Here is a 55,796-nt window from a genome sequence, read left to right as displayed (position 1 = left end):
ATCGGGCAGATGCGTGACGGCGCCGGTAACGACGTGCCGCTGGCGATGTTCGGTACCCCCGTCGACGCCGACTATTGGCGCGCCGCCGAAGACCTCGGTTTCGGCCAGTTGGGGCTGCTGCTGCCGTCGGTTCCCAAGGACGAGTCACTGCGGCTGCTCGACGACTACGCCGCAGAGGTCGAACGGTACCGGTCGGCAGGATGATCGGCGCGCCCGCGGTTTCGCCACGAGCGTAGGCCGGGCGCCGAGCCCGTTCCGGATCGACCTTGCACTCGCACTGGTCGAGTGCTAAGAATGCAGTTGGCACTCTCGATCAGTGAGTGCTAGGTCGGGACGGTGAGGCAGGGGCCGCACCTGCGGGAGCACACCCCAGCCGTCCGTCGCGGGCACTGCACCCGACCGACAAGACGTGCATCCCCAATCCGGAGGAATCACTTCGCAATGGCTAAGACAATTGCGTATGACGAAGAGGCCCGTCGTGGCCTCGAGCGGGGGCTGAACGCCCTCGCCGACGCGGTAAAGGTGACGCTGGGGCCCAAGGGCCGCAACGTCGTCCTGGAGAAGAAGTGGGGCGCCCCCACGATCACCAACGATGGTGTGTCCATCGCCAAGGAGATCGAGCTGGAGGACCCGTACGAGAAGATCGGCGCCGAGCTGGTCAAAGAGGTCGCCAAGAAGACTGACGACGTCGCGGGTGACGGCACCACCACCGCCACGGTTCTGGCCCAGGCCCTGGTTCGCGAAGGTCTGCGCAACGTCGCGGCCGGCGCCAACCCCCTCGGTCTGAAGCGCGGCATCGAGAAGGCCGTCGAGAAGGTCACCGAGACGCTGCTGAAGTCGGCCAAGGAGGTCGAGACCAAGGAGCAGATCGCTGCCACCGCCGGAATCTCCGCTGGTGACCAGTCGATCGGCGACCTGATCGCCGAGGCCATGGACAAGGTCGGCAACGAGGGTGTCATCACCGTCGAGGAGGCACAGACCTTCGGCCTGAGCCTGGAGCTCACCGAGGGCATGCGCTTCGACAAGGGCTACATCTCGGGCTACTTCGTCACCGACGCCGAGCGCCAGGAAGCCGTCCTCGAGGATCCCTACATCCTGCTGGTCAGCTCCAAGGTGTCGACCGTCAAGGATCTGCTGCCCCTGCTGGAGAAGGTCATCCAGTCCGGCAAGCCGTTGCTGATCATCGCCGAGGACGTCGAGGGCGAAGCCCTGTCGACCCTGGTGGTCAACAAGATCCGTGGCACCTTCAAGTCTGTGGCTGTCAAGGCCCCGGGCTTCGGTGACCGCCGCAAGGCCATGCTGCAGGACATCGCCATCCTCACCGGTGGCCAGGTCGTCAGCGAAGAGGTCGGCCTCTCCCTGGAGACCGCTGACGTCGCGCTGCTGGGCACCGCCCGCAAGGTCGTGGTGACCAAGGACGAGACCACGGTCATCGAGGGTGCAGGCGATGCCGACGCGATCCAGGGCCGCGTGGCCCAGATCCGCGCCGAGATCGAGAACAGCGACTCCGACTACGACCGCGAGAAGCTGCAGGAGCGCCTGGCCAAGCTGGCCGGCGGTGTTGCGGTGATCAAGGCCGGAGCTGCCACCGAGGTGGAGCTCAAGGAGCGCAAGCACCGCATCGAGGACGCCGTTCGCAACGCGAAGGCCGCCGTCGAGGAGGGCATCGTCGCCGGTGGTGGCGTGGCTCTGCTGCAGTCGGCTCCGTCGCTGGACGAGCTGAAGCTCGAAGGCGATGAGGCCACCGGCGCCAACATCGTGCGGGTTTCGCTGTCGGCTCCGCTCAAGCAGATCGCCTTCAACGGTGGTCTGGAGCCGGGCGTCGTTGCCGAGAAGGTGTCCAACCTGCCCGCGGGTCACGGCCTGAACGCCGCGACCGGTGAGTACGAGGACCTGCTCAAGGCCGGCGTCGCCGACCCGGTGAAGGTCACCCGCTCGGCGCTGCAGAACGCGGCGTCCATCGCGGCGCTGTTCCTCACCACCGAGGCCGTCGTCGCCGACAAGCCGGAGAAGGCCGCCGCACCTGCGGGCGACCCGACCGGTGGCATGGGCGGTATGGACTTCTAAGTCCCTTTACGAGGAATCCCCGGCTCGCTTGGCGAGCCGGGGATTTTTCGTCTGTTCGGGACGCCGGTGTCAGTCCTCTTCGATTGGGACGCAATCGTGCAGGCATCCCGCGGCCGTCGCGGGCGAGTCCGGTGCGGCTCGACGATGCAGCACCGCACGGCGGGGGACGATGCGCATCGAACGATCCTCCGTAACGGGAACTTCTCCAACGCCGTCGACGATCAGCGTGTAACCGTCGGCTTCCCGGGGCGGCCACAGGAGGGTCACGTCGGAGTGCTGCGCGACGTTCCTGCGGGTATGCCCGCCGATGGTCCCGACGTCGAGAACACCGTCCGCGAACACCGGGTCGACGACCACCGTGTGCGCGTGATAGTCGTCGCCGACCGTGACGAGATAGGCGAATGCGTAGTCGCCGAGCGCATCGGCCAGTTGGTCCAGATCCACCTTGACGCTCATGAGGTGAGGATAGTGTCCGCGGGCGCAGGCCGGCGACCGCGCACCAACCTGCCCGGCCGGGCCTCGGTGGGCACCCCGTTTTGCGCGATGATCTCACCGGAGACGATGGTCGCGACGTAGCCGTCGGCGGTCTGATCCAGCCGGCGACCGCCCGCGGGCAGATCGTGGCTGACGACGGGCCTGTGCAGCCGCAGCGCGCCGTGGTCGATGACATTGAGGTCGGCCTTGTGTCCCACGGCGATCCGGCCGCGATCGGCCAGCCCCGCCACCCGCGCCGGCACCGATGTCAGTTCGCGCACGGCCTCGGCCACGGTCAGCCGGCCGGACTTCCGATCACGGGCCCAATACGTCAGCATGTAGGTGGGAAAGCTTGCGTCACAGATCATTCCGTAGTGTGCGCCGCCATCACCCAGTCCCAGCACCACGTCGTCACGGCGGATCAACTCAGCCACCGTGTCCAGCGAGGCGTCCCGGAAGTTGGCCAGGGTGATGAGCAGCATGGCGTGGCCGTCGTCGTCGAGTACACGGTCATAGGCCTCCTCGAGCGGGCTGACCCCGCTGGCCCGCGCGCGGGCGCCGATGCTCTCGGACTGGGCGGGTTCGTAGTTCGGCGGATCGCCCAGGGGGAACATCCAGTCCCATGCCTGCACGGCGAACATCAGCGGATGGCCGTCGCTGGCCGGTGTGTCGGACAGAATACGTTCGCGCACTTCGGGTTTGCGCATCTCGGCGACCCGCTCGGCCAGTGGCAGATGCGCGATCTCGCGATAGCTGGGGTAGAGCACGAACGGGTTGCCGCTGAGCTCCAGTCCGATCACCAGGCCGATCGGGCGCGGAAAGATCTGCGCCGAGATATCTCCGCCAGTCGAGTTGGCCTTCTCGACCATCGTCAGCGCGTCGACGTAGAACGGGTCCCCGGCGTTGCCGATCGCCAGCGTGAACGTGACGGGCAGGCCCACGTCGGCGGCGACGTCGAACACCGTCTGCAGTGCAGGCCCGTAGTCACCCGCCACGAGGTCGGGGACGAATTGGATCAGCCCGCCACCCGCGTCTGCGACGCCGCTGGCGATGGCGTGGATCTCGTCGTAACCGGCGTCATAGCTTGGGATCGCGTGACCGCTGTCGGTCTTGTGGATCGTCAGCCGCGAGGATGCGAAACCCAGCGCGCCCACCTGCACGGCCTCCGCTGCCAGTTTGCGCATCTGGGACAGGTCCTCGGCAGTGGCGGGTTCACGCTCGACGCCGCGTCGGCCCATCACGTACACCCGCAGCGGGGAGTGCGGCAGGAATGCCGCCACATCGATGTCTCGGTGCCCGGCGTCAAGAGCGTCGAGGAATTCGGGGAAGGTCTCCCACGTCCAGGGCAGGCCGTCCACCATCACGACGCCGGGAATGTCCTCCACACCGGCCATCACGTCGACGAGCACGTCGTGGTCGGCGGGCCGGCAGGGTGCGAAGCCGACCCCGCAGTTGCCCATCACGGCCGTGGTGACCCCGTGTGCCGAGGACGGGTTGAGCCGGTCCGACCAGATCGCCTGTCCGTCGTAGTGGGTGTGCAGGTCGACGAATCCGGGGGTGACCAGCAGTCCGGTGGCGTCGATCTCGCGGGTTCCGGATCCGGTCACCGTGCCCAGCTGGGCGATGACGCCGTCACGTACGGCAACGTCTCCGACATACGGCTCGCCGCCCAGGCCATCGACGATGAGGCCATTTCGGATGATGAGGTCGAATGTCATACCTCGAATCTACGATGATCCCGTGATCGATCACTTCGGAATCAACTGTGCCGACTTCGCGAAGTCGAAGAAGTTCTACGACGCCGTTCTCGCGGTGCTCGGCTACAGCCGTCAGATGGACTTCGATGTCGCCATCGGCTATGGCACGGAGGGACATCCGGACTTCTGGATCGCCGACGCAGGCGCGGGCGACACCGCGGGACAACCGAACCGCGAAGTGCACGTGGCGTTCCAGGCGGGCGATGCCGATGCCGTGCAGGCGTTCTATGACGCCGCGATGGAGCTGGGTCTGGAGTCGCTGCACGCGCCTCGGCTCTGGCCGGAGTATCACCCGGGTTATTTCGGTGCGTTCGTCCGTGATCCGGACGGCAACAACGTCGAGGCGGTGTTCCACGGCGCCGCGCCGCAATGACGCGGGGGCGTAGCGTCGGCGGTATGGCTGCTGAATCCGATGCTGTCCGCGAACTGCTGCGCGATGCGTTCACCCGCCTGATCGAACACGTCGATGATCTGACCGACGGGTTGACCGAGGAAGAGTCGCGCTACCGGCCGACACCGCAGGCCAACAGCATTGCCTGGTTGCTCTGGCACAGTGCGCGCTGTCAGGACCTGCAGCTGTGCGACGTCGCCGGGGTCGAGCAGTTGTGGACACGTGACGGTTGGGTGGACCGCTTCGGTCTCGACCTGCCGCCCAATGACATTGGCTACGGTCACAACGCTGACGACGTCGCCAAAGTGCACGCCTCGGCGGAACTGCTGGCCGGCTACTACCACGCGGTGCACAAGGCGACGCTGGAGTACATCACCACGGTGACGCCGGAGGAACTGAGCCGCATCGTCGATACCCGGTGGGATCCGCCGGTCACCGCGAGTGCGCGGTTGGTCAGCATCGTCGACGACTGTGCGCAGCATCTGGGGCAGGCCGCCTATCTGCGCGGCATCATCGGGGGATGACGCGATGGTGGCCGCCGGTCGGGCTGACGGCGATGCTGTTGCTGGGCTGGGCCGTCGGGCCGGGCCCCATTCCGATCGACCTGTGGTTCCTGCGGCTGGGCCACCAGATGGGCGGGTACCGGCATCTGTTTCTGGTGTTCACCGACTGGCGGCTGCTCGGAATCGTGTGGCTGGCGGCGATCGTGGTCGCGGTGCGCCGGGGTCCGTGGCAATTGATCGTTGCGATGATGGTGAGTCCGCCGCTCGCGATCGCCGTCGTACAGGTGTGTAAACGCATCTTCGGACGCGAGAAGGGCGGTGCCCTGGCCTATCCCAGCGGGCACACCACCTTCGTCGTGGTGGTCATGGGCCTGGTGGTGCTGCTGGCTGCCGCCGCGTTGTGGTCGGTGATCGTGGCGGTGGGCATCGGCGTGCTCGGCATGTTCGGTCAGGCCATCACGTACCACTATTTCACCGACACCGTCGGCGCCGCGCTGCTGGGCACCTCGGTCGTCTGCCTGGCCGCGGTGGCCACCGCGGGGCGTCGAGCCGCCGTGGGGTCTCGGTGAAGTCCAAATTCGCCGAGCGATGACGCCGTAATACCGGCGGTCGACGGCACAGCAATCGATCCATCTGGTGGCGAGATATGGTGCCCGGAGTCGCTCGCTGTGACGGCTCCCTAACGATCAAGTCCCCCTTGGTTCTTCACGACAGCAGCGGACCCTGTGTTGAACTCTATGGATCTTTTCAGTATGTCGTGGCGGACTAGCAAACTTGTTGAGCCTGATCGAGCTGGGCGTTTGCCCGATCACAACGGTTTGCGGCTATTGCAACCACCTGTCGTGTTGTTGCAAACGCAACTACAACCTGAGAAAAGCCTGAGATCTTGATTGTCGTTGGCGTAATTTCCATCTCGGCTAGGGCCACCACCAGCAGATCAAAGGGGACATCAACCATGAGTAGTCGTGTTCAGTGCGGCGTGACCGCGGGTATTGCGCTCGTCGGTGCCAGCGTCATCGCGATCGCTCCAATCGCACCATCGACGGCCGTATCGGCACGAGCCGTCGACGCGGCCACCGCGTTGATGGCGAGCTTCGAAGGCATGACGCAAGGCCAACTGGTCGCCGAGTCGGGCAAGCGGTTCGCTGAGCAGTTCGCGCAGGCACCGTTCATTCCGCTGGCGATAGCGATGCAGATCCTGGGCGGAGACAATGCGAGGTTGTACTCCCAGATTCGGCAGATGGTGGATTCGCCGGTCTACGTTGCCGACCCACTCATCGAGGCAGTCGCGAATGCACTACCGCCGTCACTTGGTGGTGGCTCCGACCATGAGCCAACCACTTCTGCCGGTGACGGCGCCTTCATGCAGTTCCGTAATCGTGAACTCCTCGGCGTGCGGGACGGCGTCAATGCTGTGGTGGCCACCATGCTCGGAGTCAGTCCCACGGTGCTCAACGAGAACTTTGCCGCGGAGCTGGCCCACGGTGTGCTGGAATCAGCCCTGCGAATCGTGGAGGGCGTCGTCCTGGCGCCCGTCGGCCTCATCCCGGTCGCGCAGGCCATCGTCACCAACGACCGGCCAGCCCTGTACACCGCGATCCGTCAGTACACCGACGCGCCGTTGTGGGCAGTCGACCCGGCCATCGAAGGGCTCGCCAAGGCGCTGCCAGGGTCGCTCGGCGGCGGTACCGATAGTGACCCAACTACTCAGGCTCCTGAAGACGGCGCGCTGATGACGTTCCGCAACAAGACGCTTTGGGGCGCCACGAGGGATACCCGGGTCAGAATCGCCGGGGTTCTCGGCGTCGAAGTCAACTCCAACGGCGATCTCACGAACAACACCGTGACGACCAATCAGGAGCCCATCAACGACACGCAAAAAGTCGCTCTGGCACCGGCTGTGGCGCCTAAGTCGTTCACGCTCGACGTGTCACGCCTCAAGCCGCACCTGACCAAGGTCGCCGCCCCGTCCGCAGGGACCGACGATCCGGGTGAAGCTCCGAAGAAGCCGAAGCCGAATCTGAAGGACGCACTTAAGAAAGCGAAGGCTGCGATCGACCAGACGGTCGGCAAGCTCACCCCGAAGAAGAAAGCCGAGAAGACCGAGAAGTCTGAGAAGACGGCGACAAACGAGGACCAGCCGAAGGGCTCCGACGACTGAGAACGAGTTCGCGCAGAGGGCGGTCATCGAGGGGATGGCCGCCCTCTTCGTCGTGGAATTGACAGGTGTCAACCCCGGTGCGACGTGGGTCACAAATGGTGGTTAACATAGGCGTCATGACAGCGACGCCCGAAGTTGAACTGCCGGATACCGGCACTATTCGCAACCCTGCGACCGGCGCCGTCGCCGGCCAGGTGCGCTGGACGGATCCGGCCGATGTCCCGCGTATTGCCGCAGGTCTGCGGGAAGCCCAGAAGGAATGGGATGCCCGCGGCGCCAAAGGCCGCGCCAAGGTGCTGGCCCGCTACGCGGTGTGGCTCGGTGAGCACCGTGACGAGATCGAGAAACTGCTGATCGCCGAGACCGGCAAGTCAGCGGTGGATGCCGCCCAGGAGGTGCCGCTGCTGATCATGATCACCTCGTACTACATCAAGACGATGGAGAAGGCGCTGGCGCCCGAGAGCCGCCCGGCGTCGCTGCCGTTCCTGTCGATCAAGAAGATCGCCGTGCACTATCGGCCGCGTCCGGTGGTCGCCATCATCGCGCCGTGGAATTATCCGGTGGCCAATCTGCTGATGGACGGCATCGCCGCGCTGGCCGCCGGCTGCGCGGTGCTGCTCAAACCCTCCGAGCGCACCCCGCTGACCGCCGAACTGTTGCTGCGCGGGTGGATCGACTCCGGCGCCCCTGAGGTGATGGCGATCGTTCAGGGTGCCCGCGAGGCCGTCGAGGCCGTCGTCGACAACTCCGACTACGTCCAGTTCACGGGCTCCAGCGCGACCGGCGCCAAGGTGATGGAGCGTGCCGCGCGACGGCTCACCCCGGTCAGCCTGGAACTGGGCGGCAAAGACCCGATGATCGTGCTGGAAGACGCCGACGTCGAGTTGGCCGCCAATGCCGCCGTGTGGGGCGCGATGTTCAACGCCGGGCAGACCTGTGTGTCGACCGAGCGCGTGTATGTGCTGGAGCCCGTGTATCAGCCGTTCGTCGACGCCGTGGTGCGGGCGGTGGAGAAACTCAAGATGGGCGCCGGTGAGGGTTACGACTTCGGCGCGCAGATCGACGAGAGCCAGGTCGCGATCACCGAACGGCACGTCAATGACGCGGTGGCGGCCGGCGCGAAAGCGCTGACCGGTGGCAAGCGCCCCGAGGGTCCCGGCAGCTTCTTCCCGCCCACCGTCCTGGTCGATGTCGATCACTCGATGGCGTGCATGACCGAGGAGACATTCGGCCCGACACTGCCGATCATGAAGGTGTCCTCGGTAGACGAAGCGGTCCGATTGGCCAACGACAGCCAGTACGGGTTGAGCGCAGCGGTGTTCTCCAAGGATGTGGAGCGCGCGAAAGCCGTCGCACTGCAATTGGATTGCGGTGCGGTCAACGTCAACGACGTGATCTCCAACCTGATGTGCACCACGGCGCCGATGGGCGGCTGGAAGACCTCGGGCATCGGGGCACGGTTCGGTGGCGCCGAGGGCCTGCGGAAGTTCTGCAGGCAGGAGACGGTCGTGGCGCCCCGCACCAACGTCGGCGCAGGCGGCAACTACTACAACAACTCGCACAAGGCGCTGGCCCGGATGAACAAGATGATGACCAAGATGGCGTTGGCGCGCCCGCGGCGCGCGGCAAAGTAGCTCGTCACCGGTTGTTCAGCTCGACGTCACGCGTGCGTTTGCCGGGGCCGATACCGTCGCCCGGTGACTCTGGACCCCACCGGCTACTCCGTCCGCGACGACGATGACGACGATCCCGTGCTGCTGCTCGAACCCAGCGGCGAGGTCGTCGACACCTGGCGGGAGAACTACCCGTACGACGAGCGCATGTCACGCCTCGACTACGAGGAGCAGAAGCGGCTGCTGCAGATCGAGCTGCTGAAGCTGCAGCGGTGGAGCCAGGCCAACGGGCTGCGCCATGTCATCGTGTTCGAGGGCCGCGACGCCGCCGGCAAGGGTGGCACCATCAAGCGGTTCATGGAGCATCTGAATCCGCGCGGTGCCCGCGTCGTCGCGCTGGAGAAGCCCACCGAGCGTGAACGCACGCAGTGGTACTTCCAGCGTTACGTCGAACACCTGCCCGCGGCCGGAGAGCTCGTGTTGTTCGACCGGTCCTGGTACAACCGGGCCGGCGTCGAGCGGGTGATGGGCTACTGCAGCCCCAGGCAGCATGCGGAGTTCATCCGGCAGGTGCCGTTGTTCGAGCAGATGTTGGTCAACGACGGCATCAGCCTGACCAAACTGTGGTTTTCGGTGACGTCGTCCGAACAACGCACCCGGTTCACCATCCGTCAGGTCGATCCCGTGCGGCAGTGGAAGCTTTCGCCCACCGACCTGGCATCACTGGACAAATGGGACGACTACACCGCGGCCAAAGAGGACATGTTCGCCTGGACGGACACCGAGATCGCGCCGTGGGCCGTCGTGAAGAGCAACGACAAGAAGCGTGCCCGAATCAATGCCATGCGCTACGTGCTCGGTAAGTTCGACTATGACAACAAGGACCATGAGGTGGTCGGCAAGGCCGATCCGCTGATTGTGGGACGCGCGCTGTCGGACTGATTCCCGCGCGTCGGCGATTGAGGAGGACGCGTCGTGCGGTTCGTGATGACGCTGTTCCTGTGGGTGCTGACGACGGTGCTGCTCGCGGTGGCGTTGCCATCGGCGTGGGCGCAGAAGAACATCGTCGACCAGAACGGCTATTCGGAGTTCGCCGCGGCGGCCGCGACGGATCCGCAGTTGCAGCAGGCGGTGGCGGGCGAGCTGGCCACGCAGGTGCGTGCGCTGGCGTCCCGCAACGGCAGCGATGTGCGGATCGACATGGTGCGCGGGGTGGCCAACGCCTACACCGCCGGCCCGGAGTTTCCCGGGCAGTTCGCCCGGGCCAACCAGATCGCCCATACCTGGATGTTCACCGACCGGGTGTCGCGCGACGCCGATGGCGGCTGGTCGATCGACCTGGCGCCGATGCTTGCGGATGCGTCCTTCCGGGACACCCTGTCCGACTTCGGCGTCGAGGTGCCACAGACCCTCACGGTGCCGATCGCGGCCTCGGCGCCCGAGAGCCTGCAGCCGGGCAGGCTGCGACTGCTGGCGGTGTGGGGTCCGTGGGTCAGCGTGGGAGCGACCGTACTGACCGGGGTGTTCGCCCTGCTGACCCTGGCCTCAGCCCGGTCCCGCGGTAAGGCCTTTGCGGCACTCGGTGTTTCGGCATTGCTGGTAGGCGCGGCGGGATGGGCCGGGCTGGAGGTGGGGCGACGCTACCTCAACGATGCGCTCAACCACACCAGCGGCGATATCCGTCAGATCGCCGACGCGATGGTCGGCCACGGCATCGACAGCCTGCATCACTGGCTGAACCTGGCGTTGGCCGCCGGTGGTGGGCTGGTGGTGTTCGGGGTGATCGTTGCGCTGCTGGGCGGGCTGCGCCGGCCTCGCCGAGATTGACGTGAGGGTCGTGACTTCACGGAAATCGCAGCCCTGACGTCAATCTCGGCGCTACGGCTCGATGATGTGGGAGGGATCCGGCCGACGATCCGGGGGCGCCTGGCTGTAGTCACCCCATGGCCCGTCGCGGCGCTCGATCGCGGCACGCACACCTTGATCCGCCGCGGTGTCGATGAAGTCGAGTGCCTCGGGGGTGTTGCGCATCAGCCCGTCGAGGATTCCGCCGAGGGTCTGGGTGGAGGCCAAGCCCATGTTCTCGTAGGCCTGGTTGACGATCAGCTTCTGAGCCTGCAACTGCGACAACGGGATCCGCGTCAGCTTGGCGGCGACTTCGGCAACGCGGGCCTCGAGTTTCTCGAACGGTACCGATTCATTGATGAGCTCCACCTCGGCCGCTTCCTTCCCGGTGAGCGGTTCGCCGGTCAGCGAATGCCACTTGGCCTTGGCCAGCGACAGGCGGTAGAGCCACAGGCCGGTGAGGTAGGCGCCCCACATCCGCGCATACGGGGTGCCGATGACGGCGTCGTCGCTGGCGATGATGATGTCGGCGCACAACGCATAGTCACTCGCACCGCCCACACACCAGCCGTGCACCTGGGCGATCACCGGCTTGGACGCCCGCCAGATAGCCATGAACTTCTGCGTCGGCCCCGTCTCACGGGCGCTGACCATCGCGAAGTCCTTGCCCGGATCCCAGCGGCCATCGGTGTTCATCGCCTCACCCCAGTGCTGGAACCCGCCACCGAAGTCATAGCCGCCCGAGAATGACCGGCCCGCACCGCGCAGCACGATCACCTTGATGTCGGGATCGCGTTCGGCCAGGCCGATCGCCTGCTCGATCTCGTCGGGCATCGGCGGCACGATGGTGTTGAGCTGCTCGGGCCGGTTCAGCGTGATGGTCGCGACGGGTGCAGCGGTCCGGTACAACAGGGTCTCGAACTCATGGGCCATGGCAGCAGTCGAGTCAGTCTGGCGCCGGAAGTCAATAGTCGGGCGTCAGCTGCCGAGCATCTGCCACAGGAACTCGTAGGTCAGCGCTGCCTTGAATGCCGCCTGCTTGTTGTCCGCGGCGCCGCCGTGCCCGCCTTCGATGTTCTCGTAGTAGAGCACCCGGTGCCCGGCCGCTTCCAGCGCCGCGGTCATCTTGCGGGCGTGTCCGGGATGCACGCGGTCGTCGCGGGTCGATGTGGTGATCAGGATCGGGGGATACCGCTTGGAGTCCGAAATATTCTGGTAGGGCGAGTATTTGGAGATGAACTCCCAGTCGGCTGGATCGTCAGGATCGCCGTACTCGGCCATCCACGATGCCCCGGCGAGCAGCAGGTGGTATCGCTTCATGTCCAGCAACGGCACGCTGCACACCAGAGCCCCGAACAACTCGGGGTATTGCGTCAGCATCACACCCATCAGCAGGCCGCCGTTGCTGCCACCTGACGCACCGAGTTGTTCGACCGTGGTGATGCCACGGTGAACCAGGTCGGCCGCGATGGCCGCAAAGTCCTCGTAGACCAGGTGTCGGTTCTCCCGCATCGCCTGGGTATGCCAACGGGGTCCGTATTCGCCGCCGCCACGGATGTTGGCCAGCACGTAGGTGCCGCCACGGGCCAGCCATTCCCGTCCGACGCCGCCGGCGTAACTGGGTGTCAGCGAGTTCTGGAATCCGCCATAGCCGTAGAGCCACGTCGGCGCGGGCTCGGAGCGCTGTCCCACCACGAAATACGGGATCGCCGTGCCGTCTTTCGACGTCGCGAAATACTGTGTGCTGTCGATGCCGTCGGCGTCGAAGAGGGTGGGGGCGGACTTGATCTGCTGCAGTGAACCGCCGACGGTTCCGTACAGCAATCGCGATGGTGTGGTGAAACCGCTTGAGTCGTAGAACACTTCGTCACCGAGGTGATCGCTGTCAACCACCACGGTCTCATCGGACGGCGGTATGTCGGGCGCGTCGACCCGTTCCCAACTGCCGGGCGTAACGATCTCGATGTGACTCGCAACGTCGCGGCGCGTGACGAGGATGAGTTTGTCTTTGGTCCAGTTGACGCCGGACAGGCAGCTGTGGTCGTCGGGTTCGAACACCACCGTGAGATCGCGTGCGCCGGCGAGGAAGTCGTTGAAGTTGGTGGCGAGCAGGCTGCCGGCCGGGTACGTCGCATCGCCCACTTGCCAGTCAGTTCGTAGCGAGATCAGCAGCCAGTCGCGATGCGTCGACGTGGTCGCGTCCGTCGGGACGTCGATGTGGATCAGTTCGCCGTCACGGACCTCGTACCGGATTCGGTTGTAGAAGTCGGTGTAGCGGCCCAGCCGGGTGTGTTCGTATCCGGGTGTCCGGTCGACGCTGGCGATGACACGGACGTCCGTCGGCTCAGCGGTGAACACCGTCTCGGCGTTCTCCAGCGGTTCACCGCGACGCCAGCGCTTCGCGATGCGCGGATATCCGGATTCGGTCATCGACCCTTCGCCGAAATCGGTGCACACCAGCAAGGTGTTCTCGTCTTCCCAGGACACCGATGACTTGGCCTCGGGAAGTTCGAAGCCGTCCGCGACGAATTGCTTGGTTCGCATGTCGAACTCGCGCACGACGACGGCATCGGAACCGCCCCGGGACAAGCTGATCATCGCCAGCGAGTAGTCCGGCTCGATGACGTCGGGGCCCGCCCACACCCAGTTCTCGTCCTCCTCGCGGGCCAGCCGGTCCACGTCGAGGACGATCTCCCACTCCGGGGTGTCCGTGCGGTAGCGCTCCAGCGTCGTACGTCGCCACAAACCACGCGGGTTGGCCTCGTCGCGCCAGAAGTTGTACAACAGGCCGCCGCGCATCCCGACGTACGGGATGCGGGCGTCGGTGTCGAGGATCTCCAACAGTTCGGTGCGCATGGCATCGAATCGCTCGCCACCCAGTTCCGACCCGCTGGCGTCGTTGTGTTCGCGCACCCAGTCCAGGGCATCGTCGCCGGTGATGTCTTCGAGCCACAGGTACGGATCGTCTACCACCACCTCATTGTGGCGGTCCGCGTAATGTGAGCTGCGTAACACTGCTTACGAGGAGTCGATGATGACTGTCTTTTCCCGCCCGGGCGCTGCTGACGCCCTGATGACTTTCGAATCCCGCTACGCCAACTTCATCGGGGGTGAATGGGTTGCCCCGGTGGGCGGCGAGTACTTCGAGAATCCCACCCCGGTGACCGGTGAGGTGTTCTGCGAGATCCCGCGCTCCACCGAGGCCGACATCGAGAAGGCGCTCGACGCTGCGCACGCTGCCGCCCCGGCGTGGGGCAAAACGGCGCCCGCGGAGCGGGCGGTGATCCTGAACAAGATCGCCGATCGGATCGAGGAGAACCTGGAGTCGATTGCGCTGGCCGAGTCGTGGGACAACGGCAAGCCGATCCGCGAGACGCTCAATGCCGACATCCCGTTGGCGGTCGACCACTTCCGCTACTTCGCCGGCGCCATCCGGGCGCAGGAGGGCTCGCTGTCCCAGGTCGACGAGGACACCGTCGCGTATCACTTCCATGAGCCGCTCGGGGTGGTCGGTCAGATCATCCCGTGGAACTTCCCGATCCTGATGGCCACCTGGAAGCTGGCCCCCGCGCTGGCGGCAGGCAATGCGGTGGTGCTCAAGCCCGCCGAGCAGACCCCTGCGTCGATCCTGTACCTGTTCTCACTGATCGGGGATCTGTTGCCGGCCGGTGTGGTCAACATCGTCAACGGGTTCGGTGTGGAGGCGGGCAAGCCTCTGGCCTCGAGCAACCGCATCGCCAAGATCGCGTTCACCGGTGAGACCACTACCGGCCGGCTGATCATGCAGTACGCCAGCCAGAACCTGATCCCGGTCACTCTCGAACTCGGCGGCAAGAGCCCCAACATCTTCTTCAACGATGTGATGGCCGCCGGTGACGACTTCCAGGACAAGGCGCTGGAAGGCTTCACGATGTTCGCCCTCAACCAGGGGGAGGTGTGCACGTGCCCGTCGCGGTCGCTGATCCAGGCCGACATCTACGACGAGTTCCTGGAGTTGGCGGCGATCCGCACCAAGGCGGTGCGCCAGGGTGATCCGCTCGATACCGAGACGATGATCGGATCGCAGGCCTCCAATGACCAGTTCGAGAAGATCCTGTCTTACATCGAGATCGGCAAGAGCGAGGGAGCCCGCGTCGTCACCGGTGGTGAGCGTGCCGACCTCGGCGGTGACCTGTCGGGCGGGTATTACGTGCAGCCGACGATCTTCACCGGCAACAACAAGATGCGGGTCTTCCAGGAGGAGATCTTCGGCCCGGTGGTGGCGGTGACGTCGTTCACCGATTACGAGGATGCGATCTCGATCGCGAATGACACCCTCTACGGGCTGGGCGCCGGGGTCTGGTCCCGTGACGGCAACACCGCGTACCGGGCCGGGCGCGACATCAAGGCAGGCCGGGTCTGGACCAACTGCTACCACGCCTACCCCGCGCACGCGGCGTTCGGTGGTTACAAGCAGTCCGGTATCGGCCGGGAGAATCACAAGATGATGCTCGACCATTACCAGCAGACCAAGAACCTGCTGGTGTCCTACAGCAACAAAGCCCAGGGGTTTTTCTGATGAGCGCTCGCGCGAAGAAACGAGGATTCTGATGCCGAGCCGTGCCCTGATCACCGCCGCCGCCGCCGACCTGCTCTCGAGCCTGCAGAACAGGCACGGGGCGTTGATGTTCCATCAATCCGGTGGCTGCTGTGACGGGTCCTCGCCGATGTGTTACCCGGACGGGGACTTCATCGTGGGGGACCGGGACGTTCTGCTGGGCGTACTCGATGTAGGCGACGACGGGGTGCCGGTGTGGATCTCCGGCCCGCAGTTCGAGGCGTGGAAGCACACCCAGCTGGTGATCGATGTGGTGCCCGGCCGTGGTGGTGGGTTCAGCCTGGAGGCCCCCGAGGGCATGCGCTTTCTGTCGCGTGGCCGGGCTTTCAGTGACGCCGAGAACGAGGAGTTGACCACCCAGCCGCCCATCACCGGCGCGCAGTACACCGACGGTGCCCGACCCGTGCACGAGGAAACCCGCATCGTGGCGGCCGCCGAAGACGCCTGCCCGGTACCGGGGCGGTAGCGGACCGACGGCAACCGGCCGGGATACCGACACGGCACGCCGTGGCGGTGCGGCCCCGGCAACCAACTCGGCGTTATCGTCAAAGGGTGATTCCGCTGCCACGTCCGTGGCTGCTGACCAGCGCAATGCTCGTCGGCGCGGCGGTCGGGCTGATCGCCGGTGTCGCCTCGAGTTTGTTGGTCACGGCTACTGTCCGGCCCGACATCGTGATCGCGCTAGTCGTGGGAATTCCCGGTGCGCTCGGAATGCTGCTGATCCTATTTTCCGGCAGGCGCTGGATCACCGCGCTGGGTGCGTTCATCGTGTCGGTCGCTCCCGGCTGGTTCGGCGTGCTCGTCGCGATTCAGGTGGTGTCGGGTGGCTGACGATTCGGATACCGCGACCGCCCCGCACATCCCCGTATTCGATACCGGGGACTTCGAGGCGCCGGTACCCGAAGAACCGTCAGAACCATCAGAGCCGTCATCGGCACCGCTGCCCGTACCGGCGCACTCGATCACGGTCCCCGGTTCCTACCAGTACCTGAAACGGTGGACGTTCGTCGCCGTGGTCGCGGGCGTGTGGATTGTCGCCGCGGCAGCCGGGCTGGGCCTCTATTCCTGGTGGTACCAGGCCACGGACAAGACGTGGCCGGTGTTCGGGGTGCTCAGCTACCTCATCGTGTGCACGGTCGCCGGGCTGCTGGCCGCCATGGCGCAAGGGAAACCGAAGGTGTCGGCAATGGCCATCGCGCTGATGTCGGCGCCGTTGGCGTCCACCGCCGCGGCCGCCGCGCTGTACGGCGCCTACGTATTCGGTTGGATAGCCCGATAGGAACTTGGGCGCGCCCATTAGGGTGGGGGCGTGACCCACTTTGACGTCGTCGTTCTCGGAGCCGGTCCCGGTGGTTACGTTGCGGCCATTCGCGCCGCCCAACTGGGGCTTAACACCGCCATCATCGAACCCAAGTATTGGGGTGGGGTGTGCCTCAACGTCGGGTGTATCCCGTCGAAGGCGCTGCTGCGCAACGCCGAGATCGCCCACATGTTCACCAAGGAAGCCAAGACGTTCGGCATCAGCGGTGAAGCCACGTTCGATTACGGCGTGGCGTTCGACCGCAGCCGCAAGGTCGCCGACGGCCGTGTCGCCGGTGTGCACTTCCTGATGAAGAAGAACAAGATCACCGAGATTCACGGCTACGGGAAGTTCACCGGTCCCAACAGCATCGAGGTGAGCCTCAACGACGGCGGCACCGAGTCCGTCGAATTCGACAACGCCATCATCGCTACCGGGAGCAGCACCCGATTGGTTCCCGGCACCTCGCTGAGCGACAACGTGGTCACCTACGAGACCCAGATCCTGTCCCGAGAGCTACCCTCCTCGATCATCATCGCCGGGGCGGGTGCCATCGGCATGGAGTTCGCCTACGTGCTGAAGAACTACGGCGTCGACGTCACCATCGTCGAATTCCTGCCGCGGGCGCTGCCCAACGAGGACGTCGAGGTCTCCAAGGAGATCGAGAAGCAGTACAAGAAGCTCGGCGTGAAGATCCTCACCGGCACCAAGGTCGAAGCGATTGCCGACGACGGATCCGTGGTGAAGGTCACCGTCAGCAAGGACGGCAAAACCGAGGAGCTCAAGGCCGACAAGGTGTTGCAGGCCATCGGTTTCGCCCCGAATGTCGAAGGCTTCGGCCTGGAGGCAGCAGGTGTCGCGCTCACCGACCGCAAAGCCATCGGTATCGACGAGTACATGCGCACCAACGTGCCCCACATCTACGCCATCGGCGACGTCACCGCGCTGCTGCAGCTGGCCCACGTGGCAGAGGCCCAAGGTGTGGTGGCAGCCGAAACCATCGGCGGTGCAGAGACACTCGCGCTCGGCGACTACCGGATGATGCCGCGTGCGACGTTCTGCCAGCCGCAGGTTGCCAGCTTCGGGCTCACCGAGGAGCAGGCCAGAGAAGAAGCGGCACGACGCGAGTCTGACATTAAAGTCGCCAAGTTCCCGTTCACCGCCAACGGCAAGGCCCACGGCCTGGCCGACCCGACCGGATTCGTCAAGCTGATCGCCGACACCAAATACGGCGAACTGCTCGGCGGCCACCTCATCGGGCCCGATGTCTCCGAACTGCTGCCCGAGTTGACGCTGGCCCAGAAGTGGGACCTGACCGTCAATGAACTGGCCCGCAACGTGCACACCCACCCGACGCTGTCGGAGGCGCTGCAGGAATGCTTCCACGGCCTGGCCGGCCACATGATCAACTTTTGAGAAACGAAATCGTCGCCGGAATCGGCGGATTGGTGGTCGGCCACATTCTGTGGCTGGCCGCCATCTCATTTGCCACGGACGCGGTCAAGGTCAACGAGTGGGTGCTGGTGGTGGCCGCGGCATCGTTCGTGCTTGGCGTGGTCGGCGGTGTCCTCGGTTGGCGCCGCGCACAACAGAAGTCGTACGTGTGGGCGGCGTTCCTGTGGTGCCTGCCGGTGTCGCCAGTGCTGTTCTCGGTCGGGGTGCTCGGCGTCACCTACCTGTAACTTCTACATGTTGCGATGAACAGACGGTGGCAGTTCAGGATTTGCCTGCTGGGTCTTTCCCAGGGATTGCAGCCTGGTGGCCACCAGCGTCGACTCGGCGAGATTTGCCCGTGGCGGCAGCGTGACCGCCAGCAGACACGTTGCGGCGATGTCCTCCGGTTTCAGGCACCACTCGCGTACCTCGGGCGACGGCGGAATCGGGCGGTTGTCCAGAATCGGGGTGTCGACGATGCCGGCCCCGCGGACCAGGCCGAGCAGTCTCGATTTCGTCGCGCCGTAACCCGCACCGCTGTGGTCGGGCCAGGCGGCCGCCACGCTCGAGATGACGACAAACTTCACCCTCGTTGCCGCGTAGTTGGTCGAGGAACGCGTTCAGGCAGTAGAAGACCTCGTTGAGATTGGTGCCGACCAGCTCATGCCACGCCTGGACGGTCGCCCGCGGAGCGGTGGACCTCGACACCGTCGCGCAGAATCACCGTGCTCGGCACCGAGCTCACGAGGAAATGCTCCGTGGTGCGCGGGTGCGCGCTGATTTCGACGGCACACACCGCGATGTCGGTCGGCGCCTCGGCGGCGAAGCGCTCCAGCTCGGGCCGCATGGCGTGGCAGGGCGAGCACAATTGGGCCCAGAACTGGGCGAGAACAAGTCCACGCCGCTCCACGAGGTCGTGCGGCTCGACGCCGGCCTGTTCGACCATGTACGCCAGCTGCCGCGTGTGCTGAGCGGTGTGCCAGACCTCGCACTCGAAGCACTCGGCCAAGGTGTGCGGACCCCAGTGCAGCGGGGCTACCCGCTCCATCGGGTCGTCGTAGCAGTCGTCGTGCCACCGGATCTCCGTGCGGTGCAGCGCCTCTCGTGCGAACGCAATCAGGCTGGGCGCATCACGCATCCGGCGTGTCCGGCGAGTGTGACGAATAGTCGATGCCCTGCTCCCTGAGTCTGGCCGCCCGCTGGGGCTCCTGGTCGACAGTGATCGCGACGTAGTCCACCCCGGCCCGCTCGACGAATTCCTTCATGCGTAGGCAGCTGCTGCACCCTGGCATCCAATACGGTTCGACGGTCATCCGGCCACCAGGGAATGACCGCCGTCGACGGGCAGTGCCACTCCGGTGATGAACTGTGCGTCCTCCGACGCGAGGAAAAGTGCGGCGTGGGCTACGTCCCAACCCGTACCCATGCGACCCCCCGCAGGTTGTGCAGTACGTCGATCCGGCTCCACTGTTTGCACGCAGCCTCGACGTCACCGGTGATGGACAACTCGTCGGTGACGTCGACCGTCGCGGTCCTTGCGATGCCGTCCGCGTCAATAATGGCATTGGCCGTTTCCTCGGCCGCCTCCGGATTGCAGTCCCCGACAAATGCTTTCGCGCCGTCCTCGGTCTAGGTGAGCGCTGACCCTCCGGGAGTCTGCCCACCGCCGCCGACGACGACGACCGTTCTACCTTCAATCTGCCGTACCACGAATGTGTTTCCTCCAGACGAGTAGAGCCCCATAAGTCGTCCTCGAGAAGCCGGACCGGATTTCCCGCGCGGAACGCCGCGATGTCCTCGACCACGTCGGAGAAGAACATCTCGTAGTTCGCCGAGTGACGTAGCCGAGATGGGCACGCAGACCTTACGAACCGCGTCGGCGTCCCAGCTGACCCGGGCCAACAGGTGCTGCAAACCGTCCCGGGGCGGCCGCGCCGCGGTGCTCGGCGATGGTCCAGCAAGCCCCAATTATTAACTGCCAGTGGACTACTGGCTGGGTTCTGGCAGGGCGCAGTCGGTTGCCTCCGCGTTGACTCCCCTGTAGTTCAACGGCCCGACAATCACCGTCATGGCGATGCTCGTCACTGCCGCACAAGTGACTTCGCTGTCGGAGAAGTAATCGCGCTGATAGGCGGCAATCCCACCGCTCAGCAACCAAACGACCGCGATCGCGCTGAGAATCTTGCCGCCCTTCATCTGCCTCCATCCATTCTGCCACCTCTACTCCGGGGTGCGTCCAGCTATCTACCCCGCGGATAATCTCGGTATACGTTGCTACGGCGACGATTCGGTCACCACGTCGCGCGTAGCATCGAACGCCGAGGCAATCCAATCACACATGGTCTTGGTCAGCAGCGCGCTTGTCGATCTCGTGACGCGGCGAAACCGCCCGCCCTCCGACCCAGGCGACGCTCACGTTTCATCTGCACCTGTTCGCCGCCGGGATGCAGCGCGCGCGCCGAGTACGGCAAGCGCATGGCGATGTAGTGCTCAAACTCCTCGGGGCTGTGCATTCCTCGGTATCGAGTGTGGCCTTGCTGGGCACCGGTTTTCGCGCGCCCACGACAGCCCAAAGGCAACCGTGGCCATCGAGCGCCTCCCGTTGATACACGATTGCGAACGCCAGAGGCCGGGGGCAACGGACTGTGAGCGGCTATCGGCTCCCTATCGCAAGGAGGTCGGGGCACATGAAGAAGTCCACGAAAAGCCCCTTCACCAGCGACCACCTCGACCTACGACCGGTCCCGCGGATAGCCGAGCATGTCCTCGACGCTGGATACGCCCAACTGGCCGAAGTATTCAACAGCAAAGCACGCCGCGCAGAAACGCCGAGCGACACTTGACGTCGAACGCACAGCCGCACTGGTCGAGGCCACCAACCCGGCCTTCATCGATGAGGACCGAGACTGGGAAAACGACAGATTCCGACGACCATGATGGGGTGGTGTGGGGCCATCACGTGTTGTAACGTACGGGATTACGGGTTCGTGAGATGGCAGATCTGTTGACCGCGTTCCCATTGCACCGTCAAGCAGCCATTGTCCGAAGGCTCGTGTGCCGCCCGGCTTGGGAGAGGGGTGAAGTGCCCGGCATGGGTCGTTGCAGGTCGGCCGAGGACATCCGGGTAGTAATCGCAACTGGCGGCACGACAACATGCCCGCCGCGCTTTGCCTTTGACGAGGGTGAATTGCCTAGACCTTTCAAAAAGGCTTCGAGACAACGCCTTTACGACGTCCGCGTCAAATACTTTGGTCCCGCGTGTGTTACCTGCACTCAAACTCTGCGGAGTGCGGTGTGGTGACCTACTTGAACGCGCCGCCAGCGCTGGATCTTCAAATACGATACCCGGCGCGCCACCGGCAAAGGGCTATAGGCGATGTGCGTCAGGCGATTCCGGGGTTCGACATCTTTGCTCGATCTCAAAGGCCGACTCCGGATCCGACCGAATGGCGTCGGGCAGTTCCGGACGAGTCGACGCTCGTTGAAATTGAGAACGACTGGTGGCGCCGGCATCTGAATGCGCCGGAACGTCGCCGGAGGCGCAGAGAGGACGTCGAACCGTGCGTGCTCGTCGGATCGTAGTTATCACGGGGATCGTGGGTATCGCGTGGTGGATTGCCTCTTTGACTGGGTTCGGCAATCTCCTGTTTTGGTTGGCATGCGCGGCAGTGCTGGGCGCTGCGATAGTTGCCGCGATGCGTTTCCGGCGTCATCGGCGTTTCGCGATGTTCGGGGCGGAACTGTATTTCGCATCTTCCATCGTCCAGCAACGCGACAAGTGGGCGGACCTGATGGAGATCTTGGATCTGTGTGTCGATGCCGATCTGCGGAGAACGCGCTCTGCTCGAGCGCGGGGCGTCGTGAGTGGGGTCGCGTGGAGTGACCGGCGCTCAGTTCGATACACACCGACTGTGGTTGGAGTGAGCGAGGCGCCATATGGGCTGGCGGTGACGGTGGATGGTGCGCCTGGCCAAAGCCGCGATGGTTGGGAGCGTCACTGCGGTCAACTGAGCTCCGCGCTGCGGGTGCCAGAAGTGGCAGTGGCCGAGCCGAGCCCAGGGACATTCGAATTGCAGTTGCGGGTGCGGGACCCGCTCGGCACACCCAATGAGCTTTCATCGGTTCCGCGTTCACGCGATTGGGAATTGCCGCTCGGCGTCGACGAGCAAGGCCGCTCGATTGCGAGATCCTGCCGCAATCTGAGTGGGGTAGTCGTCGGCGGAATCCCTGGCAGTGGCGCGAGCAACTGGCTGACACTCGCACTCGCTTCGCTGGCCCAACGAGACGACATCCAATGGCTTCTGATTGACGGCAAGCAGGGCTATGACTTGGAGGTGCTGGCCTGGCGGGCCTATCGCTATATCAGTGGCGACGCTGCTGGGGAGCTCGAGACGGTCCGAGATGCCTTGCAGGACGTGCAGATGTTGATGCTCGAACGCTTGCGCAAAGCGCGCGCGCTATATGGCCACGCGGACCTTTGGTCTGCTGGACCCAGCCGGCTGCATCCCGTTGTGGTTGTCGTCATCGATGAGTGCCAATGGTATTTGGATGCCCGGTCTTTCCCCTCAAAGGAGTCGAAAGCCGTTGGCGCGGAGATTGATGCCATCGTTCGGGACTTGGTTAAGCGAGGAAGGTCCGCTGGCATCCTGGTAATTCTCAGCACCCAAAGGCCGACCGCTGACAGCATCCCGACTAGCACGCGTGACAACTGTGCGCTACGGGTGTGCTTCTCCGTTCGTACCCGCGAATCGGCAGTGGCAGTGCTGGGTGAATTCTCGACGGATTCGGCGGCGAGTCTGATTGGTGCGCCTACTGATGTCGGTGTGAGTTCGCTTGACGGCTTGGAGGTTCGGTTTAGAACTCCATTCGTCTCGGACAATGCGGTGCGCGAACACATCGGGGCCAACGCGGGTCTCTCTGCTGATCCACTGGATCTACTTTCCAGCGCCTCCATGGATCTGGCCATCAGGGCCGATTCAACCGGCGCCGACAAGCCAGATGGAACCGCAGAATTCGGACACAAGCCGGCCGGGGCCGGCGGGTGAGCCGATGGATCGTTAGGGGACACGGTGCACAGGGGCACAAGTGGCAGCGGCGCTCGCCGTAAGGAACTGCTCAAGATAGACCGGCTCGCGAGCCGTCTACCGATGCACTTGTGAAGCAACTCGCCACTGACCCGCCGGTCCGGCGCTAGATACTCAGTCCGGGAAGTCCAGTGGCACGTTGAGTGTGGAGATGGTGGCCGCAAGTCCGTCGTATTGGGCCGCGAGCAAACAAAACTCGATCAGCTGCTTTTTGCTGAGGTGTCGTGCCAGCACCGACCAGGTCTCCGGTGACACGCCCCGGGTGATGACGAATTCATCGGTGGCGGTGACCAGTACGCGTTGCCGGTCGGTGAGCCCCTCGGCGTCGGGACCCTCGAAAATTCTGGCCTGAACGTCGGCGTCGACGCCGCGGCTGCGGGCCAGGCGCCGGTGCTGCTGCAGCTCGTACTCGCAGCCACGTAGATGTCCGACGCGCAGGATCACCAACTCTGCGTCCCGCCGGGGCAATGCGCCGAGCCGGCCCAGCAGCACACCGGAATACGGCAGCCAGGCCAGGAACAGCAGCTTGTGCTGACCGAGGACGTTGAACAATGCGAAGCGGGGTGCCCGGATGGCACGCGCGCCGAGTTTGGCGATGGCCCAGTTGATCGGGCCTAATTCCCGGAATCCTCCTGGCGCGATGCGGGCCGGCTCAAGTGCGCTCACCCGATCGAGTCTGTCACAGGGGCGGCCATCAGGACTGCTTCACCAGGTACGGCGACACGGTCGACCGGTGCTCGTCGAGATCCAGTGCGCGGCCCAGTGCGGGGAAGGCCCGCTGCGGGCAGTTGTCGCGTTCGCAGACCCGGCAGCCCGACCCGATCGGTGTGGTCACGTTCCCGGACAGGTCGAGCCCCTCGGAGTACACGAGTCGGTGCGCGTGGCGTAGTTCGCAACCGAGGCCGATCGCGAACGTCTTGCCGGGCTGGCCGTACCGCGACGCGCGGCGCTCCACGGTGCGTGCCACCCACATGTAGTTGCGCCCGTCGGGCATCTGGGCGATCTGCACCAGAATCTTCCCCGGGTTGCCGAATGTCTCGTAAACGTTCCACAACGGACAGGTTCCGCCCGATGATGAGAAGTGAAAGCCAGTGGCGGACTGTCGCTTTGACATGTTTCCGGCCCGGTCGACGCGAACGAACGAGAACGGCACGCCGCGCATCGACGGCCGCTGCAGCGTGGACAGCCGGTGTCCGATGGTCTCGTAGGAGACCGCGTAGAACGCGGAGAGCCGCTCGATGTCATAGCGGAAGTTCTCTGCGACGTCGTGGAACTGTCGATAGGGCAGCACCGCGGCCGCGGCGAAGTAGTTGGCCAGGCCGAGCCGGGCCAGGGTGCGCGACTCGTCACTGGTGAACATGCCCTCGTCGACCATCTTGCCGATCAGCTCGCCGTGTTCGAGATACGCCAGCTCGGCGGCCATCTTGAACACCTGTTGTCCGCGACCCAGGTGGTTGCCCATCTCGAGGGTCTTGGTGGCCGGGTCGAAGCGGTGCAGCACGGTATCGCCCAGGTCGATACGCCGGACCACGTGCACGCCGTGCACGGTGGTGAGCCGGTTCGTCAGCTCGCCGGCCAGGTCACCTCGGTGCATCCGGATCCGCGCAGTCAGCTCCTCGGCGGCCGTATCGAGTTCGTGCAGGTAGTTCTGCCGCTGATAGAAGTAGTCGCGCACTTCTTCGTGCGGCATGGTGATGGAGCCGCTTCCGCTGCCGTCGGAGAACCGGTCTTCGGTGGCCGCGGCGAGCTGGGTGGTGGTCAACCGGTACCGGCGGTGCAGATTGACCATCGCGCGGGCCAGCTTCGGGTAGGCCGCCACCATGTCGGCGACCTCGGTGAGATCCACCTCGGCGCCGAGGTCGCGGTCCAGGGTCACCTCCCGCATCTCGGCGACCAGACGCGTGTCGTCCTGAGAGGCGAAGAAGGTGGCGTCGACGCCGAACACCTCGGTGATGCGCAGCAGGACGGCCACGGTCAACGGCCGGACGTCGTGTTCGATCTGATTGAGGTAGCTCGGTGAGATCTCGAGCATCTGGGCGAGCGTCGCCTGGCTGAAACCGCGCTCGCTGCGTAGTTGCCGGACCCTCGACCCGACAAATGTTTTTGCCACGTCAACCAGCCTAACAACGCTGCAAAGGGATGCTTCGCAGTCTTGGCAGATTCCTCCCTATGGCAGTGTCGGGCTGCCTGGCATGATCGGCCTAGGCAGAGCGACTGGGGAGGTCACGATGACGGAAACCGCGGCGAAATCGAGCACTGGTCTGAAGAAGGCCATGATGCCGGTACCCGATCCCCATCCCGATGTCTACGACACCGGCTGGCCCCTGCGCGTCGGGGACGTCGACCGCAACGGGCGGCTGCGGTTCGACGCAGGTACCCGTCATATCCAGGACATCGGCCAGGACCACCTTCGCCAACTCGGTTTCGAGGAGACCCACCCCGCCTGGATAGTGCGGCGCACGATGATCGACCTGATCGAACCCATCGAGTTTCAGGACATGCTGCGGCTGCGCCGGTGGTGTTCGGGAACCTCGAACCGGTGGTGTGAGATGCGGGTGCGCATCGACGGGCGCAAGGGCGGACTGATGGAATCCGAGGCGTTCTGGATCAACATCAACCGGGAGACGCAGGGACCGTCGCGCATCGCCGACGACTTCCTGGCGGGTCTGCGGCGGACGACGGACGTCGACCGGCTGCGGTGGAAGCCGTACCTGCGGGCGGGAAGCCGGGAGGATGCGGCGCAGATCCGGGAGTACCCCGTGCGGGTGTCCGACATCGACATGTTCGACCACATGAACAACGCCGTCTACTGGACGGTCATCGAGGACTATCTGCACAACAGTCCCGAGCTCCTCGAGCGACCACTGCGGGTGACGATCGAGCACGATGCTCCGGTCGCGCTGGGGGAGAAGTTGGAGATTCTCTCCCACGTGCACCCCGCGGGGTCGACCGACAGATTCGGCGATGACCTCGTCGACCGGGCTGTTACAACGCTCACATATGCCGTCGGCGACGAGACGAAAGCCGTCGCTTCGCTCTTCTCGCTCTGACCCATCCGGTTTAACAGTACGAGCGTACTGACCTGCGTAAATCTGTTACCCGTCAGTAGCTTCTGAAACGGTACAGCCATCATGTTTCTTCGCAAACTTTGCAAGTTGGCTCTGCTGTTTGGCGAAAATTGGCAATCGAAACGGGTGGACCTGCGCATATGGACTGTGCCATGGTCGGGTTAGCACACCAGTGAAGCTGCCGAGGTGTTAACAAACAATGAGGCAGCGACTCGCAACCCGAAGGAGCAGCCGATGTCGACCGTGGGCACCCCGAAGTCACCTGAACAGATCCAGCACGATTGGGACCACAACCCACGCTGGAAGGGCATCACCCGCACCTACACCCCGGCCGACGTCGTCGCCCTGCAGGGCCACGTGGTCGAGGAGAGCACGCTCGCCCGTCGCGGCGCCGAGGTGCTGTGGGACCAGCTGCACGACATGGACTTCGTCAACGCCCTCGGCGCACTGACCGGCAACCAGGCCGTCCAGCAGGTCCGCGCCGGCCTGAAAGCCATCTACCTGTCGGGTTGGCAGGTCGCCGGTGACGCCAACCTCTCGGGCCACACCTACCCCGACCAGAGCCTCTACCCGGCCAACTCGGTGCCGCAGGTGGTGCGCCGCATCAACAACGCGCTGCTGCGCGCGGACCAGATCGCCAAGGTCGAGGGCGACACGTCCATCGAGAACTGGCTCGCCCCGATCGTCGCGGACGGCGAGGCCGGCTTCGGTGGCGCGCTCAACGTCTACGAGCTGCAGAAGGCCATGATCGCCGCCGGTGTCGCCGGTTCGCACTGGGAGGACCAGCTGGCCTCGGAGAAGAAGTGTGGTCACCTCGGTGGCAAGGTGCTGATCCCGACCCAGCAGCACATTCGCACCCTGACCTCGGCCCGCCTGGCTGCCGACGTGGCAGACGTGCCGACGCTGGTCATCGCGCGCACCGACGCCGAGGCCGCCACCCTGATCACCTCCGATGTCGACGAGCGGGACCGTCCGTTCGTCACCGGTGAGCGCACCGCCGAGGGCTTCTACCACGTCCAGAACGGTCTGGAGCCGTGCATCGCGCGCGCCAAGGCCTACGCGCCGTACTCGGATCTGATCTGGATGGAGACCGGGACCCCGGACCTGGAGCTCGCCAAGAAGTTCGCCGAGGGCGTCAAGAGCGAATTCCCGGACCAGATGCTGTCCTACAACTGCTCGCCGTCGTTCAACTGGCGCAAGCACCTGGACGACGCGACCATCGCGAAGTTCCAGAAGGAGCTGGGCGCGATGGGCTTCAAGTTCCAGTTCATCACGCTGGCCGGCTTCCACGCCCTGAACTACTCGATGTTCGATCTGGCGCACGGCTACGCCCGCAACCAGATGAGCGCCTACGTCGAGCTGCAGGAGCGCGAGTTCGCCGCCGAGGAGCGCGGCTACACCGCCACCAAGCACCAGCGTGAGGTGGGTGCGGGCTACTTCGACCGCATCGCCACCACCGTGGACCCGACCAGCTCGACCACCGCGCTGGCCGGTTCGACCGAAGAGGGCCAGTTCCACTGATCCCCTTCTCCGGTGCTGACAGGAGTTGACACGACAGGCCCCGCCCACAAACCTTGGGCGGGGCCTGTTGCATGGATCGAAACGAAAGTGAAGACGTGAGCAATTCAATTGAGCGAGTAGGCGTCATCGGCGCCGGTCAGATGGGTGCAGGCATCGCCGAGGTGTCCGCGAGAGCCGGCGTTGACGTCCTGGTTTTCGAGACCACCGACCAGTTGGTGACGGCCGGGCGCAACCGGATCACCAAGTCGCTCGAACGCGGCGTCAGTGCAGGCAAGGTCACCGAGGGGGAGAAGGACGCCGCCCTGGCGAAGCTGAGGTTCACCACCACCCTCGCCGACCTGGCCGACCGTCAGCTGGTCATCGAGGCGGTGATCGAGGATGAGGCGGTCAAGAGCAAGATCTTCGCCGACCTGGACGCCGTGGTCACCGACCCGGACGCCGTGCTGGCGTCGAACACGTCGAGCATTCCGATCATGAAACTGGCCGCCGCCACGTCGGACCCCAGCAGGGTCCTGGGCCTGCACTTCTTCAATCCCGTGCCGGTCCTCCCGTTGGTCGAGTTGGTGACCAACCTGGTCACCAGCGATTCCGCAGCCGCGCGCACCGAGGAGTTCGCCAGTGCGGTCCTCGGTAAGCAGGTCGTCCGTTGTGCCGACCGGTCCGGCTTCGTGGTCAATGCATTGCTGATTCCGTACCTGTTGTCGGCGATTCGAATGGTCGAGGGCGGTTTCGCCACGATCGAGGACGTCGACAAGGCTGTGGTGGCCGGGCTGTCACACCCCATGGGGCCGCTGAAGCTGTCGGATCTGGTGGGTCTGGACACCCTAAAGCTGATTGCGGACAAGATGTTTGAAGAGTTCAAGGAACCGCTGTACGCCGCCCCGCCCCTGCTCCTGCGCATGGTCGAGGCCGGACAGCTCGGCAAGAAGTCCGGGCAGGGCTTCTACAAGTACTGATAGCACCCCGCGCTGGCACTCTGAGACCGGCTTAGCTACTCTAATTTCCAGGGCCTACTGGCCCGGTCTTGGAGTCTGCGCGGTTTCACGCGTCGGCCCGGTCGGGCGCCGTCAGTAGAAGAAAACGCAAAGGGTAATTTTTCGAATGTCTAACGTCGAGTCCGAACTAGCTCCGTACTACGAGGAATCGCAGTCGATCTACGACATCTCCAACGATTTTTTCGCCCTCTTCCTCGGGCCGACCATGGGTTACACCTGCGGCTACTACGAGCGCGAGGACATGAACCTGGAGGAGTCGCAGAACGCCAAGTTCGACCTGGCGCTGGGCAAGCTCGACCTCAAACCCGGCATGACGCTGCTCGACATCGGCTGTGGCTGGGGCGGCGCGCTGGAGCGGGCACTCACCGAATTCGACGTCAACGTCATCGGCATCACCCTGAGCAAGGCGCAGTCGGACTACGCCCGGGAGCGGCTGGCCAAGGTCGAGACCAATCGCAACGTGGAGATCCGGCTGCAGGGCTGGGAAGAGTTCAACGAGCCGGTCGACCGGATCGTCTCGATCGGCGCGTTCGAGGCATTCAAGGCCGAGCGCTACCCGGTGTTCTTCGAGCGTGCCTACAGCATCCTGCCCGACAACGGCGGCCGCATGCTGCTGCACACGATCCTGGCGCACACCCAGCAGTTCTTCCGTGACAACGGCATCAAGCTGACGATCAGCGACCTCAAGTTCATGAAGTTCATCGGTGATGTGATCTTCCCGGGTGGGCAGCTGCCCGCGGTGGAGGACATCGAGAAGCTCGCCGACGACTCGGGCTTCACGCTGGAGCGCACGCATCTGCTGCAGCCGCACTACGCCCGCACGCTGGACATGTGGTCGGCGAACCTGGAGGCCAAGAAGGACGAGGCCATCGCCATGCAGGGCCAGGAGATCTACGACCGGTACATGAAGTACCTCACCGGTTGCGCCGACTTCTTCCGTCGCGGCATCACCAACGTCGGCCAGTTCACCCTGGTCAAGTAGCTTTCTCTTCGGCGCAGATCAGGAGTCGGCCAACCGCTTCTTCTCTGCCTCGATGTCGAAATCGGCTGGTGGCCAGGACATGTCGAGCCCTTTCAAGGCCTCGATGAGCAGTTCGGTAATGGCCAGGCGGCTGTACCACTTCCGGTCGCACGGCACGATGTGCCACGGTGCGTAGTCGGTGGAGGTGCGGTCGAGCATCGCCTGGTAGGCCTCTTCGTATTTCGGCCAGAGCAGACGCTCGTCGACGTCGGCGGGGTTGTACTTCCAGTACTTGTCCGGGCGTTCCAACCGTTCGGACAGCCGGTCCTTCTGCTCGTCGAGCGAGACGAACATGGCCACCTTCACCAGCGTGGTGCCTGCGTCGACCAGTTCGCGTTCGAAGGCGTTGATCTCGTCGTACCGCGAGCCCCACACTTCCGGGGGCACCAGGTTGTGTACCCGCACGACCAACACGTCCTCATAGTGCGAGCGGTCGAACACCCCGATGTGCCCGGCGGGCGGCAGGGCATTGCGAATCCGCCAGAGGTAGTGGTGCGCGCGCTCTTCCTCGGTGGGTTTACCGAAGCTGGTGTATCTGACGCCCTGCGGATTCGCCGCTCCGACAACATGTTTGACGATTCCGCCTTTTCCTGCAGTGTCCATGCCCTGCAGCACCAGCAACACCGAGCGCGTATCGTCGCCGCTCCTGGAGCGCGCGTAGAGCATCTCCTGCAGTTCGGCGAGCCGGTCGTTACGGTCGGCTTGCAGCGCAGGCGCGTCGGACTTGGATCCGCGGAATCCGGGCGTGTGATCGGTCTTGATGTCGGCGACCTTGTCGCCGGGCCGGAATGCGAGATGGACGTGCGGTTCGTGGGTCCACTGGGACGGCAGGTCGTTCTGTTCAGCCATCCGCCTAGTCAAGCAGCTGTGCCGGCAGAACCGGCGACGGATGCGGTTGCGCGTTGAACTTTTCCAGCGAGCCGCCGACCTCCACGATGCCGCACAATGCGTTCCAGGACAGCATGGTGAGGTAGTCGATCAGTTCGTCCGAGCGCATCCGAGGGTTCGACATCCACGAGTGGGTGGCCAGCTGCACGCCGCCGACGGTGTGGAATGCCCACGTCTCGGCGCCGCCGGTGTCCATGCCGACCTCGGCCATCCGGCGACGCAGCATGACCGCGAGCATGCGCGCGATGATCTGCTCGGAATCGGCGACTGCCTTGCTCTTGCTCGCTGAGTTACTGGTCATCACGAACCGGTAGGGCTCGGGCTCGTTGGCCACCGTCTCGACGTAGACCTTGATGATTTCGCGGGTCAGGTCGAATCCGTCCAGATTCGAGGACAGTGCCGCGGCCATGTTGGGGATCAGCGTGGTCTGCGCGAAGCGCATCATCACCGCGGTCGTGAGGTCGTTCTTGTCGACGAAGTACCGGTACAGGACGGTCTTCGAGACGCCGATCTCCGCGGCGATCTCGTCCATGCTGACGTTGCTGCCTCGTTGCCGGATGGCTTCCAGGGTTCCGTCAACCAACTCGTTGCGACGCTCCACCTTGTGTTGGTGCCAGCGCCGTTTACGTCCATCGGTCTTCGCCGCCACCGGCGGAGTCTGCTGTGCCACTGTTGCAGTAGTCCCATTCCCTAGTTCAACTCGATAATACGGTGGTTCGCCGGTGGTGCGTCCGGTGCAGACTGGTGCGGCTGTGGATGATGGACCTGTGGCACATAGATCAGACGCCGGTTTGCGCGCGTTGCCCGCCCCACGGCAGAGCTTCGCCGAGACGTTGGCAGGCGCGGATTCGGCCGCCGATGCCGAGCGCCGCCGCGGGTTACGGCGGATGAAGGTCGTGGCGCTGGGTTTCCTGATCGGCGCCACCATCCTCTTCCTACTGTGCACCTGGGCGCAATCCCGCGGCGCCGCGCCGTGGGTGGGATATGTCCGCGCCGCTGCCGAGGCCGGGATGGTCGGCGCCCTGGCCGACTGGTTCGCGGTGACCGCACTGTTCAAGCACCCGCTGGGCATTCCGATCCCGCACACCGCGATCATCAAGCGCAAGAAGGACCAGCTGGGCGAGGGTTTGGGCACCTTTGTGCGGGAGAACTTCATGTCCCAGGAGGTGGTGGAGACCAAGTTGCGCGACGCCGAGGTCGCAGGCCGCGTCGGCAAGTGGTTGTCCGACCGTTCCCATGCCGAACGGGTCGCCGCCGAAGCGTCGACGGTGTTGCGGGTTGGGGTGGAGATGCTGCGCGACGAGGACGTGCAGCACGTGCTGGACCGCATGATCATCAAGCGCATCGCCGAGCCGCAGTGGGGACCACCGATCGGCCGGGTGTTGTCCACACTGCTGGCCGAAGGCAAGCAGGAGGCGTTGATCCAGCTGCTGTGCGATCGCGCGTTCCAATGGTCGCTCAATTCCGGTGAGGTCATCGAGCGTGTCATCGAACGGGATTCGCCTACCTGGTCGCCGCGTTGGGTGGATCATCTGGTCGGCGACCGTATCCACCGTGAGCTGATGGACTTCACCGACAAGGTGCGTCGGGACCCCGATCATGAGGTGCGGCGTTCGGCAACCCGGTTCATGTTCGAGTTCGCCGACGATCTGCAGAACGACGACGCCACGATTGCGCGGGCCGAGAACGTCAAGGAACAGATCATGGCCCGCGAAGAGGTGGCGCGGGCCGCCGAGAGCGCGTGGAGCGCCGCCAAGCGGATCATCCTGGAATCCGTCGACGACCCGTCCTCGGCGCTGCGGACCCGGATCGCGGAGTCCGTCATGCACATCGGTGAGTCGATGTGCGAGGACAACGAGCTACGCGACAAGGTCGACAATTGGATCGTGCGGGCGGCAAAACACCTGGTCGCCCAGTATGGGACCGAGATCACAGCAATCATCACCGAGACGATCGAGCGCTGGGACGCCGATGAGGCGAGCCGGCGGATCGAGCTGCATGTGGGCCGTGACCTGCAGTTCATCCGGATCAACGGCACCGTGGTGGGTTCGTTGGCAGGGCTGATCATCTATTCGATAGCTCAGCTACTGTTCTGACCTGCGCTAACTAGTGCTTGCAAAAGTTAGCACCCCGTCGTAGCGTGAAATCCGTCGTTAACGGATACCCGACGCACGAGGGGGTCACACATGGCGCAAGATGAGAATCTGGCGGCGGTTGTCTCCAGCGCTGCGCAGGACATCGGAAGCTTCATCCGGTCTCAGCGCGAGGCGGCGCAAGTATCGGTGCGGCAGTTGGCCGAAAAGGCCGGCGTCAGCAATCCCTACCTCAGTCAGATCGAACGGGGATTGCGGAAACCCTCTGCCGACGTGCTCAACCAGATCGCCAAGGCACTGCGGGTTTCTGCGGAAGTGCTCTATGTCCGCGCCGGGATTCTGGAACCCAGTGAGCCCAGCGAGGTCCGCGACGCCGTCATCAACGACGCGGCGATCACCGAGCGGCAGAAGCAGGTGCTGCTCGACATCTACACGTCGTTCCGCCAACAGAACGACGCCGCAGGTGAGGAGTCGACGACTGATGACACCGCACCGACCATCCGATAACACTCAGCAACTCTGAACACCATCCGTGGAAAGGAATTCGACCATGACTGACAAGACCCAGCCCACCATCGAGGATCTCAAGGCTCCGCTGCTCGCCGCGGTGGGTGCCGCCGATCTGGCTCTGGCCACCGTCAACGAGATCGTCGCCAGCCTGCGCGAACGCGCCGAGGACGCCCGCACCGACGCCGAGACCCGCGTCGAGGAAAGCCGCGCCCGGCTGAACCGGTTGCAGGAAGACCTGCCCGGCCAGTTCGGCGAGCTGCGCGAGAAGTTGAACTCCGACGAACTGCGCAAGGCCGCCGAAGGCTACGCCGACCAGGCCACCGCGACGTACAACAAGTTGGTCGAGCGTGGCGAGGCCGCCCTCGAGCGCTTGCGCAACCAGCCGGGCCTCGAAGAGGCCGCCACCCGGGTCGAGGGCTACACCGACCAGGCTGTCGAGCTGACCCAGGAGGCGCTGGGCACCGTGGCGACGCAGACCCGCGCCGTCGGCGAGCGCGCCGCCAAGCTGGTCGGTGTCGAGCTGCCGAAGAAGCCTGCCGAGAAGGCCACTCCGGCCCCGGCCAAGAAGGCTGCACCGGCCGCCAAGAAGGCCGCTCCCGCCAAGAAGGCCGCGCCGGCCAAGAAGGCTCCGGCCAAGAAGGTGACCCAGAAGTAAGCGGTTGGACCGGCGGGTTTGCCCCGCTCGTTCGACGATGACGATGTCGCCCGCATAGGGTGGTGAGGTGATACTTGCCAACCTTGCGGGCGTCATTGTTTTTGCCCTGGTCGTCCTCGTCTTCGTCGTCGGGGTCTACGCCTTCGTGCATGCGGCCATGCAGCGGCCCGACGCCTACACCGCCACCGGCAAGCTCACCAAGCCGGTGTGGCTGGCCATCCTCGGGGTGGCACTGTTGCTGGAGCTTCTGTTGCGTGACGCCTTCGGCGCTGCCATCGCGGCGTGCGCGACCGGCGTCTACCTTGTCGATGTCCGGCCGAAGCTGCTGGAAATCCAGGGCAAGTCGCGGTAGCCCCCATGCGTCCCCGGATCGCCGCGATCGTTGCGGCGGGCTTGGTCATGCCCGGGGCACTGGCGCTCGCCCCGGTCGCTGTGGCCGATCCCACCGCCCCGCTCGTCGACCATGTCGAGTGGGCCAAGTGGGGTGACCTGTCGAGCCTTCGCATCTACCCGACCGAGGCGGCCAGGCAACTGGCCCGTCAGCCCGGCACCGCGGTGCAGGCCTGGGCCGAGGTGCTCGCCGCCGCGCCCGATGCCGACCTGCCCGGCATGTATGAGCAGTTCGTGTGCCATTGGGACTTCGCCGAATTCGCCGAGCCCGGCAAGAGCAGCTGGAACATCGAGCCGTGGCGCCCGGAGGTGTCCCCGGATCAAATGCTGGCGACCGGCTGCAATCCGGGCGGCACCGAGGAGCCGTTCTGAGCGTCTCCGCTCAGCGGGCGCTCACAGCTCGGCGAAGCAGGGATCCTCGGTGGCCTTCGGCATCGACGCGTTCTGGGTCGAGAAGCGCGCGATCACACCGCTGTCGGTGACCTGCACGGTGTCGGCGTGAATGCCCATCGGGTAGTTCTCGGTGAGCTGGGCGGTGAACTTGTCCAGGATCGGCTGGATGGTTTCCCGCGGCCAGGACATCCCGATCGCGCTCAAGTCCACCACCTGCAGCGAGATCCCCTTGTTGACCACGGTGGGTTTGGCGGTGATGGTGCCGATCAGACCCTTGAGCTTGATGGTGCCGTCGGACGGGTTCGTGGACACGTCTGAGATCGCCGAGCCGATGAACGGAAGCTGGACGAGGTCGGCGACGGTCTGGCGGATGCCGTCGGTGGACCAGGTGATGTCGGCGGTCAGCGACCCGACCGAGCCGCCCGAGTCCGCGGTGTCCTCCAGCCGGACATCCTTGATACCGAGCACCACCTTCATGCCCTTGGCGTCACGGATCTGGTTACCGGCCGTCTCGATGTTGATGTTCGTGTAGTGCCCGGACATGTGCTGCAGCAGGAACGGCGGCAGCGGGTCGAACGACGCTGTGGCGCCGTCCTGCACCACGCACTCCACGACGCCGGCGACCACGCTGTCGGCGCGCTTGCGGGCATACAGCTCGCCACCGAGCACACCCGCGGCGACCAGGGCCAGCACGATGACCACGACCAGCACGACCGACAGCGGATCGGACAGCAGTTTCTTGACCTTCGCCATCGGCGACGAGTCCTTCTGCGGGGGCTGAGCTGCGGCAGGCGGCGGTTCCGGGTACCCGGGCGGCGGGCCTGACGGCGGCGGGCCCGCGGGTGGTGGCGGTGGTGGTGAAGGTGGTGGCGGGGCCTGGTCGGTGGGGCGGGCCCAGGGATCGGTCACCTCAGCGATTGTGCCTTACCGAACTGAGCGAGTTCTGGGCGACCGAGCTGATCGAGTGATGTGCGATTGTGCAGCACCGCGATCGTGTCGCGCGCGGAGCGGGCGGCATCGAGGTCGATGTCGTACACCAGCAGCTGCGGTTCGGCGCCCGCGGCGGCCAGCACCTCACCGGTCGGGGAGGTGACGACGCTGCCGCCCACCCCGGTCGGGCCGGCCTTGGCGATCTCGTCGCCCGGATAGGCCTGGTCCACCGCGGCGATGTAGCCCGTGGTGTCCAGCGCCCTGGCGCGGGCCAGCAGCGTCCACTGCTCAAGCTTGCCCGGCCCGGACCCCCAGGAGGCATGCACGGTGATCAGTTGCGCACCGCGGCTCGCCAACTCGACGAACAGTTCGGGGAACCGGATGTCGTAGCAGGTGGTCAACCCCACCGTGACACCGTCGACGGTTATCGTCGTCGGTTCCGAACCCGGTGCGACAGTGCGTGATTCAGCGAATCCAAACGCGTCGTACAGGTAGATCTTGTGGTAGTGCGCGTCCACTCCCGGCCCGGCTGCCACCAACGTGTTGCTGACCCGTCCGTCGTCGGCGGGGACGAACATGCCGGCGACGACCACGATCCCGGCCCGCGCCGCGATGGTGCGTACCCCGGTGGCCCACGGTCCGTCGAGCGGTTCGGCGATGGCGCTCAGCCCAACGCCGAACCGACACATCGTGGCTTCGGGAAAGAGCACCAGCTGCGCGCCGGCCGCGGCGGCGCGTTCGGTGAATTCGTCGACCAGCTCGAGATTGGCGGCAGGGTCGGTGCCGGACGTGATCTGTGCCAGGGCGATCCGCATACCAAGAGCTTATGTTTTTCCTCGCGTTTTTCGCGCGAGCAGACAGTCCGGTACCCGTGAGCAGGGGTTTTCCGGTACCTAAGTGTCTTCTCGCCGGAGAAAGGTGGGCGCAACGGTCTGCCAATCCACGGTCAGCACCCCGTCGCGCATCCGGCGCCGTGGCGGCTCGACGGGATAGCCGTCGTCGCGGAGCAGTTCGAGCATGGCCCGCCACCGGATCCGCGGCCCGAAAACCCCGTGTCCGGCCACGCTGGCCCAGGCCCGGTCGGCGGCCGACAGCAGGGTATGGATCGGCTGTCCGGCCACATTGTGGTGGATGAGCACCTTGGGCAGCCGTTCGGCCACATCTGACGGCCGCTCGATCGCGAACGGATCGCAGGCCACGGTGAAGCTGACGGGCCCGGACGCGTCGAGCAGTACCCAGCAGCAGCGTCGGCCGAGCTCGTCGCAGGTGCCATCGACGATCAGCCCACCCGGCGCCAACCGGGCCTGCATCGTGGCCCACGCGTCGGGCACCGCCTCGACCGGATACTGCCGCAGCACGTTGAACGCCCGCACCAGCACCGGCTGCAGTCCGGCCAACTCGAACCCGCCGAGTGCGAATTCGACGTCTCCGCCGTCTGCCAGCGCGCGGGCCGTGGCCACCCGGTCGGGGTGGATCTCCAGCCCCACGACGCGGGCATCGGCGCGCACGACCTGCAGCCGTGCGGCCAGCTCCAGTGTGGTGACCGGCAACGCGCCGTATCCCAGATCGACCACCAGCGGATCGGTGGCCGCGCGCAGTGCTGTCCGCACCCGCGTCGAATGCACCAGCCAGCGGTCGCTGCGGCGCAACCGGTTGTAGCCGGTGGTGCCGCGGGTGACTGCTCCGACGGGTCTACTGATGGTGGGCGACCCGGTCAGCGGTGCCGTCCAGGTGCTGACTCATGGATATGGAATCTACCGCCGCGATCAGGCGTGTTCGGCGATCCACGCCGTGGTGAAGCGCTGTTCGGCGATCAGCAGATCGACCAGTTGGGTGCCGATGAAGTTCTCGATCTTTCCGCCGACCAGTGGCACATTGACCTCAACGGTGGTGGTGACCGCCAACCGGCATCCGCGATCAGACGGTGCCAGCACCGCGGTCCCCGTGAGCCCCACAGGGGCGCCGAGGATGGTGCCTGCGATGTCGCCCGTGGACTGTCCCTCACGGATCGGCTGCCACCGTTCCTCACGCCGGATGACCAGGTCACCGCGGTGGAATTGCGATACCAAACCGGGTAGCCGGTCGGACCGCAGCACCTGGGTCGTCACGACATCGATGTTGCCGTCGCCTGCCGCCTCCATCGTCTCCAAAGTGGCGTCATCGGCACCGGAATCGGCCAGCCGGGCCTGCCAGTACCGTTCGTCGCCGAATGCGCGGTGGACCTGTTCGACGCTGCCTTCGTATTCGGTGGCCATGTCGAATGATCGCGCCATAGCTGGTCAGGCTACCGTTACCGCCCGTGGTCAGTTCGCAAGTTGGAGGCGTCGACATCGCTGAAGCGGTCCCGCTGGCCCCGCTGACCACGCTGCGCGTCGGACCGGTGGCCGAGCGGCTGCTCACCTGCACCAGCACCGAGCAACTCGTCGGCGTGCTGCGTGCCCTGGCGGTTGACGACGACCCGGTCCTGGTGCTGGCCGGCGGATCGAATGTGGTGCTCGCCGACGACATCCGCGGGCTGACCGTGGTGCGGGTGGCCAATACCGAGATCACCGTCGACGACCACATCGTGCGCGCCGAAGCCGGCGCGGTGTTCGACGACGTGGTTGTGACGGCGCTGGCCCATGGGCTCGGCGGCTTGGAATGTCTGTCGGGGATACCGGGTTCGGTCGGTGCCACCCCGGTGCAGAACGTGGGCGCCTACGGAGCCGAGGTGGCCGACACCATCCGGCGCGTTCGGCTGTTGGACCGGCGCACCGGCGAAGACCGCTGGGTCGCACCGGAAGAGCTGAAGTTCGGATATCGCACCAGCATTCTCAGACACTCGGACGCGGCCGTCGTGCTGGAGGTCGAGTTCGCATTGGATGCGGGCGGGCGCAGCGCACCGCTGCGCTACGGCGAACTGGCCACCGCACTGGGCGCCGAGCCCCGCGACCGCGTCGACCCGCTGCGGGTTCGCGACGCGGTCCTGCGGTTGCGGGCAGGCAAGGGGATGGTGCTCGACGCGGCTGACCACGACACCTGGAGCGTCGGGTCGTTCTTCACCAACCCGGTGGTGGCCCACGCTGAATTCGAGCGGATACAGCAAAGCGTCGCAGGGCCGGTGCCCAACTATCCGGCTCCCGACGGGGTGAAACTCGCTGCGGGCTGGCTGGTTGAGCACGCGGGCTTCGGTAAGGGATTTCCCGGGCAGGACGCCCCGGCCCGGTTGTCCACCAAGCACGCGCTGGCCCTCACCAACCGCGGAAACGCGACGAGCGCGGACGTGATTTCGCTGGCCAGGGCCGTTCAGGAGGGTGTGCGTGCGGCGTTCGGGATAGAACTCACACCCGAACCGATTCTGATTGGCTGCTCTCTGTCGGTACCCTAGGTCCACGTGAGCCCAGCCGGTGATATGGAGGCCGCGTCGCCGTTGATCAACCGGCGGCGCGCGTTGAGCGCGCTTGCTGTCGGTGTGGGCGCCGGCGTGCTGGCCGCGTGCTCGCGCAGTACGTCTGGTGAGTCTTCGACCGAGGATGACACCCCGGCGAACCCGACGCTGAAATTTCAGCCCGAATCCGACACCTCGGATGTGAATCCCATCGATCCGGTGGGCGTACAGGTCAGCGACGGCTGGTTCCAGCGGATCAGCCTGACCAATTCCGACGGCAAGGTCGTCTCCGGGAAACTCAACCGTGAGCGCACCGCGTTCAGCACCACCGAACCGCTCGGCTACGACGTGACCTACAGCTGGGCCGGCTCCGTGGTGGGCCAGGACGGCAAGGCCATGCCGGTGGAGGGCAAGTTCACCACGATCGCCCCGCAGACGAAGGTCAGCGGCCAGTTCCAGCTCGCGGACGGTCAGGTCGTCGGCGTCGCGGCACCCATCATCCTTCAGTTCGACGCGTCGATCAGCGACAAGGCCACCGTGGAGAAGGCGCTGAAGGTGATCACCGAGCCGCCCGTCGAGGGCAGTTGGGCCTGGCTGCCCGACGAGGTCGGGGGTTCCCGGGTGCACTGGCGGTCCCGCGAGTACATGCCTGCGGGCACGAAGATCAGCGTCAAGGCGCCCCTCTACGGGGTGGCATTCGGCGACGACGCCTACGGCGCGGCCGACTCCACGCTCGATTTCGAGATCGGCCGACGCCAGGTGGTCAAGGCCGAAGCGTCCTCGCACCAGATCGAGGTGATCACCGATGCGGGCGTGATCATGACGTTGCCGTGCAGTTACGGCGAGGGCGACCTGCCCCGCAACGTCACCCGCAGCGGCATTCACGTCGTCAGCGAGAAGTACGAGGACTTCTACATGTCCAACCCCGCGGCCGGCTACAACAACGTGCACGAACGGTGGGCGGTGCGGATCTCCAACAACGGCGAGTTCATCCACGCCAACCCGTCCAGTGCCGGAGCCCAGGGCAACACCAACGTCACCAACGGCTGCATCAACCTGTCGACCTCGGATGCCGAGCAGTACTTCAACACCGCGATCTACGGCGACCCGGTCGAGGTGACCGGGACGAATATCGAGCTGTCCTACGCCGACGGGGACATCTGGGACTGGGCCGTGAGCTGGGATGAATGGTTGTCCATGTCGGCGGTCAGCTCGAAAGAACCGCCGCCGGAGATTCCCGCCAGCGCACCCGCAACGCCCAGTGATGCGCCGACCCTGTCGGGCACGCCGACCACCACCACCCCGGCGCCCAGCCCGGCGCCCGGCGGCTAGCTAGCCGGTCGGTTTCCGGTTGAACCGCCCGTTCGGTGCCTGATCGCGCGGCCTGATCACGATCTGGTCGAGGTTGACGTGGGAAGGCCGGGAGGCCACGAATCCGATCACCTCGGCGACGTCGTCGGCGACCAGCGGTGTGATGCCGCGGTACACGTTCTCCGCGCGCTCCTGATCACCGTCGAAGCGCACCAGAGAGAACTCCGTCTCGACTGCGCCGGGGGCAATTTCAGTGAGCCGCACCGGTTTTCCCAATAGTTCGCCGCGCATGGTGCGGTGCAGCGCACCCTGCGCGTGCTTGGCTGCGCTGTAGCCGGCGCCACCGTCGTAGGTCTCGAACGCTGCGATGGACGTGACGGTCACGATCAGCCCGTCGCCGGAGGCTTCCAGCGCGGGCAGCAGGGCACGCGTGACCCGCAGCGTGCCGAGCACGTTGGTTTCCCACATCCAGCGCCAATGGTCCAGGTCGGCGTCGGCCACCGGTTCCAGTCCCTTGGCCCCGCCGGCGTTGTTGACCAGCACGTTGACCCGGCCCAGGCGGGCGGCCAGCGCGTCGACCGCATCCTGGTCAGTGACGTCCGCCACAATCGCCGTCCCGCCGATCTCCTCGGCCAGGGCCTCGATACGGTCCGCGCGGCGTGCCACGCATGTCACGTGAAACCCAAGTGAGGCAAGGGTTTTCGCGGTTGCGGCGCCAATGCCGGCGCTGGCTCCGGTGACGACCGCCACCGGGTGTTCGGGCTGAGATGTCGTCATATGCCCAACTTTAGTTCGCGTGCTAAATTCGTTCTGTGTCCAGGAATTCCCAGTCCCGCTTCGTGCGGTGTGCGTGTTGTTGTCGTCGCACATCACGCCGCGCCTGAGGCGATCCGGACACTTCCCGCTGTCCTGCTGAATCGACAGGTGTGGCCCCGAGCCCACCAGCCGATCCCCAGTAAGGACCCTTCACGTGACCACTGTCACCGCAGCACCCATTCGCCGTCCCGCCCGGGGAGCCACTTCGGCCAAGCGGACACTGGCGCCCGCCGGTGCGCGTTACCCGCAATCGCGGCTCCTGCACATCGTCGCTCCGTCGCTGAAGGTCGCTGACGGCGCGGCGGCCTCGGTGTTCAGCGCCGTACGCATGCGTGGCCCGATCGCCCGTGACGCCGTCGCCCAGCGCACCCAGCTCAGTATCGCCACGGTGAACCGTCAGGTCACCGCGCTGCTGGAAGCCGGGATCCTGCGTGAACGCGCCGATCTCGCGGTATCCGGGGCGATCGGTCGCCCCCGCGTCCCGGTCGAGGTCAACCACGAACCGTTCCTCACCCTCGGCGTGCACATCGGCGCGCGCACCACCAGCATCGTGGCTACCGACCTGTTCGGCCGCACCCTCGACGTGGTCGAGACGCCGACCCCCGGGGGCCCACAGGCCGACGCGCTGGCCTCGTTGGCCGCCAGCGCCCGCCGCTACCTGAGCCGCTGGCACCGCCGCCGCGCATTGTGGGTCGGGGTCGCCGCGGGCGGCGTGGTCGACAGCGCCACCGGATATCTCGACCACGCCCGGCTGGGCTGGCACGACGCGCCGGTCGGTCCGGTGCTGGCCGAGGCGCTCGGCCTGCCGGTGTCGCTGGCCTCGCATGTGGACGCAATGGCCGGCGCCGAACTACTGCTTGGCGGTCGACGCTCGGCACCCGAGCCCCCGGCCGCCCACGCCAGGACCAGCCTCTATGTCTACGCGCGCGAAACCGTCGGCTACGCATTGTCCATCGACGGTCGGGTGCATTCCCCGGCCAGCGGACCGGGCACCATCGCAGCCCTGCCCGCGCAATCCGAACTGCTCGGCGGCACAGGTCAACTGGAATCGACGGTGAGCGACGAGGCGGTGCTCACCGCGGCCAGGAAACTGCAGATCGTCCCCGCCGAAGGCCCGGCCTCGACGCTGCCCGCGGTGCTGCGGGCCGCCCGGCGCGGCAACGAACAGGCCGTCGCACTGCTGGGCGACCGCGCCAGGGTGCTCGGTGAGGCCGTGGCGCTGCTGCGTGATCTGCTCAATCCCGACGATCTGGTGGTCGGCGGCCAGGCCTTCACCGAATACCCCGAAGGCATGCCGTTGGTGGAGGCCGCATTCGCGCAGCGGTCCGTGCTGGCACCCCGCGACATCCGGGTGACCGCGTTCGGCAACCGCGTGCAGGAGGCCGGTGCGGGCATCGTGTCCCTCGGCGGGCTCTACGCCGATCCGATCGGCGCCATGCGGCGCGCTCAGACCCGCCGGATAGCGGCGGTGTAGACATGACGGTGTGCGTCTAGCAACAGAGACCCCGCGCCGCGTCGCGGTGCTGTCCGTGCACACTTCGCCGCTGGCGCAGCCCGGCACCGGTGATGCCGGCGGAATGAACGTCTACGTCCTGCAGACAGCGTTGCAGCTGGCACGCCGCGGCGTCGAGGTCGAGGTCTTCACCAGGGCCACCTCCTCAGCCGATGCGCCGGTGGTGCCGGTGGCCCCGGGAGTGCTGGTGCGCAACGTCGTCGCCGGGCCGTTCGAGGGCCTGGACAAGTACGATCTGCCCACCCAGCTGTGCGCGTTCACCGCGGGCGTGTTGCGGGCCGAGGCGACCCACGAACCCGGTTACTACGACGTGGTCCATTCGCACTACTGGCTCTCCGGTCAGGTGGGCTGGCTCGCCAGAGACCGTTGGGCGGTGCCGCTGGTGCACACTGCGCACACGCTGGCCGCGGTCAAGAACGCTGCGCTGGCCGAGGGCGACTCTCCTGAGCCGCCGCTGCGCGCGGTGGGCGAACAGCAGGTGGTCGACGAGGCCGACCGGCTGATCGTGAACACCGAACACGAAGCCCGACAACTGGTTTCCGCGCATCATGCCGATGCGGATCGCATCGACGTGGTGCATCCCGGGGTGGACCTTGAGGTGTTCACGCCGGGGTCCAGGCAGGCGGCCCGTGCTGCTCTGGGACTTGCCGTCGACGAGCCCGTGGTGGCGTTCGTCGGCCGCATCCAGCCGCTCAAGGCGCCTGACATCCTGTTGCGTGCGGCAGCCAAGTTGTCCGGCGTGCGGGTCCTGGTGGCCGGCGGCCCGTCAGGCTCCGGTCTGGCCGCGCCGGACACCCTGGTGCGGTTGGCCGACGAACTCGGCATCGCCGACCGGGTGACGTTCCTGCCGCCACAATCGCGTGAACAACTGGTCAACGTATACCGTGCCGCCGATCTGGTTGGGGTGCCGAGCTATTCGGAATCCTTCGGTCTGGTTGCCGTCGAGGCGCAGGCCTGCGGCACCCCGGTGGTGGCGGCTGCCGTCGGCGGTTTGCCGGTGGCGGTGCGCGACGGGGTCAGTGGTGCGCTGGTCGACGGCCACGACGCCGGTGACTGGGCCGCCGCGATCGATACGGTGCTGCAACGGGACCCGCAAGAGCTGAGCCGCGCCGCGATCGCCCACGCTGCGGGCTTTTCCTGGGAACACACCGTTGATGCGCTGCTCGGCAGCTACTCGCATGCGATGACCGACTACCGTGCCCGCCAGCAGCGCCGTGATCCGTCCCTGCGCCGGTCCGGGCGTCGCTTCTCGATCCGCCGAGGGGTACGAACGTGAGCCCTGAGCCGGACCCGCACGCAATCCGCAAGATCATCGAAGACACCCTCGACGAACACGAGCTGGTCTACCACCACCACGACGGCGCGCACGGTGGGTTGCCCGGCATCATCGTCGAAGTGCCCGGCGAGCGACGCCTGGTGACCAACACCATCCTGAGCATCGGGGAGCACTCGGTGCGGGTGGAGGCCTTCGTCTGTCGCAAACCCGACGAGAACTTCGAGGGCGTCTACCGGTTCCTGCTCAAACGCAACCGCCGCCTGTACGGGGTGGCATACACCCTCGACAATGTCGGCGACATCTACCTCGTCGGGCGCATGACCCTGGGCGCGGTCACCCCCGACGAGCTCGATCGGATCCTCGGCCAGGTGCTCGAAGCCGTCGACTCCGACTTCAACACCTTGCTCGAGCTGGGTTTTCGCTCGTCGATCCAGAAAGAGTGGGAGTGGCGGGTGTCGCGCGGTGAGTCGCTGAAGAACCTGAAGGCGTTTGAACATTTGATCGACGAGCAGTAGTTCGCGGCGTCGTGAGAGGATCGCAATCACCCGCACGCGAGGAGGAAACCCAACCATGCCGCACGCGAGGAGGAAAACCAACCAATGCCGACGCTGATCCTGCTCCGCCACGGCGAAAGCCTGTGGAACGAAAAGAACCTGTTCACGGGATGGGTCGACGTCGACCTCACCGACAAGGGCCGGGCCGAAGCCGTCCGCAGCGGCAAGCTGCTGGCCGAGCAGGGTGTGCTGCCCGATGTGCTGTACACCTCGCTGCTGCGTCGCGCCATCACCACCGCCAATCTGGCGCTCGACGCCGCCGACCGGTTGTGGATCCCGGTGCACCGCGACTGGCGGCTCAACGAACGGCACTACGGCGCGTTGCAGGGTCTGGACAAGGCCGCGACGAAAGAGAAGTACGGCGAGGAACAGTTCATGGCGTGGCGGCGCAGCTATGACACGCCGCCGCCGCCGATCGAGAAGGGCAGCGAGTTCAGCCAGGACGCGGACCCGCGGTATGCCGATATCGGCGGTGGTCCACTCACCGAATGCCTGGCCGATGTGGTGACCCGGTTCGTGCCCTACTACGAGCAGACCATCGTCGGTGACCTCAAGGCCGGCAAGACGGTGCTGATCGCGGCGCACGGTAATTCGCTGCGCGCGCTGGTCAAGTACCTCGACGGGATGTCCGACGAGGCCGTGGTGGGCCTGAACATCCCCACCGGGATCCCGCTGCGCTACGACCTGGACGAGAATCTCAAGCCCACGGTGACCGGCGGGACCTACCTCGATCCCGAGGCGGCAGCCGCCGGTGCGGCCGCCGTGGCCGCGCAGGGCGCGAAGTAGTCACGATCCGCACCGGCGACGCAATGGCGCGGCTCCACCCGGCAAACGCCGGGTTAACTGCGGTGAACAGCGGCCAAACTCCTGTGATTTCGTTTGTGACATGTCCCGTAATCGCCGCTCCCTGCTGGGATGACGTTCACCGGATGCGTACGATTTTCGCGTGAGTGTGGTGTCGGCGCTATTGCTGACGGCGGTCGTGGCGCTACTCGCTTTGATCGCCGGGGTGGTCATCGGCGCCGAACTGATACCGCGGATCACGGCCCGCCGTGAGCGCCGCGCGATCGACGAGGCCGGCATCACGGTGTCACAGATGCTGCAGTTCATCGTGTCGCTCTCGCCCGTGGGCATCGCGGTCGTCGACACCTTCAACGACGTCGTCTACTCCAACGACCGGGCCATCGAGCTCGGCCTGGTGCGGGACCGGTTGCTCGATGACCGTGCCTGGCGGGCCGCCGAACAGGTATTCGCCACCGGACAGGACGCCGAGGTCGACCTCTCGCCCCGGAAGATGGCCAATCCGGGACGTTCCGGTATCTCGGTGCGTGGCAAGGTGCGCCTCCTCACCGACGACGACCGTCGCTTCGCGGTGGCCTATGCCGACGACCAGTCCGAGCATGCCCGGATGGAAGCGACGCGCCGCGATTTCGTGGCCAATGTCAGTCACGAACTCAAGACGCCCGTTGGCGCGATGGGCGTGCTGGCCGAGGCCCTGCTGGCCTCGGCCGACGATCCCGACACCGTGCGCCGGTTCGCCGACAAGATGGTCGCCGAATCACACCGGTTGGCCGATATGGTCGGCGAGCTGATCGAGCTGTCCCGCCTGCAGGGCGGTGAGCGCTTACCCGATCTGGATGCGGTGGACGTGGATACCGTAGTGGCCGAGGCGTTGTCGCGGCACAAGGTGGCCGCCGACAACGCCGACACCGCGATCACCACCGACGCGCCGACCGGCTATCGCGTGCTCGGTGACGAGTCACTGCTGGTGACCGCCATCGCCAACCTGCTCTCAAATGCAATTGCTTACTCTCCCAACGGTTCCGGTGTGTCCATCAGTCGTCGCAGACGGGGCGACAAGGTGGAGATCGCGGTGACCGACCGTGGGATCGGCATCGACAAGGCCGACCAGGAGCGGGTTTTCGAGAGATTCTTCCGCGTCGACAAAGCCCGGTCGCGAGCCACCGGCGGCACCGGGCTGGGCTTGGCCATCGTCAAGCATGTGGCCGCCAACCACAACGGATCCATCCGGCTGTGGAGTCAGCCGGGGACGGGGTCGACGTTCACGTTGTCGATCCCGGTGTACCCCCATCCCGACGACCCCCAAAACGAGCAAGTCGAACGAGAGGATTAGCGAGAACGATGACCAGCGTGTTGATCGTTGAAGACGAGGAGTCGTTGGCCGATCCACTGGCATTCCTGCTCCGCAAGGAAGGCTTTGAGGCCACCGTGGTGGGCGACGGACCGTCGGCCCTGGCAGAGTTCGAGCGCTCTGGCGCCGACATCGTGCTGTTGGATCTCATGTTGCCGGGAATGAGCGGCACCGACGTGTGCAAGCAACTGCGATCCCGGTCCAGTGTGCCGGTGATCATGGTGACCGCCCGCGACAGCGAGATCGACAAAGTGGTCGGGCTGGAACTCGGCGCCGACGACTATGTCACCAAGCCGTACTCGGCGCGTGAGCTGATCGCACGGATCCGGGCGGTGCTGCGCCGTGGCGCGGACACCGATGACGCCAGTCTCGGCGACGGTGTGCTGGAGGCCGGCCCGGTCCGGATGGACGTCGAGCGCCATGTGGTCAGCGTGAACGGGGATCCGGTCACGTTGCCGCTCAAGGAGTTCGACCTGCTCGAGTACCTGATGCGTAACAGTGGCCGAGTGCTCACCCGCGGGCAGCTCATCGATCGGGTCTGGGGTGCGGACTACGTCGGCGACACCAAAACCCTCGATGTCCACGTCAAGCGGCTGCGGTCCAAGATCGAGGCCGACCCGGCCAATCCCGTGCATCTGGTGACCGTGCGGGGGCTGGGCTACAAACTCGAAGGCTGAGTTCTCCCCGGACACCTTTCTCTCGGGCCACTTTCTCCCGGCGAGCAGACAGTTCGGTACCTGAAAATGGCCTCGGCAGGGTACGCAACTGTCTGCTCGCGCGGGAAAAATCAGTTACAGCAACCTAGTGACAGTTAGCTGATTCTGTTAAGGTCCTCTCAGGTTTGCATGGCCGCCAGAGATGTGGGCGAGTCGTGGAGCATGGATCTCGGCTGAGAGCGAAGGTCTGCGTGTGCTGTGCCGGTTATGTGGGTCCGACCGTCTCCTGAGTGTGCTCGACCTCGGCGCGACCCCGCCGTGCGAGAAGCTTCTCGCACCACGCGAGCTGGACATTCAGGAGTCGACGTACCCGCTGCATCTGCGGTTGTGTGAGAACTGCCTGTTGCTACAGATTCCGGCACTGATAACGCCCGAGGACACCTTCACCGAATACGCGTATTTCTCCTCCTACTCCGACTCGTGGGTCGACCACGCCCGCCAGTTCGTCGCTCACGCCGTCGATCGTCTGCAACTCGGCGCAGAATCATTCGCGGTTGAGGTAGCCAGTAACGACGGCTACCTGCTGCAACACATGGTTGCCTCCGGAGTGCCCTGCCTGGGTATCGAACCGTCAGTGAACGTGGGCGCGGCTGCGCGCGCCCGTGGCGTGCCGACATTGACGACGTTTCTCGACGAGGCGACAGCAACGAGGATCCGGGCCGAGCACGGCCCGGCGGATCTGGTCATAGCCAACAATGTCTATGCGCACATCCCGGACCTCCTCGGATTCACCCGCTCGCTGCGTGCCCTACTGGCTGATGACGGCTGGCTGTCTGTCGAGGTGCACCATGCAGGCAACCTGGTGGAATTCGCGCAGTTCGACACCATTTACCACGAGCATTTCCAGTACTACACAGTGGCGTCGGCGGCAAGGGCGCTGGCTACCGCGGGCCTGACGGTCGTCGACGCCGAGGCCATCCCGACCCATGGCGGATCCATCCGGTTGTGGGCGCGTCCCGATGCGGCGGCCGGCCCGCCGTCCGCACGCCTGTCGGAGCTGCTGGCCGCCGAGGAACAAGCCAACCTGCACGACGTCAGTGGTTACGTCGGTCTGCAAGCCCGGGTGGATCAACTGCGTCAGGACCTGCTGCGTCTCTTGCTGGATTACCGCGCGGCCGGTATGCGAGTGGTCGGCTACGGCGCTCCCGGTAAGGGCAACACACTGCTCAATTACTGCGGTATCCGGTCGGACCTGCTCGAGTACACCGTGGACCGCAACCCGTACAAGCACGGAAAGTTCACCCCCGGCGCGCGGATTCCGATCCACCCGGTGGAACGCCTGGACAAGGATCGTCCCGACGTCATCGTGGTGCTGCCGTGGAATCTCGAGAACGAGATCACCGAGCAGTTGGCCTATACCGGCGAATGGGGGGCCCAACTGGTCTACCCGCTGCCGAGCCTGCATGTCGTTGCGGCGAAAGGGAAGTCTTCATGAAGGTCGTGCTGTTCTGCGGTGGTTACGGAATGCGCATGCGCAACGGTGCAGACGACACGATCCCCAAGCCGATGCAGATGATCGGAAACCGGCCACTGATCTGGCACGTGATGCGCTATTACGCCCATTTTGGGCACAAAGACTTCATCCTGTGTCTCGGCTACGGCGCCACCCACATCAAGAACTACTTCCTGACCTATCAGGAATCGGTGTCCAACGACTTCGTCATCCGCGACGGCACCGTTGAACTGCTGCACTCCGACATCAGCGAGTGGTCGATCACGTTCGTCGACACCGGTGCGGATTCGCCGATCGGCGAGCGCTTGCGGCGGGTCAGCGGATTTCTGGCCGAAGAGGAGTACTTCCTGGCCAACTACGCCGACGTGCTGACCGATGCCCCGATGAATCGGATCATCAACGAGGTGAAGGCCTCCGGTGCGGCGGCCTCCATGCTCGTCGTCCCTCCGCAGTCGTCGTTTCATTGCGTCGAACTCACTGAATCCGGTGTGGTGGACGGGATCACGCCGGTGTCCCAACTCCCCATCTGGGAGAACGGTGGGTTCTTCGTCCTCTCCCGAGAGGTGCTGGATCTGCTGACCGAGAACTGCGACCTGGTCGAAGATGTGTGCGGAAAGCTCGCAGCCGACGGTCGTCTGTACGGATACAAACACCTCGGGTTCTGGAAACCGGCCGACACATTCAAGGAACGCGCCGACCTCGATGCCGCGTACCTACGGGGTGACGCGCCATGGATGCTGTGGGAGAACCGCGCGTCGTGATCGGGCTCGATACGGGCAGGATCGGCGAGATCGCCGTGCTTGCAGCGCATTGCGACGACATTGCGATCGGGATGGGCGGAACCCTGTTGACGCTCGCGCGTGCACACCCTGGCCTTCGCGTCCATGGGTTGGTGCTCTCCGGAGGAGGCGGAGTGCGCGATGCCGAGGAGCGCGCCGCGTTATCGGCCTTCTGTCCCGGGGCGGCGGTGAACCTCACGATTCTCGACATCCCGGACGGCAGGGCACCCGCCCATTGGGCGCGAATCAAGGATGAACTCAACGCGTTCCGGAAGACCTGTGAGCCCGACGTGGTGTTCAGCACCCAACGTGGCGATGCCCATCAGGATCACCGCATGCTGGCCGAACTGGTACCCACAGAGTTCCGCAACCATCTCACGCTCGGCTACGAGATCCTCAAGTGGGAGACGGACACCCCGACGCCGACGTTGTTCCATCCATTGGATGCGACCCTCGCGCAGGAGAAGGTGGCGCTGTTGCACGAACACTATCCGTCGCAGGTGGGTCGTGACTGGTTCGACGAGGCGGCGTTCCTCGGGCTGCTGAGATTACGCGGTGTGCAGTGCCGTAGTACCCACGCCGAAGCGTTCGTCATCGAAAAGGCGATAATCAGTTTCTCGGAAAGGGTTGGTGCATGAAGGTTCTGGTCACCGGGCACCTCGGCTATCTCGGCACTGTGATGGTGCCGGTTCTGCAGTCGGCGGGACACCGGGTCGTCGGATTGGACACCGGATACTTCGCCGACTGTGTGTTGGGTCCTGCACCGGCCGACGTGTCACAGCTCGCGGTGGACCTGCGTGCGGTGACGGCGGACCAGCTGGCCGGATTCGACGCTGTCGTGCATCTGGCGGCAATGTCCAACGACCCACTCGGGGCGTTGGATCCGGAGACCACCTTCGACATCAACCATCGCGCGTCCGTGCGCCTGGCCCGGCTCGCCAAGGACGCAGGGGTGCGCCGCTTTCTGTATGCCTCCACCTGTTCGGTGTACGGCGCCGCCGGTGACGGATTGGTCGACGAGGATGCACCGTTGCGGCCTCTGACCCCGTACGCGATCAGCAAAGTCCGGGTGGAAGACGACGTGGCAGCGATGGCCGACGCCGATTTTGTTCCGGTATTCCTGCGCAACGCAACAGCTTTCGGGTTCTCTGCACGGCCACGCGCGGATATCGTGCTCAACAACCTGGTAGGCCACGCGGTGCTGACCGGCGTCGTCCGGGTGTTGTCCGACGGCACGCCGTGGCGACCGTTGGTGCACGCCGCAGACATCGCCGACGCCTTTTCGGCTTGTTTGACAGCGTCGGCCGAGGTGGTTACCTGCCGCGCCTACAACGTCGGGTCGGAAGCCAACAATGTCACGGTCGCAGACATCGCCGAAGAAGCGATGCGGGCGGTCCCGGGTTCCACGCTGGCCATTACGGGGGAGACCGGTGCCGATCCACGGTCCTATCAGGTCGACTTCGGCAGGGCCCGAACGGAACTGGGTTTTGAGGCGAAACGCACAGTGGCAGAAGGGGCGGCCGAACTCTATCGCGCGTACACCGCGTACGGACTGACCGCCGAAGATTTCGAACGCCGATTCACCCGGCTGGCCAGGTTACGTCAGCTGCTCGATGACGGAGCCGTGGACGGACAACTGCGGCGGGTCAGCGCAATTGTGTGACCAACTGCTGCCAACTGCCCGCCGCGGCATCACGTTGCGACATGACGGTCATCGGCAGCGGCCAGTGGATCGCCAGGTCGGGATCGTCGTGCGCGACGGCAACATCCTCAGTCGGGTCGTGTCCACGATCGATCCGGTAACACACATCCGCGGTCCGGGTCAGCGCCTGGAATCCGTGCAGCAGTCCCGGCGGCACGAACAGATGACGGAAGTCGTTGTCGTCGAGAAGGAACGACTCATGCTGGCCGAACGTGGGGGAGTCCGGCCGGGCATCCACCAGCACGTCGTGGACGGCGCCGTTGGCGCAACGCACCAGTTTGGCCTCACCCCGCCCACGTCGGCCGTGCATACCGCGGATCACGCCACACACAGAGCGCGACTGAGAATCCTGCACGAAAGATGCGGCGGCCCCTGGCACGCCCAGCCAGTCGTCGAAGACCGCGGCATCGAAGGTGCGGGTGAACAAACCGCGGTCGTCGAAGTGCGGGGTCGGAACCAGTACGGCGACGCCGGCGAGCCGGGCCTGCTCGATGTGCACATGGACATGCTGCCATGAACACCTGCCGTGGTTGTGGTGGTCGGCACCTGCAGCGGGTACTGGATCTGGGAGCGGTACCGGCAGCCGATCATTTTCCGTCGGCAGCCGAGCCGGTGTCCGCCGAAGAAACCTCACACGCACTGGCGATGGACCTGTGTGGCGATTGTGGGCTCGCGCAACTGGCCGCCGACGATACGGTCACCGCCGAGCCGCGTGGGATCGAACCGCAGGCGCTCAAGGACCAGGCGGCCGACGCGGTGACGCGGGTGGCCGCTGCCGGGTGGTTGACCGGAACGACGGTGCGTGAATTCGGCAGTCCGCACGGCGGCAGCTGGCTGGGGCTGCTGGCGGAACGCGGTTTTGCGCCACTGCGCACGTCGACCGGAGCTGCAGACGTGGTACTGGACTGTTTCGGCATCATGCATGAACCTGACCAACGTGCCGCGTTCTCCGAGCGAGCCGCCGCCACCGCAGCAGACGGCGTGCTGCTCTTGCAGTACCACTCACTGGCGGCGATCGTGGCGCAGGGCCAGTGGAATGCGTTGCGACACGGGCATTTCTCCTACTATTCGCGACGGGCGCTGGAACGTCTGCTGGCCCACGCCGGGATGTCGATCGCAGCCACCTGGCAGTTCGACCTCTACGGCGGTACGGAATTGATTGCCGCGGTGCACAGCTCGCGGCGGCGGTGGATGAGGACCGGCGTCGTTGACGCCGCGCACTGCGTCGATGACGAGCTGGTACACGGGATCCTGCAGCGCGCTGCCGACCAGCAAGTGGTCGCACTGCGTTCGTGGCTGCTGGACAGACAGGAGGCCGGTGTGCGGGTATACGGTTACGGTGCCGCTTCACGGGCGGTGTCCCTGTTTGCGATGGCAGGGCTGGACAGCACGTTGATCGGCGCGGTGGCCGACGCGTCGCCGGCCAAACAGGGCCGACGCATGCCAGGTACCGACATCCCGATCATCTCGCCCGACGCGTTAGTGGACGCGACACCTGGCCTGGTCGTGCTCACCGTGCCGGATATGTTGCCAGAGGTGAGTTCTCGGCTTCCGAAGCTCGCAGGGCGGTGGGTCAGCATCGATCGGTTACCCATCAATTCTTGACGCCGGTGCGAAAGGGGATCGGAGTGAGCATGGTGCCGTCGCCGCACGTGCAGCGCAGTCTCGGTGCGTCGCCCACGCTGTCTACCGTGACGCGGCAGGGCAGAGCACTGACGTTGCGAACGCCGCGGTTCTCCGATGCCGAGGACTGGCGGCGGGTTCGGCTGGCAAACCAAGAGCTGATCGAACCGTTCTGGGACCACTCCACGCTCAGTTGGTCCGAACGACACACCAGGAGGGTGTGGCTCCGCGAGTGCGTGTCGGCCCGGCGGCGGATGCGGCGCGGTGCCGGCCTGCACACGGTGATAGACGTCGATCGTCAACTGGCCGGCCAGTGCGATGTATGGATCGACCGCTATCACGGGAGAAGCGAACTGGGACTGTGGGTTGCCGCCGGACACTCGAACGCCGGCGTCGGGAGTGCCGCCGTCCGGCTTGTGGTCGGACACCTGTTCGACGCGATGAGTATCGAACGGGTTGCCGCGCCCATCGCCTGCGGCAATGACGCGACGATCCGCATCGCGCGGCGGCTCGGCTTTGTCCGGGAAGGCGTGATGCGTAGTTACATGACGGTGGGAAGCCGGCGTCGCGACCATGAGTTGTGGAGTCTGACCCGCAACGACTGGCTCGGTGCGTCGGCTACCCGGGACCTCCGATAGTCACTCGACGGTGAACGTCAGGATCGGGTACCCACCGTCGACGTCCCGCCCGAACTGTGCGAGGTTCATGGGCGGAAAGTCCACTGTGGTCGATGCATTGGACTTGTGTTCGCGCCAGAGCACGCGGGCCAGCACCGTATACCGACCCGGCGGCAGCCCGTCATCGATGGTGATCGCGTCGGTCGTCGATTTCGCAATCGGTGTGTCGGTGGCGTTGTCGAAGTATTGATCGGCAACCAGATTGCGTAGGTTGACGCCGGCGGGCACGGTCCGCACCAACGCCCGGTCCTTCGATGACACGATGTGGTATTCGGGTTGCCATCGTTCATAGGTGGGCGCCGAGCCGAAGTTGGTCCAGTCGAACCTCAGAGAGAAACTGGTCGAGGCCTGCACCGGTTGAGTCGCGTCCGCGGCGGTGACGGCGTATCGGTAGCCGCTGAATTTGTTGGCCTTGGACCATATCTCGAACTGATCGGTGGGCATCGGGGTGTCGGTGAGCTGGCCGGGAAACCCGGTGCTCGCAGTCATCGACACATGGTCGTTGACCACATCACGCAGGCCGGTCAGGTAGTAGCCCACGGTGGCAGCCGGCGGGGGGTCGGGAATCCACTCTGTCACGATCGGCGCGATGCGGAATCGGTTGGCGACCACGTTGACCATCGGGTCGTGATTTTCCACGTACCAGGAGTATTGGTTCTCCGCCCAGGTGGGGATCGGGCGAAAGGCGCCGAGACCGTCAGCGCGAATGCCGACGGGCTTGGCGCGGTTCAGCAGCAACGGGCTGTCGCGGAACAACTGCCTGGTGATCTCCGGATTGCCGGTGGCGGCGATCAGTTGGGTGCTCGGGAAGGCGGACAGATTGGCGTTGACCAGGAAGGTGATCGAGTCCTTGGTGATGTACTGGTCCCGATACTGACTGAAGTAGCCCAACTCGGCTCGGCTGCGTTCGGGGGCAGGCCCGGGAATCCCGAGGGTGTCGCGCATGAACGCCACATGGTTCTCGCTGAAGTCGCCGTAACCCGACATCTCCACGATCGCGAGGCGTTCGTTGCGATCGTATCGTCTGCCGAGTGCGGCCAGGAGGTCCGCGAAGTACGACAGGTACGCCTTGTTGTTCCATTCAGGGATGACGTATCTGACCTTGTCGTGTTCATATGTGCGGGTGGCTCCGGACACCGTGGGTAGCCAGTCCGGTACTGCGATGTCGATACCGTTGGGATAGCGGGTCTCACAGCAGGAATTGAACGCGGTAACCCGGAAGCCGACACGACGCCCGTTTTTCGCCGCGGCCGCCAGCGCTCGGTCCAGCACGCCGAAGTCGTACTTCTGGTCGTCGCGGGCATTGGGCGGCAGCTTGCGGGGGTCACGCGGTTGGAGTGTGCGCCAGTCGATCCGGAGGCTGATATCGGTGGTGCCCGGCCACGGCGGGTGACGATGATCGGCCGGGTTACTTTGAGGGAACAGCGGAGTCCCCAGGTTCTCGTATTGACCCCGCATCGGATTGACCAGGTCGGCTTCGGAGAAGGCGATGATCCCCGTACGGGCCGGCTCATCGGCGGCCCGTCCCGGGAAACCGCAGCCCGGCAGCGTGAGCACACCGACCAGCATCGTGATGGCCAGCACCGCGGAGCCCGGCACACGGCGAATCCGCTCAGTGCTCACGACTCCTCCCGAGCCGCCACACCACGACCGACAACGCGATCAGGATCCAGGTAACTGTCCACATCTGTGCGAAGCCGCTGACATCGAGGATGGTACTGATGACGGCCAGCGCGGCGAGCGATCCACTGACCGCCCCGGCAAATTCGGCGAGTATGGGATCGGTTGACGCCGAGGCCCGCAGCGCCAGGAGCAGCGCGACGATGATCAAAGTGATGAAGCTGATCAGCCCGAATGCTCCGGTCTCCATCAACCTGGACAGATATTGATTGTCCAGCACCGGCTGGTTGTACGCGGGATACATGCCCGCGCCCTGACCGAGCCAGAAATGGTCGCGGTAATGGGTCATGACGTAGGCGGCACCGAAGCTACGTGACGAAATCGACGAGTCGTTCGACACGTTCGCGAACGATTGCAGGATCGCCGCGACGACATTCAACTGCATCAGCAGCCCGACACCGACGGCCAGCGTCCCCATCACCAGAATGACGGCGAAACGTCGAATTGACCACCGCCAGGCCATGACCAGTACGGCTGCCGCCAACCC

Annotated in this window: 62 protein-coding genes and 1 pseudogene (2 of these 63 running past the window's edge); 40 read left to right on the top strand and 23 right to left on the bottom strand. The window is 65.3% G+C overall.

Translation table 11 applies throughout. The features are described 5' to 3' along the window. Together M1247_RS12055 and groL are read left to right on the top strand one after the other, a co-directional pair. Positions 1-204 carry the final stretch of an LLM class F420-dependent oxidoreductase gene (locus M1247_RS12055; protein ID WP_317156541.1) on the top strand. Its footprint begins 633 nt before the window's first position, so only the last 204 of its 837 coding nucleotides appear in the window; its start codon lies beyond the left edge, outside the window; its stop codon occupies positions 202-204. A gap of 237 nt (positions 205-441) precedes the next feature. Further along, positions 442-2,067 carry a chaperonin GroEL gene (groL, locus tag M1247_RS12050; protein ID WP_317156540.1) on the top strand — a complete coding sequence of 542 codons (1,626 nt, stop codon included), beginning with the start codon at positions 442-444 and terminating at the stop codon, positions 2,065-2,067. Positions 2,068-2,136: 69 nt separating this feature from the next. Here groL and M1247_RS12045 read toward each other — a convergent pair whose 3' ends face one another. Continuing rightward, positions 2,137-2,523, bottom strand: coding sequence for a pyridoxamine 5'-phosphate oxidase family protein (locus M1247_RS12045; RefSeq protein ID WP_317156539.1), 387 nt, complete (start codon positions 2,521-2,523; stop codon positions 2,137-2,139). Then, positions 2,520-4,259, bottom strand: coding sequence for an N-acyl-D-amino-acid deacylase family protein (locus tag M1247_RS12040; RefSeq protein WP_317156538.1), 1,740 nt, complete (start codon positions 4,257-4,259; stop codon positions 2,520-2,522). The genes M1247_RS12045 and M1247_RS12040 overlap by 4 nt, the downstream gene beginning before the upstream one ends. A 22-nt stretch (positions 4,260-4,281) precedes the next feature. Here M1247_RS12040 and M1247_RS12035 point away from each other — a divergent pair, with 22 nt between their 5' ends. Genes M1247_RS12035 through M1247_RS12025 form a run of 3 tightly spaced genes read left to right on the top strand, consistent with a single transcriptional unit; the run spans position 4,282 to position 5,761 of the window. Then, entirely contained in the window at positions 4,282-4,671 is a 390-nt protein-coding gene (locus M1247_RS12035; protein WP_317156537.1) for a VOC family protein, read from the top strand. Between the two features lie 23 nt (positions 4,672-4,694). Continuing rightward, on the top strand, positions 4,695-5,213 hold the full coding sequence (locus tag M1247_RS12030) for a mycothiol transferase (RefSeq protein ID WP_317156536.1): 519 nt from the start codon (positions 4,695-4,697) through the stop codon (positions 5,211-5,213). Then, positions 5,210-5,761 carry a PA-phosphatase gene (locus M1247_RS12025; protein ID WP_317156535.1) on the top strand — a complete coding sequence of 184 codons (552 nt, stop codon included), beginning with the start codon at positions 5,210-5,212 and terminating at the stop codon, positions 5,759-5,761. Before M1247_RS12030 ends, M1247_RS12025 begins: the two co-directional genes overlap by 4 nt. Before the next feature lie 196 nt (positions 5,762-5,957). Here the strand turns inward: M1247_RS12025 and M1247_RS12020 are convergent, their stop codons facing one another. Further along, positions 5,958-6,149 (bottom strand): hypothetical protein, encoded by a 192-nt coding sequence (locus M1247_RS12020; RefSeq protein WP_317156534.1) that lies wholly within the window; start codon positions 6,147-6,149, stop codon positions 5,958-5,960. Between M1247_RS12020 and M1247_RS12015 the strand changes: the two genes are divergently transcribed. The 4 genes from M1247_RS12015 to M1247_RS12000 all read left to right on the top strand — a co-directional run bounded on the left by M1247_RS12015 (position 6,148) and on the right by M1247_RS12000 (position 10,793). Further along, positions 6,148-7,353, top strand: coding sequence for a hypothetical protein (locus M1247_RS12015; protein ID WP_317156533.1), 1,206 nt, complete (start codon positions 6,148-6,150; stop codon positions 7,351-7,353). The genes M1247_RS12020 and M1247_RS12015 overlap by 2 nt on opposite strands. Before the next feature lie 116 nt (positions 7,354-7,469). Beyond that, on the top strand, positions 7,470-8,987 hold the full coding sequence (locus M1247_RS12010) for an aldehyde dehydrogenase family protein (RefSeq protein WP_317156532.1): 1,518 nt from the start codon (positions 7,470-7,472) through the stop codon (positions 8,985-8,987). A 63-nt stretch (positions 8,988-9,050) separates the two neighbouring features. Then, a complete protein-coding gene (gene ppk2 / locus M1247_RS12005; RefSeq protein WP_317156531.1) occupies positions 9,051-9,908 on the top strand; it encodes a polyphosphate kinase 2 in 858 nt (285 codons plus the stop codon). Positions 9,909-9,941: 33 nt separating this feature from the next. Then, positions 9,942-10,793 (top strand): hypothetical protein, encoded by an 852-nt coding sequence (locus tag M1247_RS12000; protein ID WP_317156530.1) that lies wholly within the window; start codon positions 9,942-9,944, stop codon positions 10,791-10,793. 51 nt (positions 10,794-10,844) lie between these two features. On the opposite strand, the gene M1247_RS11995 is transcribed toward M1247_RS12000, so the two are convergent. Both M1247_RS11995 and M1247_RS11990 read right to left on the bottom strand, forming a co-directional pair. Further along, positions 10,845-11,744 carry a crotonase/enoyl-CoA hydratase family protein gene (locus M1247_RS11995; RefSeq protein WP_317156529.1) on the bottom strand — a complete coding sequence of 300 codons (900 nt, stop codon included), beginning with the start codon at positions 11,742-11,744 and terminating at the stop codon, positions 10,845-10,847. A gap of 45 nt (positions 11,745-11,789) precedes the next feature. Then, complete coding sequence (locus M1247_RS11990) at positions 11,790-13,826, bottom strand: prolyl oligopeptidase family serine peptidase (protein WP_317156528.1); 2,037 nt, start codon at positions 13,824-13,826, stop codon at positions 11,790-11,792. Between the two features lie 19 nt (positions 13,827-13,845). Here M1247_RS11990 and adh point away from each other — a divergent pair, with 19 nt between their 5' ends. The 6 genes from adh (at position 13,846) to M1247_RS11960 (ending at position 18,390) form a co-directional block, all read left to right on the top strand. Then, positions 13,846-15,369 carry an aldehyde dehydrogenase gene (gene adh, locus M1247_RS11985; RefSeq protein ID WP_317156527.1) on the top strand — a complete coding sequence of 508 codons (1,524 nt, stop codon included), beginning with the start codon at positions 13,846-13,848 and terminating at the stop codon, positions 15,367-15,369. 31 nt (positions 15,370-15,400) lie between these two features. Further along, entirely contained in the window at positions 15,401-15,874 is a 474-nt protein-coding gene (locus tag M1247_RS11980) for a DUF779 domain-containing protein (protein WP_317156526.1), read from the top strand. An 86-nt stretch (positions 15,875-15,960) separates the two neighbouring features. After that, positions 15,961-16,239 carry a putative holin gene (locus tag M1247_RS11975; RefSeq protein WP_317156525.1) on the top strand — a complete coding sequence of 93 codons (279 nt, stop codon included), beginning with the start codon at positions 15,961-15,963 and terminating at the stop codon, positions 16,237-16,239. Continuing rightward, a complete protein-coding gene (locus tag M1247_RS11970; protein WP_317156524.1) occupies positions 16,232-16,687 on the top strand; it encodes a hypothetical protein in 456 nt (151 codons plus the stop codon). The genes M1247_RS11975 and M1247_RS11970 overlap by 8 nt, the downstream gene beginning before the upstream one ends. A 30-nt stretch (positions 16,688-16,717) precedes the next feature. Then, positions 16,718-18,124: a dihydrolipoyl dehydrogenase gene (gene lpdA, locus M1247_RS11965; protein WP_317156523.1), complete on the top strand. Its 1,407-nt coding sequence runs from the start codon at positions 16,718-16,720 to the stop codon at positions 18,122-18,124. After that, positions 18,121-18,390 (top strand): hypothetical protein, encoded by a 270-nt coding sequence (locus M1247_RS11960; protein ID WP_317156522.1) that lies wholly within the window; start codon positions 18,121-18,123, stop codon positions 18,388-18,390. Before lpdA ends, M1247_RS11960 begins: the two co-directional genes overlap by 4 nt. A gap of 3 nt (positions 18,391-18,393) precedes the next feature. Here the strand turns inward: M1247_RS11960 and M1247_RS11955 are convergent, their stop codons facing one another. The 6 genes and pseudogenes from M1247_RS11955 to M1247_RS11935 all read right to left on the bottom strand — a co-directional run bounded on the left by M1247_RS11955 (position 18,394) and on the right by M1247_RS11935 (position 20,338). Then, a complete protein-coding gene (locus M1247_RS11955) occupies positions 18,394-18,729 on the bottom strand; it encodes an SDR family oxidoreductase (protein ID WP_317156521.1) in 336 nt (111 codons plus the stop codon). A 74-nt stretch (positions 18,730-18,803) separates the two neighbouring features. Next, complete coding sequence (locus M1247_RS11950) at positions 18,804-19,280, bottom strand: thioredoxin family protein (protein ID WP_317156520.1); 477 nt, start codon at positions 19,278-19,280, stop codon at positions 18,804-18,806. Then, entirely contained in the window at positions 19,273-19,455 is a 183-nt protein-coding gene (locus M1247_RS11945) for a glutaredoxin family protein (protein WP_317156519.1), read from the bottom strand. Before M1247_RS11945 ends, M1247_RS11950 begins: the two co-directional genes overlap by 8 nt. Beyond that, positions 19,452-19,610 (bottom strand): SDR family oxidoreductase, encoded by a 159-nt coding sequence (locus M1247_RS11940; protein WP_317156643.1) that lies wholly within the window; start codon positions 19,608-19,610, stop codon positions 19,452-19,454. The genes M1247_RS11945 and M1247_RS11940 overlap by 4 nt, the downstream gene beginning before the upstream one ends. Continuing rightward, positions 19,547-19,708: pseudogene (locus tag M1247_RS36415) on the bottom strand (hypothetical protein); the annotation flags it as partial. The gene M1247_RS11940 and the pseudogene M1247_RS36415, both read right to left, overlap by 64 nt. A gap of 420 nt (positions 19,709-20,128) precedes the next feature. After that, entirely contained in the window at positions 20,129-20,338 is a 210-nt protein-coding gene (locus M1247_RS11935; protein ID WP_317156518.1) for a hypothetical protein, read from the bottom strand. Between the two features lie 491 nt (positions 20,339-20,829). Between M1247_RS11935 and M1247_RS11930 the strand changes: the two genes are divergently transcribed. Further along, complete coding sequence (locus M1247_RS11930) at positions 20,830-20,985, top strand: hypothetical protein (RefSeq protein WP_317156517.1); 156 nt, start codon at positions 20,830-20,832, stop codon at positions 20,983-20,985. A gap of 753 nt (positions 20,986-21,738) precedes the next feature. Beyond that, positions 21,739-23,187 (top strand): cell division protein FtsK, encoded by a 1,449-nt coding sequence (locus tag M1247_RS11925; protein ID WP_317156516.1) that lies wholly within the window; start codon positions 21,739-21,741, stop codon positions 23,185-23,187. Between the two features lie 153 nt (positions 23,188-23,340). Here M1247_RS11925 and M1247_RS11920 read toward each other — a convergent pair whose 3' ends face one another. Then, the gene (locus tag M1247_RS11920; RefSeq protein WP_317156515.1) at positions 23,341-23,892 is read right to left on the bottom strand and encodes a carboxymuconolactone decarboxylase family protein; all 552 of its coding nucleotides are present in this window, start codon (positions 23,890-23,892) and stop codon (positions 23,341-23,343) included. Positions 23,893-23,920: 28 nt separating this feature from the next. Next, complete coding sequence (gene ramB, locus M1247_RS11915; protein ID WP_317156514.1) at positions 23,921-25,336, bottom strand: acetate metabolism transcriptional regulator RamB; 1,416 nt, start codon at positions 25,334-25,336, stop codon at positions 23,921-23,923. Positions 25,337-25,454: 118 nt separating this feature from the next. On the opposite strand from ramB, the gene M1247_RS11910 reads away from it, so the two are divergent. From M1247_RS11910 to M1247_RS11895, 4 genes are all read left to right on the top strand, one after another. Further along, positions 25,455-26,276 (top strand): acyl-ACP thioesterase domain-containing protein, encoded by an 822-nt coding sequence (locus M1247_RS11910; RefSeq protein ID WP_317156513.1) that lies wholly within the window; start codon positions 25,455-25,457, stop codon positions 26,274-26,276. A 252-nt stretch (positions 26,277-26,528) separates the two neighbouring features. Further along, entirely contained in the window at positions 26,529-27,815 is a 1,287-nt protein-coding gene (aceA, locus tag M1247_RS11905; RefSeq protein ID WP_317156512.1) for an isocitrate lyase, read from the top strand. Positions 27,816-27,910: 95 nt separating this feature from the next. Next, positions 27,911-28,771 carry a 3-hydroxybutyryl-CoA dehydrogenase gene (locus M1247_RS11900; protein ID WP_317156511.1) on the top strand — a complete coding sequence of 287 codons (861 nt, stop codon included), beginning with the start codon at positions 27,911-27,913 and terminating at the stop codon, positions 28,769-28,771. A gap of 145 nt (positions 28,772-28,916) precedes the next feature. After that, positions 28,917-29,792: a cyclopropane mycolic acid synthase family methyltransferase gene (locus M1247_RS11895; RefSeq protein WP_317156510.1), complete on the top strand. Its 876-nt coding sequence runs from the start codon at positions 28,917-28,919 to the stop codon at positions 29,790-29,792. An 18-nt stretch (positions 29,793-29,810) separates the two neighbouring features. Here the strand turns inward: M1247_RS11895 and M1247_RS11890 are convergent, their stop codons facing one another. Beyond that, on the bottom strand, positions 29,811-30,680 hold the full coding sequence (locus M1247_RS11890; RefSeq protein WP_317156509.1) for a polyphosphate kinase 2 family protein: 870 nt from the start codon (positions 30,678-30,680) through the stop codon (positions 29,811-29,813). Positions 30,681-30,684: 4 nt separating this feature from the next. Further along, complete coding sequence (locus tag M1247_RS11885) at positions 30,685-31,389, bottom strand: TetR/AcrR family transcriptional regulator (protein ID WP_317156508.1); 705 nt, start codon at positions 31,387-31,389, stop codon at positions 30,685-30,687. A 97-nt stretch (positions 31,390-31,486) separates the two neighbouring features. Here M1247_RS11885 and M1247_RS11880 point away from each other — a divergent pair, with 97 nt between their 5' ends. From M1247_RS11880 to M1247_RS11860, 5 genes are all read left to right on the top strand, one after another. Continuing rightward, the gene (locus M1247_RS11880) at positions 31,487-32,815 is read left to right on the top strand and encodes a DUF445 domain-containing protein (RefSeq protein WP_317156507.1); all 1,329 of its coding nucleotides are present in this window, start codon (positions 31,487-31,489) and stop codon (positions 32,813-32,815) included. A gap of 90 nt (positions 32,816-32,905) precedes the next feature. Further along, entirely contained in the window at positions 32,906-33,319 is a 414-nt protein-coding gene (locus tag M1247_RS11875) for a helix-turn-helix domain-containing protein (protein WP_317156506.1), read from the top strand. Between the two features lie 43 nt (positions 33,320-33,362). Then, a complete protein-coding gene (locus M1247_RS11870; RefSeq protein WP_317156505.1) occupies positions 33,363-33,977 on the top strand; it encodes a heparin-binding hemagglutinin in 615 nt (204 codons plus the stop codon). A 67-nt stretch (positions 33,978-34,044) separates the two neighbouring features. After that, positions 34,045-34,329, top strand: a complete 285-nt coding sequence (locus M1247_RS11865; protein WP_317156504.1) for a DUF2516 family protein — start codon at positions 34,045-34,047, stop codon at positions 34,327-34,329. A gap of 5 nt (positions 34,330-34,334) precedes the next feature. Further along, on the top strand, positions 34,335-34,739 hold the full coding sequence (locus M1247_RS11860) for a DUF2599 domain-containing protein (RefSeq protein ID WP_317156503.1): 405 nt from the start codon (positions 34,335-34,337) through the stop codon (positions 34,737-34,739). A 21-nt stretch (positions 34,740-34,760) separates the two neighbouring features. Here the strand turns inward: M1247_RS11860 and M1247_RS11855 are convergent, their stop codons facing one another. The 4 genes from M1247_RS11855 to M1247_RS11840 all read right to left on the bottom strand — a co-directional run bounded on the left by M1247_RS11855 (position 34,761) and on the right by M1247_RS11840 (position 37,963). Continuing rightward, complete coding sequence (locus tag M1247_RS11855) at positions 34,761-35,669, bottom strand: LmeA family phospholipid-binding protein (protein WP_317156502.1); 909 nt, start codon at positions 35,667-35,669, stop codon at positions 34,761-34,763. Further along, entirely contained in the window at positions 35,666-36,505 is an 840-nt protein-coding gene (locus M1247_RS11850; protein ID WP_317156501.1) for a carbon-nitrogen hydrolase family protein, read from the bottom strand. The genes M1247_RS11855 and M1247_RS11850 overlap by 4 nt, the downstream gene beginning before the upstream one ends. A 78-nt stretch (positions 36,506-36,583) precedes the next feature. Beyond that, positions 36,584-37,390, bottom strand: a complete 807-nt coding sequence (locus M1247_RS11845) for a class I SAM-dependent methyltransferase (RefSeq protein WP_410506863.1) — start codon at positions 37,388-37,390, stop codon at positions 36,584-36,586. A 66-nt stretch (positions 37,391-37,456) separates the two neighbouring features. Then, a complete protein-coding gene (locus tag M1247_RS11840) occupies positions 37,457-37,963 on the bottom strand; it encodes a DUF2505 domain-containing protein (protein ID WP_317156500.1) in 507 nt (168 codons plus the stop codon). 26 nt (positions 37,964-37,989) lie between these two features. On the opposite strand from M1247_RS11840, the gene M1247_RS11835 reads away from it, so the two are divergent. Both M1247_RS11835 and M1247_RS11830 read left to right on the top strand, forming a co-directional pair. Further along, positions 37,990-39,057 carry a UDP-N-acetylmuramate dehydrogenase gene (locus tag M1247_RS11835; RefSeq protein WP_317156499.1) on the top strand — a complete coding sequence of 356 codons (1,068 nt, stop codon included), beginning with the start codon at positions 37,990-37,992 and terminating at the stop codon, positions 39,055-39,057. A 6-nt stretch (positions 39,058-39,063) separates the two neighbouring features. Continuing rightward, positions 39,064-40,389, top strand: coding sequence for a L,D-transpeptidase (locus tag M1247_RS11830; RefSeq protein WP_458695218.1), 1,326 nt, complete (start codon positions 39,064-39,066; stop codon positions 40,387-40,389). Here M1247_RS11830 and M1247_RS11825 read toward each other — a convergent pair whose 3' ends face one another. Beyond that, positions 40,390-41,145 carry an SDR family oxidoreductase gene (locus M1247_RS11825; RefSeq protein WP_317156498.1) on the bottom strand — a complete coding sequence of 252 codons (756 nt, stop codon included), beginning with the start codon at positions 41,143-41,145 and terminating at the stop codon, positions 40,390-40,392. A 193-nt stretch (positions 41,146-41,338) separates the two neighbouring features. Between M1247_RS11825 and M1247_RS11820 the strand changes: the two genes are divergently transcribed. The 10 genes from M1247_RS11820 (at position 41,339) to M1247_RS11775 (ending at position 51,290) form a co-directional block, all read left to right on the top strand. Continuing rightward, on the top strand, positions 41,339-42,658 hold the full coding sequence (locus M1247_RS11820) for an ROK family protein (RefSeq protein WP_458695217.1): 1,320 nt from the start codon (positions 41,339-41,341) through the stop codon (positions 42,656-42,658). A gap of 10 nt (positions 42,659-42,668) precedes the next feature. Next, complete coding sequence (gene mshA, locus M1247_RS11815; RefSeq protein WP_317156497.1) at positions 42,669-43,973, top strand: D-inositol-3-phosphate glycosyltransferase; 1,305 nt, start codon at positions 42,669-42,671, stop codon at positions 43,971-43,973. After that, the gene (locus M1247_RS11810) at positions 43,970-44,488 is read left to right on the top strand and encodes a type III secretion system chaperone family protein (protein ID WP_317156496.1); all 519 of its coding nucleotides are present in this window, start codon (positions 43,970-43,972) and stop codon (positions 44,486-44,488) included. The genes mshA and M1247_RS11810 overlap by 4 nt, the downstream gene beginning before the upstream one ends. Before the next feature lie 84 nt (positions 44,489-44,572). Next, positions 44,573-45,313 carry a phosphoglyceromutase gene (locus M1247_RS11805; protein WP_317156495.1) on the top strand — a complete coding sequence of 247 codons (741 nt, stop codon included), beginning with the start codon at positions 44,573-44,575 and terminating at the stop codon, positions 45,311-45,313. A gap of 160 nt (positions 45,314-45,473) precedes the next feature. Continuing rightward, positions 45,474-46,661: a sensor histidine kinase gene (locus tag M1247_RS11800; protein ID WP_317156494.1), complete on the top strand. Its 1,188-nt coding sequence runs from the start codon at positions 45,474-45,476 to the stop codon at positions 46,659-46,661. An 8-nt stretch (positions 46,662-46,669) separates the two neighbouring features. Beyond that, on the top strand, positions 46,670-47,356 hold the full coding sequence (regX, locus tag M1247_RS11795; protein ID WP_317156493.1) for a two-component sensory transduction protein RegX: 687 nt from the start codon (positions 46,670-46,672) through the stop codon (positions 47,354-47,356). Positions 47,357-47,588: 232 nt separating this feature from the next. After that, positions 47,589-48,830, top strand: coding sequence for a methyltransferase domain-containing protein (locus tag M1247_RS11790; protein ID WP_317156639.1), 1,242 nt, complete (start codon positions 47,589-47,591; stop codon positions 48,828-48,830). Continuing rightward, complete coding sequence (locus M1247_RS11785; protein ID WP_317156492.1) at positions 48,827-49,609, top strand: glycosyltransferase family protein; 783 nt, start codon at positions 48,827-48,829, stop codon at positions 49,607-49,609. The genes M1247_RS11790 and M1247_RS11785 overlap by 4 nt, the downstream gene beginning before the upstream one ends. After that, positions 49,579-50,265, top strand: a complete 687-nt coding sequence (locus M1247_RS11780) for a PIG-L deacetylase family protein (RefSeq protein ID WP_317156491.1) — start codon at positions 49,579-49,581, stop codon at positions 50,263-50,265. The genes M1247_RS11785 and M1247_RS11780 overlap by 31 nt, the downstream gene beginning before the upstream one ends. Continuing rightward, entirely contained in the window at positions 50,262-51,290 is a 1,029-nt protein-coding gene (locus tag M1247_RS11775; protein WP_317156490.1) for an NAD-dependent epimerase/dehydratase family protein, read from the top strand. Before M1247_RS11780 ends, M1247_RS11775 begins: the two co-directional genes overlap by 4 nt. On the opposite strand, the gene M1247_RS11770 is transcribed toward M1247_RS11775, so the two are convergent. Continuing rightward, positions 51,274-51,828, bottom strand: a complete 555-nt coding sequence (locus M1247_RS11770) for a dTDP-4-dehydrorhamnose 3,5-epimerase family protein (RefSeq protein ID WP_317156489.1) — start codon at positions 51,826-51,828, stop codon at positions 51,274-51,276. The genes M1247_RS11775 and M1247_RS11770 overlap by 17 nt on opposite strands. 14 nt (positions 51,829-51,842) lie before the next feature. Here M1247_RS11770 and M1247_RS11765 point away from each other — a divergent pair, with 14 nt between their 5' ends. Together M1247_RS11765 and M1247_RS11760 are read left to right on the top strand one after the other, a co-directional pair. Then, positions 51,843-52,934, top strand: a complete 1,092-nt coding sequence (locus tag M1247_RS11765) for a class I SAM-dependent methyltransferase (protein WP_317156488.1) — start codon at positions 51,843-51,845, stop codon at positions 52,932-52,934. 29 nt (positions 52,935-52,963) lie between these two features. Then, complete coding sequence (locus tag M1247_RS11760; protein WP_317156638.1) at positions 52,964-53,590, top strand: GNAT family N-acetyltransferase; 627 nt, start codon at positions 52,964-52,966, stop codon at positions 53,588-53,590. Here the strand turns inward: M1247_RS11760 and M1247_RS11755 are convergent, their stop codons facing one another. Continuing rightward, on the bottom strand, positions 53,591-55,252 hold the full coding sequence (locus tag M1247_RS11755) for a DUF4832 domain-containing protein (RefSeq protein WP_317156487.1): 1,662 nt from the start codon (positions 55,250-55,252) through the stop codon (positions 53,591-53,593). Beyond that, positions 55,242-55,796, bottom strand: the 3' end of a protein-coding gene (locus M1247_RS11750) for an O-antigen ligase family protein (protein WP_317156486.1). Its footprint extends 759 nt past the window's final position; 555 of the gene's 1,314 nt are visible here — the last part of the coding sequence; its start codon lies beyond the right edge, outside the window; the stop codon is at positions 55,242-55,244. Before M1247_RS11750 ends, M1247_RS11755 begins: the two co-directional genes overlap by 11 nt.

The sequence above is a fragment of the Mycobacterium appelbergii genome, from assembly GCF_032883035.1.
Taxonomy (GTDB): domain Bacteria; phylum Actinomycetota; class Actinomycetes; order Mycobacteriales; family Mycobacteriaceae; genus Mycobacterium; species Mycobacterium appelbergii.
The sequence above is the reverse complement of the archived record's forward strand: the minus strand, read 5'-3'. Positions and strand labels throughout refer to the sequence as shown.

What these genes read in the sequence shown, in the direction of transcription:
- groL (WP_317156540.1), top strand. Translation starts at nt 442, where the DNA reads ATGGCTAAGACAATTGCGTATGACGAAGAGGCCCGTCGTGGCCTCGAG.
- M1247_RS12045 (WP_317156539.1), bottom strand. Translation starts at nt 2,523, where the DNA reads ATGAGCGTCAAGGTGGATCTGGACCAACTGGCCGATGCGCTCGGCGAC.
- M1247_RS12040 (WP_317156538.1), bottom strand. Translation starts at nt 4,259, where the DNA reads ATGACATTCGACCTCATCATCCGAAATGGCCTCATCGTCGATGGCCTG.
- M1247_RS12030 (WP_317156536.1), top strand. Translation starts at nt 4,695, where the DNA reads ATGGCTGCTGAATCCGATGCTGTCCGCGAACTGCTGCGCGATGCGTTC.
- M1247_RS12025 (WP_317156535.1), top strand. Translation starts at nt 5,210, where the DNA reads ATGACGCGATGGTGGCCGCCGGTCGGGCTGACGGCGATGCTGTTGCTG.
- M1247_RS12015 (WP_317156533.1), top strand. Translation starts at nt 6,148, where the DNA reads ATGAGTAGTCGTGTTCAGTGCGGCGTGACCGCGGGTATTGCGCTCGTC.
- M1247_RS12020 (WP_317156534.1), bottom strand. Translation starts at nt 6,149, where the DNA reads ATGGTTGATGTCCCCTTTGATCTGCTGGTGGTGGCCCTAGCCGAGATG.
- M1247_RS12010 (WP_317156532.1), top strand. Translation starts at nt 7,470, where the DNA reads ATGACAGCGACGCCCGAAGTTGAACTGCCGGATACCGGCACTATTCGC.
- M1247_RS11995 (WP_317156529.1), bottom strand. Translation starts at nt 11,744, where the DNA reads ATGGCCCATGAGTTCGAGACCCTGTTGTACCGGACCGCTGCACCCGTC.
- adh (WP_317156527.1), top strand. Translation starts at nt 13,846, where the DNA reads ATGACTGTCTTTTCCCGCCCGGGCGCTGCTGACGCCCTGATGACTTTC.
- M1247_RS11980 (WP_317156526.1), top strand. Translation starts at nt 15,401, where the DNA reads ATGCCGAGCCGTGCCCTGATCACCGCCGCCGCCGCCGACCTGCTCTCG.
- M1247_RS11950 (WP_317156520.1), bottom strand. Translation starts at nt 19,280, where the DNA reads ATGCGTGATGCGCCCAGCCTGATTGCGTTCGCACGAGAGGCGCTGCAC.
- M1247_RS11945 (WP_317156519.1), bottom strand. Translation starts at nt 19,455, where the DNA reads ATGACCGTCGAACCGTATTGGATGCCAGGGTGCAGCAGCTGCCTACGC.
- M1247_RS11935 (WP_317156518.1), bottom strand. Translation starts at nt 20,338, where the DNA reads ATGAAGGGCGGCAAGATTCTCAGCGCGATCGCGGTCGTTTGGTTGCTG.
- M1247_RS11930 (WP_317156517.1), top strand. Translation starts at nt 20,830, where the DNA reads ATGAAGAAGTCCACGAAAAGCCCCTTCACCAGCGACCACCTCGACCTA.
- M1247_RS11910 (WP_317156513.1), top strand. Translation starts at nt 25,455, where the DNA reads ATGACGGAAACCGCGGCGAAATCGAGCACTGGTCTGAAGAAGGCCATG.
- aceA (WP_317156512.1), top strand. Translation starts at nt 26,529, where the DNA reads ATGTCGACCGTGGGCACCCCGAAGTCACCTGAACAGATCCAGCACGAT.
- M1247_RS11895 (WP_317156510.1), top strand. Translation starts at nt 28,917, where the DNA reads ATGTCTAACGTCGAGTCCGAACTAGCTCCGTACTACGAGGAATCGCAG.
- M1247_RS11890 (WP_317156509.1), bottom strand. Translation starts at nt 30,680, where the DNA reads ATGGCTGAACAGAACGACCTGCCGTCCCAGTGGACCCACGAACCGCAC.
- M1247_RS11875 (WP_317156506.1), top strand. Translation starts at nt 32,906, where the DNA reads ATGGCGCAAGATGAGAATCTGGCGGCGGTTGTCTCCAGCGCTGCGCAG.
- M1247_RS11870 (WP_317156505.1), top strand. Translation starts at nt 33,363, where the DNA reads ATGACTGACAAGACCCAGCCCACCATCGAGGATCTCAAGGCTCCGCTG.
- M1247_RS11860 (WP_317156503.1), top strand. Translation starts at nt 34,335, where the DNA reads ATGCGTCCCCGGATCGCCGCGATCGTTGCGGCGGGCTTGGTCATGCCC.
- M1247_RS11850 (WP_317156501.1), bottom strand. Translation starts at nt 36,505, where the DNA reads ATGCGGATCGCCCTGGCACAGATCACGTCCGGCACCGACCCTGCCGCC.
- M1247_RS11840 (WP_317156500.1), bottom strand. Translation starts at nt 37,963, where the DNA reads ATGGCGCGATCATTCGACATGGCCACCGAATACGAAGGCAGCGTCGAA.
- M1247_RS11825 (WP_317156498.1), bottom strand. Translation starts at nt 41,145, where the DNA reads ATGACGACATCTCAGCCCGAACACCCGGTGGCGGTCGTCACCGGAGCC.
- M1247_RS11805 (WP_317156495.1), top strand. Translation starts at nt 44,573, where the DNA reads ATGCCGACGCTGATCCTGCTCCGCCACGGCGAAAGCCTGTGGAACGAA.
- regX (WP_317156493.1), top strand. Translation starts at nt 46,670, where the DNA reads ATGACCAGCGTGTTGATCGTTGAAGACGAGGAGTCGTTGGCCGATCCA.
- M1247_RS11785 (WP_317156492.1), top strand. Translation starts at nt 48,827, where the DNA reads ATGAAGGTCGTGCTGTTCTGCGGTGGTTACGGAATGCGCATGCGCAAC.
- M1247_RS11780 (WP_317156491.1), top strand. Translation starts at nt 49,579, where the DNA reads ATGGATGCTGTGGGAGAACCGCGCGTCGTGATCGGGCTCGATACGGGC.
- M1247_RS11775 (WP_317156490.1), top strand. Translation starts at nt 50,262, where the DNA reads ATGAAGGTTCTGGTCACCGGGCACCTCGGCTATCTCGGCACTGTGATG.
- M1247_RS11765 (WP_317156488.1), top strand. Translation starts at nt 51,843, where the DNA reads ATGAACACCTGCCGTGGTTGTGGTGGTCGGCACCTGCAGCGGGTACTG.
- M1247_RS11760 (WP_317156638.1), top strand. Translation starts at nt 52,964, where the DNA reads ATGGTGCCGTCGCCGCACGTGCAGCGCAGTCTCGGTGCGTCGCCCACG.